Raw genomic sequence first — 57671 nt, forward strand, 5'->3', positions numbered from 1 at the left:
TGTAGGTCGCGTCGGAGCCGATCCACAGCCAGGAGGATTTCAGCTCCCAGGCAATGGGCGGAAACTCCAGATTGCTGGTCAGGGCGGCCTGGCCGTTCATGTTGTAGACCTGCTTCTGCACGATGTAATCGAACGTGCCCTGGCCCATCAGCAGCTGAAAGCGTACAGGGTTGCCTTTTTCTGTTGAGGGCACTGCGCCGCCCATCTGCAGAATCAAGCCATCGACCTGTTGGGTGGCATTGAGGTTATGGAAGGTTCGGGACATATCCATTCCTAGCGCCTTGGCCTGTGTAAGCACCGCGTTCGGCGGCGGCACAGCCGTGCCATAGGGGGCGGGCTTGGCGCCGTTGGGCAGGTAGACCTGATCGGAAGGCTTCATGGATTCCCACTCGCGGTTGGGGCTCCCCGCGGCAGCGGGCTGGTTCAGGCAGACGAACCAGTTCCAGGCCATGGTCTCGGGGCTCTGCGCAAACGCGGCCCGGGTCTTGTCGACGTCTCCTCCAAATTGCAGAAAGTTGCTGCAGTCAAAGGTGTTTGTGCTCTGAGCCTGAGCCAAACCGGCCAGGGCACTCAGAACTGTTATAGAAATGGCTCGCCGCATGGAAGCTCCTTGGCATTGGCCGGGTCGGTGTGTGAATGCCCCAGGAAGTGTTCCAGGAGCAGTTGCTTCACGGCCGTGGCCGCAAGACGCTGCGGCAACGGCAGATCGCAATTGGTGATGAGCAGCGGGCCGGTGTTCTCGCTGTCGGGCAGGCGGCCATGGCTGCCACGGACCAGACGGGTGTCCAGCGGAATCAGGTCCATGTAGTAGCGAAAGCCGAGCTTCTTCTGCAGCAGGCGGCGCGCCACTTTCAATTTCGGGAAGCGAATGGCCGGGTCGATGAACAGTTCCAGCGGGTCGTAGCCGGGCTTGCGATGGATGTCCACGGTGCGGGCAAAGTCAGGTGCCTTGTGATCGTCGAACCAGTAGTAGTAATCGAACCAGTAACCCGGCGCGGCCACGGTCACCAGCTCGCCGCTGCGCGGATGATCCAGTTGCCAGGCCCGTTGTTCGGCTTTATCCAGCACCTGCTCGATGCCGGGCTGGCGCTGCAGCAGCGCTTTGACGCGAGGAATGTCTTGCGCCTGTTTCACGTAGATGTGCGCGATCTGATGATCGGCCACGGCAAAGGCCGCGCTGGCGCCGGGGTCGAGCAACTCCCAGGTCAGCGATTGGCGCACCTGCAACAAGCCTTCCGAGCGCAACAGCCGGTTAATCGATATGGATTGCTGTACCGCTTCGATCCCGTACTCGGACAACAGCATCACCGCCGCGCCTTGCTCCTGGGCAAAGGCCAGCAGGCGACCTACTTCACTGTCGATGGCCCGCACCTCGTCGGCAATCGACGGATGATCAGGGCCCAGTCGCTGCAGGCAATAGTCGAGATGCGGCAGGTAGACCAACTGCAGGTCCGGTCGATCGAGCTGGAATTCGGCGATGGCGCAGTCGACGATCCAGCGGCTCGATGCGATGCCGGCCGCCGGACCCCAGAAACCCGGAAACGGAAATTCACCGATCTGCTGCTCGATACGCTCATGCAATGAGGCCGGTGACGAATACAGGCCGAACATCTTGCGGCCATCGGCCGGGTAGTGCGGGCGTGGGGTGATGGCCGCATCCACGTCCGCATACATGTTGTACCACCAGAACAACTGGCTGCAGCGGAACCCGGGGAGCTCACGCTTGAGCGCCTGCCAGACCTTTTCGCCCTGGATCAGTGCGTTGGGTTGCAGCCAGAAACGCACTTCGGCCTGGTCGCGAAAATACCAGCCATTGCCGACGATGCCGTGTTCCGACGGCGACAGGCCGGTGAGAATCGACGCCTGCACCGTCGATGTGACGGCCGGAAACACTGGTTGCAGGCTGGCCATTTTTGCGGTTTTCAGCAGGGCATTGATGTGCGGCGTTGCCGGCCCCAGCAGCGCGGGGGTCAGCCCGACCACGTTGATCAGCAGCAGCGGTTGACGCGGGTGATCAGAGGGCATCGGCGTACGCCTCCCGCACTTGGGGTTGTAGCAATTGACGCTGGCGCAGTTGTTCTTCGACCCAGTGCAGTTCTGCGGCGATTCCCTGCAGTTGGGCGTGCTCGGTGTTGGGCCGCAGTTGCGCGGGCAGGACGCCCCAGCTGTAGGTTTCCACTTCCAGCACGGGACGAAAATCCCCATGGTCTGCGAGAAAGTCGAAAGTCTGCGACAGCGCGATCTGGCTGCCGCTGAGCTCAGGCAGCAGCAAGTGTTCGCTGAACAGCGGGATGTGGAAATGAATCCGCAGTTCGGGGTACTGCCCCAGGTTATTGGCGCAATCGTCGAGGGCGGCGGGCAGGTCGGCCCAGCCCGATAACCGCGCCTGTGCATCGCGGGCTTTGACTTGATGCAGGTAGGTGGTTTCGGCGAAGTCGCTCAAGGTCTTGAGCACGTGTTCGCGCCGGTTGTGGTCTTCAGCGGGCAGGCGACAAATCAGCGCGTTGGACAGCTGGATCTTGCCGACAGGCACCCGGGCCTGGCGCAGCTTTTCCAGCGACTGATAGCAGTGTTCGAAAACCACGGCCTGGTGGCAGACATCAAAACACAGCGCCAGATAGTCATGGTGCGGGTCGCTGGCTTGGTAGCGGTGGAAGAAGGCGATGGCCTGGTCGGTGTTTTCCAGCACGCAGTCCGGCTCCATCTCCAGGCAGAACACGATCTTCTTGCCCGTCTCCCGATGCAGCCTGGCCAGTGAAGCCGTGAGTTGGCGCAGCAGATGTTCGGCACGCTGCTGTCGCCGCGGGTTCCAGTCGGCGGCATAGCCCAGCGGTACGGTGGAAATCACGCCTTGGGGGCAATCCGACGGCAGGGCGTGTGCCAGGATTCGGGCCAGATTCAGGCTGTACGCCAGCCGTTTCGGATCAGTCCAGTTGGGCAAATAGACGTCGGCTTTCACCGCGCCTTGATGAAATTGGCCATAGGGAAAGCCGTTAAGTGAAGTCAGCCGCAGCCCGCTGCGTTGCAGCAGGCTGAGGAAGTCCGCGCGAGCTGACGCCTGCTGTAGTTCGGCTGCGGCGAGGGCGCTGATCCACAGCCCACTGTCTTGCTCGTTCAGGCCGCGCAGGGTACGCACACCCCGGAAATGCCATTCGATGGATGACCGTAGCCCCGCCAGGTCACGGGTCGGGTGCACATTGCTGCAATAACCGACCTGCGCGGCAGCCCAACCCGTGCCGGCACTCATTTGATCACCGGTTCCTGGCCACGCAGGGCAGAGTTGTCCTGCCACTGCCGACGCTGGTCGATGGGCAGCGGGGTGCTGACCAGGGACTTGTCCAGTTGGCCGCTTTGAGCAAAAAAGTCCACGGGGTTGTGGAACAGCACCTGTTCGACCTGGCTTTCGCTGAAGCCGGCAGCCAGCATCGCTTCACCCGTTTTCGGCACCTTGAGCGGGTCGCTGATGCCCCAGTCGGCGGCGCTGTTGACCACCATTTTCTCGGTGCCGTACTCCTGCAACAGGGCGACCATGCGCTGTTCCGACATCTTGGTGTTGGGGTAGATCGAATGGCCGCGCCAGCAGTCGCTGTCCAGCACCAGCGGCAGGGTCAGTTCGTTGAGGTGGTCGATGATCACCAGGTGCTCGGCAATCCCGACTTCGCGAATCACTGCCAGGGTGCGTTTGGTGCCACCGATCTTGTCGCGGTGCGGGGTGTGCACCAGCACCGGCAAATTGAATTGTCTGGCCAGCTCCAGCTGAGCGGCGAGGAAGCGATCTTCCTCCGGGGTGATGTCGTCGTAACCGATTTCGCCGACCGCCACGACGCCGTCTTTCACCAGGTAGCGCGGCAGAATCTCCAGCACTTCATTGGCCACCGACAGGTCATTGGCCTCCTTGGGGTTGAGGCCGATGGTGCAGAAATGATGAATGCCGAACATGCTGGCGCGAAAGCGCTCCCAGCCCAACAGAGTGTCGAAATAGTCGATGAAACTGCCGACGCTGGTCCTGGCCTGACCCTGCCAGAAGGCCGGTTCGATCACCCCGGTGATGCCGGCGGCGGCCATGTTCTGGTAGTCATCGGTGGTGCGGCTGACCATATGAATATGCGGGTCGAAGTACTTGAGCATGGTAAATCCTCGTCAAGGAAAAGGAGTCGTTGAGTGTCAGTTCTGTGAGGTGCCGGCCAGGTGCTCATGCCATTCCGGTGGTAAGCGTTGCTGCTGATTCAGGCCGGCCAGGCGCTGGTGTTGCGCCGGGCTGAGCAGGTCGAAGGCAATCACTCGGGGCAGCCCGGCGGACACCGTTCGTTCGGCGGCGAGCTGTTCGTCCAGCAGGTCGAGGGCCAGCTGGTTGAGGGTGACGCTGTGTCGTTGGGTCAGGCCGATCAGGCGTCGTATATCGAGCCCCATGCCCAGCGCCTTCAGCACCAATTGATGGAAGGCCCGTTCGCTGTAATGGCGCGATGGATAAAGGGTGTCGAGCGCGAGGGCGGCGAACACCTGGCTGTTACTGGTACGCCCGGCCTGCAGCGCCAGTTCCACGCAAAGCCCGCGACTGTCGAGCCAGTCGAGGGCCTTCAGGGTGGCGATTTTTTCTTGATCGTCACCCCACAGGAACAGTTGGCGCAGCAACGGCAGTTGCCCTGCGAGGGGCTGTTGCTCCAGGACCTGAGCCAGCAACAATGCCCGCGCCAGTTGGACACTGCTCCAGTCGGGACTGTGGGGCAGCGATTGCTCCTTGAGGTTGCGCTTGCACTGGCTGCTCAACAGCGCCGCGGTATTGCCGTCCGGGCGTTGGGCAAGCTGCTCCTGGGCCTGGCGCCACCACTGCAGCTCGGTGTCATCGAGCTGTTGGGTGAGGGCCTGGTGTTGTTCGGCGAGGCAGTCGTGGCGTATTTCGAGAGCCGCCGATGGCGATGCAGTGACGTCCATGTTCATGTCGGTTTGATCCAGCGCTGGAAGTGTGGAAGCAGGAAAAACACCAGAACGCATAACAGGCTGCCCAGCGGCTGGTTGGCCACAGCCAGCACCAGGGCATCAAACAGTGGCAGAGCCGCCAGGCCAGCGCCGATAAAGGCACGGACTTGCCGTTGCTGCGGGTTGGCCAAGTGGTGCCAGTAATGCCAGCCCAGCCAGCCAAGCCAGAGCAGTAGCACCGGCCAGAACCAGACGTTGTCGGAATAGATCGCCAGCGCCAGCGGGCTCAACATCAGCAGTAGCGGCAGGCGGCTGAGCAACTGGTTGTTGTGTTCCTGACGAGCCAGGTAGGTCAGGCCGCTGATGTAGACGCCAAGCAACATGGCGCACAGCCAGATCGGCTCCGGCGGCACCGCCAGGCTGGCCGCCGCCGTCAGGTAGAGGGCCGAGCGGCAGGCGCCCATCAGCCAGACGCTGTGGGCGTATTTCTTGTGCAGCACGTTGTAGCCGAGGATGCAGCCCACCAGCAGGGTGGCGCTTCCCAGCAACCAGTGCGGTTGATCGATCAACCGGCTCAGGCCCAGTACCGAGGCCGCAGCCAGTATCAGCAACAGCGCAGTAGCCAGCCCCACTTGCTGGCGGCTGACCAGGCCCAACGTGATCGGGCGCGGGTTGTGGTGCTGTTGGTCCCAGTCGGCGTCCAGCAGGTCGTTCAATAACATGCCGGCCAGATACAGCAACGACAGCGCGGCCAACAGCAGGATCCACACCAGCGACGACGGCGGCGCCAGGGCACCGGCGCTGCTGGCGAGCAGGGCGGCGGCCAAGGTGTTGGTCCACACGGTGGGCAGGTTGGATACCCGGCCGAGGGTCATCCAGGTTTTCAGGTTCAGCGGTGTCTGGCTCATTGCGCGCAGCCCTCGCTGAGGGTGAGCGCTGGATCGATGCGGGTCGACAGCCGTTGCAGCGCCTGTTCCATCCGCGCGGCATCGATCTCGTGCAGGTCCACCGACTCGCCGATCCGGCTGAGCATGGGGATGGAGAGTTGCCCGCCCAGGTGCTGGCGGAATTCCTCCAGACCGAGCAGAACCAGCGAGCGTCCCTGTGCATCTTTCAAGGTCAGTTCCGGCGGGCTCAGGCTGAAGCCGAGCTTGAGCAACAGGTTCAGCAGCCGTTCGGTGTCGGCATCGCTCAACAACCCCAGGGCATTGGCATAGAGCCCATCCAGGGCCATGCCCACCGCCACGGCTTCACCATGGCGCAGTCGGTGCTGGCTGAGGTTTTCCAGTTTGTGCGCGGCCCAATGCCCGTAATCCAGTGGCCGTCCGTTACCGCGCTCGAAGGGGTCGCCGGCACCGGTGATGTGTGCCAGGTGCAGTTCGGCGCAGCGGCGAATGGCATAGCGGCTGGCCGAGTGATCGAAGTGGGCGAGGGCGTCGGCCTGTTGTTCCATCCATTGGAAGAAGGCCTGGTCTTTGATCAGCGCCACTTTTACCGCCTCGGCCAGCCCGGCGATCTGGTCGCGGCGAGTCAGGCTGGTCAGCAGCTGGAAGTCGTTGATTACCGCGGTGGCGGGGTAGAAGGCGCCCAGCAGGTTCTTCTGGCCGAAGGCATTGATGCCGTTTTTCACTCCGATGCCCGCGTCGTTCTGCGCCAGCACGGTGCTCGGGATGCGGATCAGGCGAATGCCACGGTGGAAGGTGGCGCAGGCGTAGCCCACCGCATCCAGCACCGCACCGCCGCCCAGGGCCAGCACATAGCAATGCCGGTCCAGCCCATGCTGCAGCATATCGGTGTAAAGCTGCTGCAACACCTGTGAATCCTTGCTCAGTTCGCCGGCCGGCACTGCAATCGGCGCGGCCTGCAAATGCAGGTCCGCCGCATGGGCGGCAAAGTAGGCGTCGATCTGTTCCAGCAGGTGCGGGGCGCTTTGCAGCAGTTGTTCATCGGCGAACACCAGCACCGTCACCGGGCCCCGGTGCTGTGGGGTGAGTCGTGCGGTGAGCTGGCGGTGCAGACACGGATTGGACGGCTCGAACAGGTGATCGGTGAACACCACCGGGTAGTCGTAACGGACCTCGAAACGCCCGTGCAGGGAATGCTCGGCGTTTTGCTTGCGCAAGGTTTTGAACAGGCTGTACCCGGCGATAAACAGCCCGGGCAACACCATGCTGGCGAGCAGGGTCACCAGCAGCGCGTTCTGCTCGACGAGGTAGATGCCGATGGCGCTGTAGGCCAGTGCCAGACCGGCATTGGCCAGGGTGGTCACTAACACGAACGCGGGCAGCGGATAACGTTGCATCCCGGCGGCCACCACCGAGGTTTCGGCCAATACCGGCACGCCGCGCAGGCAGATCAACGACAGCGTGCCCAGCTTGTACGCCAGTTGCCCCGGCTGGCGCTGATGCAGGCCCAGGCGGCCGGACAGCAGCCGAAAATAGCCCGCCCCCAGCGCATACCCCAGCCCGGCCCCCAGGCACAGCCCCACGAAAATCACCAGGTAGCCGCCAACAGCGCCGAGCATGGCCACGGCCAGCAGCGCGACCATGCTCGAAGGCACCGGCAGCACCACGTCCAGCGCGAGCAGGGCGATCAGCAGCAGGGCCAGGTTGAGTTTTTGGGTGGGAGTGGAAGGCTGGTACAAGTTGAGATGGGTCAGGAAGTCCTGGATCTGTTGTTCGAACAACAGAAAGCTGGCGATCACCAAGCCTGAGAAGCAAAGCAATGAAATCCAGAAATGACCGGCAGGCCCCCGTTGCGAGAACGCACGATACCCATGGCTGCGCTTCATCAAGCATCCCTCTTTATTTTTATGACTGATTCCGTGTCAGTAATTAAAAGCAGCGTCTGGTTGGTTTTAGATCAATAGATTCTCTCGCCTGAGGGGCTGGTTTATGTACGGTTTGGTTACGCCTGTAGAGATAGTTCTGAACTTAGACGGTCGTGGTGTTTTTGCAAGGCGGCCTGATGGCGATCTGACTTTTTTCACCTGCGTGAACGCGACCCGTAGCAGCTGCCGAGCCTGCGAGGCTGCGTTCGGCGGCGCAGCCGTCGTGAATCCGGCTGACGTGGTTTGCCTGATGCACCGCGAGTTCTGGTTTTACGACTGCTGCGCAGCCGAACGCAGCCTCGCGAGCTCGACAGCTGCTACAAAAAAGCGCGTCGCGGCTATCGATGCATCTGAGTCGATGTTAAAAAATGTTATTTTAAAAAAATACTTCACATAATCTGTTCATTGATGGATTATCTGCTCAACCAGTGCCAAGCGATCGTAGCTGCCACTGTATTGGGCGATCCGCTGGCCATGCCGCCGGTGCCCATCTCTACATCGCGGCCCGCCGCCTGCGCTTTACCGGCGTGGAACAGGCCGTTGCTTCCCTCAGGAGTACCCCATGAATAACAAGAATGTCGGTGTTGTCGGTCTGGGCGCGATGGGGTTGGGCATTGCCCGCTCACTGTTGCGCAGTGGTTTCAATGTGCATGCCTGTGATGTGCGTGCGCAGGTGACTGAACAGTTTGCTGGGGAGGGCGGTGTGGCGTGCTCTTCGCCCGCGCAAATGGCCGCGGCGTGCGACGTGATCATTACCGTGGTGGTGAACGCCGAGCAGACCGAAACCGTATTGTTTGGCGAGGGTGGTGCCGTCGCTGCGTTGCGCCCTGGCAGCCTGGTGATCGGTTGCGCCACCGTGGCCCCGACCTACGCTGTCGACCTGGGTCAGCGCCTGACCGCCCAGGGCTTGCTGTATCTGGACGCCCCGATCTCCGGTGGCGCAGCCAAGGCGGCTGCCGGTGAAATGACCATGATGACGTCCGGCCCGGCCGACGCTTACGCCAAGGCCGAAGCCGTCCTGGCAGGCATGGCCGGCAAGGTCTATCGCCTGGGCGACAGCCATGGCCTGGGCTCCAAGGTCAAGATCATCAACCAGCTGCTCGCCGGGGTGCACATCGCTGCCTCTGCCGAAGCCATGGCGCTGGGCCTGCGTGAAGGGGTCGATGCCGACGCGCTTTATGAAGTGATCACCCACAGCGCCGGCAATTCCTGGATGTTCGAAAACCGCGTGCCGCACATTCTCAAGGCTGACTACACGCCGTTGTCCGCAGTGGATATTTTCGTCAAGGACCTGGGCCTGGTACTGGATACCGCACGGGCCAGCAAATTCCCGCTGCCGCTGTCGGCCACTGCCCACCAGATGTTCATGCAGGCTTCCAGTGCCGGCTTCGGGCGTGAGGATGATTCTGCGGTGATCAAGATTTTCCCCGGCATCGAGTTGCCGACTGCCAAGACCGAGCCGGTTTGAGGAACGCACCATGAGCACAACCCCTGCACGCCCATTGCTGGGCTGCATCGCCGACGATTTCACCGGTGCCACGGACCTGGCCAACATGCTGGTGCGCGGCGGTATGCGCACCGTGCAAAGCATCGGCATTCCGAGCAGCGAAGTGGCGGCCGGGCTCGATGCCGATGCGATCGTCATCGCCCTCAAGTCACGCACCATTCCAGTCGCCGAAGCGGTCGAGCAATCCCTTGCCGCGCTGGCCTGGTTGCGTGAGCAAGGCTGCGAGCAGATTTTCTTCAAGTACTGCTCGACGTTCGATTCCACCGCGGCCGGCAATATCGGCCAGGTCAGTGAAGCACTGCTGGCGGCGCTGGGCAGCGACTTCACCCTGGCGTGCCCGGCGTTCCCGGAGAATGGCCGGACGATCTTTCGCGGTCACTTGTTCGTCCAGGATCAACTGCTCAGCGAGTCGGGCATGCAGCATCACCCGCTGACGCCGATGACCGATGCCAACCTGGTGCGGGTGCTGCAGTCGCAGACCCGTCTGAACGTCGGCCTGTTGCGCTACGACACCATTGCCCAAGGCGCCGAAAAGGTACGCGGGCGCATCGCCGAACTGCGGGCTCAAGGTATCGGCATGGCGATTGCCGATGCCTTGTCGGACCAGGATCTGTACACCCTCGGCACCGCCTGTGCCGACTTGCCGTTGTTGACTGGCGGCTCGGGGCTGGCCCTGGGCTTGCCGGAAAACTTCCGTCGCGCCGGTAAATTGCGCGACCTCGATGCCTCGAAACTCCCGGCGGTGGCTGGCGGTGAAGTGGTGTTGGCCGGAAGCGCTTCGATCGCCACCAATGGCCAAGTCGCAGCCTGGCTAGAAGCCGGTCGACCCGCGCTGCGGATCGATCCGTTGGCCCTGGCGGCTGGCGAACCGGTGGTTGCCCAGGCCCTGGCCTTCGCCAAGAACAATGAACAACCCGTATTGATCTACGCCACCAGCGCACCGGACGAGGTCAAGGCAGTGCAACAGCAGCTCGGCGTCGAACAGGCCGGCAGTCTGGTGGAAAACGCCTTTGGCGAAATTGCTCAAGGCTTGCGTCAGAGCGGCGTGCGGCGCTTCGTGATCGCCGGCGGTGAAACTTCGGGCGCGGTGGTTCAGGCGCTGGGCGTACAACTGCTGCAAATTGGCGCGCAGATTGATCCGGGTGTGCCGGCAACCGTCAGCAGCACCGATGATCCTCTGGCCCTGGCGCTCAAATCGGGCAACTTCGGTGGTCGGGATTTCTTCAGCAAAGCGCTGAAGCAACTGGCCCAGACCGGAGGTGCGCAATGAGTAATGAAAACGCCCTGCGCGAAGAAATCTGCGACGTTGGCCGCAGCCTGTATGAGCGCGGTTACACCGTCGGCAGCGCCGGCAATATCAGCGCACGGCTGGACGATGGCTGGCTGATCACACCGACCGATGTCTGCCTCGGCCGCCTCGATCCGGCGGCCATCGCCAAGGTCAATCTGGCTGGCGAATGGGTGTCTGGCGACAAGCCGTCGAAGACATTGGCGTTGCATCGCCAGGTCTACGACCGCAACCCGAGTGTCGGTGGTGTGGTGCATACCCATTCCACTCATCTGGTGGCGTTGACGTTGGCAGGTGTCTGGCAGCCGAACGACATCCTGCCGCCATTGACGCCCTATCAGGTGATGAAAGTCGGGCATATCCCGTTGATCAGCTACCAGCGTCCCGGCTCGCCAAAGGTGGCCGAACAGGTCGCACAACTGGCCAACAGTGTTCGCGGCGTGATGCTCGAACGGCTGGGGCCGGTGGTCTGGGAGAGTTCGGTGTCCAGAGCCAGCTACGCCCTGGAGGAGCTCGAAGAAACCGCGCGGTTGTGGCTGATGAGCAATCCCAAGCCCGAACCGCTCGATCAGGCAGCACTGGACGAGCTGCGAGCGGCTTTCGGTGTGCACTGGTAGTGCGCTGAAGTTTTTTAACACGAAAGACCGATAAAGCAGGCCCCGTTCGGGAGACGCGCAACGGCTCCCGCAACCCCGGCTTGCCTGAAAAATACAATAACAAGAGGACATCCAGGCATGACTCACCTTCACTGCGGCATTTTCAGACCCGGTTGCAGCACCCTTGTGTTCACCCGGCGCGGAGGGCTTGTGAAATGAGCCCGTTAATCCTGATGGTTACCGCGGGGCTAGGGATCGCTCTGTTGTTGTTTTTGGTGCTCAAGTACAAGTTCCAGCCGTTCGTGGCGTTGATGCTGGTGAGCATTCTGGTGGCGCTGGTGGCCGGGGTAAAACCGGCCGACCTGGTCGCCACCATCGAAGGCGGCATGGGCAAGACGTTGGGCCATATCGCGATCATCATTGCCCTGGGCGCGATGATCGGGCGGATCATCGAACTCTCCGGTGGTGCCGAGGCGCTGGCCAAGACGCTGATCAGCCGTTTCGGCAATCGACGCACGCCGCTGGCGCTGACGATTGCCGGGTTCATGGTCGGGGTGCCGGTGTTCTTCGAGGTCGGTGTGATCATCCTGATGCCGCTGGCCTATGGCGTCGCTCGCAGTGCGCGCAAGCCGCTGTTGGTGTTTGCGCTGCCGATGTGTGCTGCGTTGCTGACCGTACACGCCTTCCTGCCGCCACACCCCGGCGCGGTGGCCGCTGCCAGTCAGTTGGGTGCCGACCTCGGTCGCGTGCTGATGTTCGGTCTGCCGATCACTGCGTTCCTCTGCTATGTCGGTTACCGCGTGGCCGGGCGCATGACCCGTCGGGTGTACCCGATGACCGACGATATCCGCGCCGAAGTCTATGGCCCGCATGTCACCAACGAAGACCTGGTCGCCTGGGCCAATGGCAACGGCAAGAGCGCTGAACGAGCTGCCGTGGCCGCGTCGCACATGGGCCTGGAAGAGTCCACCAGCGCGATCGTTTCCAAGTTGCCGCCGGCACCCGCGCCGGGTTTTGGCATGATCGTCAGCCTGATCGCGCTACCGATCATTCTGATTCTGCTGGGAACACTGTCCAACTCGTTGCTGCCTGCCGACTCGGTCCTGCGCGGCATCATGACCGTGCTCGGTGCGCCATTGGTGGCTCTGCTGATCGACACCTTGCTGTGTGCCTGGTTGTTGGGTTCGCGTCGGGGCTGGAGTCGTACCCAGGTGTCTGACGTGATCGGTTCGGCCTTGCCTGGCGTGGCCATGGTGATTCTGATTGCCGGTGCCGGCGGTGTGTTCGGCAAGGTGCTGGTGGATACCGGCATCGGCGCGGTGGTCTCCGATTTGTTGCGCACCACCGGTCTGCCGGTGCTCGCGCTGGGCTTTCTGCTGACCATGCTGTTGCGTGCGGTCCAGGGCTCGACCACGGTGGCGCTGGTGACCACCGCCGGCATCATCAGCCCGCTGATCGCGACCCTCAACCTCACCGCGAATCACATGGCGCTGCTGTGCCTGGCCATGGGCGGTGGCGGGTTGGCCATGTCCCACATCAATGACGCTGGTTACTGGATCTTCACCAAGCTGTCCGGGCTGAACGTGGCCGACGGCCTGCGTACCTGGACCGTGCTGACCACCTTGCTCGGCACGCTGGGTTTCGGTATTACCTTGCTGATCTGGCCGTTTGTCTAACCTTCTGCCCAAGGAGCTACCATGCCTCGTTTTGCTGCCAACCTCAGCATGCTCTACCCGGAACATGAGTTTCTGGATCGTTTCGCCGCCGCGGCCGCCGATGGTTTTGAAGCGGTGGAGTACCTGTTCCCCTACGACTACAGCGCCCAGGAACTCAAACAGCGCTTGAGCGATAACGGCCTGGTACAGGCGCTGTTCAACGCACCGCCCGGCGATTGGGCGGCGGGTGAGCGGGGCACGGTGTCGTTGCCGGGTCGGGAAAGTGAATTTCGCAGCGGTTTCGATCGCGCGCTGGAATACGCCGCCGTCCTGGGCAACTCACGCATCCATGTGATGGCCGGGTTGTTGCCGTCGGAAAGTGATCGACCACGGCATCACGGCGTGTACCTGGAGAACCTGGCCTATGCCACCGCGCAGGCCGCCAAGGTCGGTGTCACCGTGCTGCTGGAACCGATCAACACGCGCGACATGCCGGGCTTTTTCCTCAACCGCCAGGATCAGGCCCAGGCCATCTGCAAGGAAGTGGGCGCCGGTAACCTGAAGGTTCAGTTCGATTGCTACCACTGCCAGATCGTCGAAGGTGACCTGGCCACTAAACTGCGTCGGGATTTCGCCGGCATCGGTCATATCCAGATCGCCGGTGTACCGGATCGACACGAGCCAGACCTGGGTGAAGTCAACTATCCCTATCTGTTCGAGTTGATCGACCAGTTGGGTTATGACGGCTGGGTAGGGTGCGAATACCGGCCCCGTGGCAACACGTCGGCCGGCTTGCAGTGGCTGCGGGACTGGAAGGCGCGCTAACGCCTTACAGGTTGTTATCGGAAGGCAACAGCAGTTCGACACCCTGCTTGCGGATGCTATCGGCCGCGGCAGGGGTCAGTGCGTCGTCGCTGAGGATGATGTCGAACTGCTCGAGCCCGGCGATCCGGTACATGCTGAACGTGCCGTACTTCGAACTGCTGGCCACCAGCACCACTTGCGAGGCCGATTGCATCGCGACTTGCTTGACCTCCACCTTCAGCGCCGACGGCGTGGTGAGGCCGCGACGCAAATCCCAGGAGCTGGTGGAAATGAAAGCGATATCGGTGACGATCTGACGCAAGGTGGCCACCGCCAGCCCACCCACGCACGATTGATTCGAATGATCCAGTTGCCCGCCGGTGTGAATCACCGTGACATGGGGCGCATCGATCAGCGCTTGGACAATCCCGAAGTCGTTGGTCACCACGGTCATTCCCGACAGCGCCTTGATGTACGGGACGATTTCCAGCGTGCTCGTGCCCGCATCCAGATAAACCGTCATATCGGCATGCAGTAGCCGCGCGGCCAGCTTGGCCATCGCCTGCTTCTGCGGCAACTCGACCACCGCCTTGAACTGATGACTGGGCTCGCTGTGGAGCTGGCTGGCAATTCGCACGCCGCCAGTGACCGAGTAAGCACGGCCTTCCTGTTCAAGCAGCGCGATATCGCGGCGGATGGTCATGTGCGAGCAGTCGAACATTTCCATCAACTGATGAACGCTCAGCACCTGATGCTTGCGCAATTGGCGCAGCATCAATTCACGGCGCTGTTCAGGAATCATCGGTGCGCCGCTTTCGGCGGCGATGTCCTTTTGACTAGGCATTCGGGCTCCAGAGTGAAGAAATCCGCCGACAAGGAAAGCGGTGCAAACATAGTAGCGAATCTACGGTAAAGGAACGAGCTGTTGCGGATCTCTGTTCTGGTGACGGCAGCCTCAATCCAGATCCCGGCGGATAGCGTCCAGGCGTTCGTCGAGCAATGGGGTGAGGAGGGCGTAGCACTGCGCCGGGGTGATGGACACGGTGGTTGTCCCGATCAGGCAGCGTTGCAGTTGTTCGAGCGCAGTGTGCAGCGAATGGGGAGCGTGCTTGAGCAAGCGTTCGTGCAGGTACTGCAATTGAATCAGCATTTCCAATGGGCAACTTCGATGGGCGGCGGCGCGTACCGACAGCCCGCGCAGTCGTCCCAGCTCTTCAAGTTCCCAGCAGCGCGCGGCGATGCTCGGGCGCGCCAGGCTGAGCGCACAGCGTTGCAGTTCGAGGTGCTGGATGGCGCCGAGCAGGTCCTGCAGCAATCGGCAATGGCCATCGAAATCCGCCGGGTCGCGACGTAACGCGCCCCAGGCCTGGCACTGTGCGGAATACGGCCACTCCCTCCAGTGTTGGTCGAGCGCGTGCCCCAATGCCTGGCAACGTTGTTGCGCCTCGCGGGTGACTTGTCCGCCGAGACCGCGATGTTGCTGTAGTCCTTGCAGCAGGTCGAGACCGAGCAACAGCGCCTGCCTTAGTCCCGTATCACCCTGTGGCAGACGGACTTGGCGGGATGGCCCACCGTCGAATGCTGTGGCGAGTGCTGGATTCATGGGCGGCTTCCGACGGTGAGCTGGTTGAGATAACGGGTCAGGTCGTGCAGCGCATTGGTTTGCGTGCTCTGTTCCTGCACCGCGCCATTGACCTGTTGCAACTGTTCGCTGAGGGCATGATTGGCTAGCTGATGCTCGCTGAGCGCCTGTTGCATGGCGCCGAGCTGTTGCAGATTGGTCTGGCTATGTTGAGCCAGATCGTCGAGGTTGGCGGCGAGCTGCTCGCTCTGTTCACTCCCGGCTGCCAGCAGATCGCGGTGTTCCTTGACCTCGCCATCCACCTGGCGCACGGCCATGGCGATCGCTGTCGCGGCGGTAGTGATTTCATGGGTCGCCCGGTCGGTGGCCTGGGCCAGGCTGCGGACCTCATCGGCGACCACGGCGAAACCGCGCCCGTGCTCGCCGGCACGGGCCGCCTCGATGGAGGCATTGAGCGCCAGCAACTGGGTCTGTTTGGCCAATGCCTGAATGCTGTTGACCGTGCTTTCCACGGCGGTCGTGCGCTGCAGCAACGCGTCCACGGTATGCGCGGTATTGCCCAGGCGGTGCTGAATGGCGCGCATGCTGTCACCCACTGAGCGCGCCTCCAGGCAACCGGTTTCGCTCTGGGTGTGAGCGTTGGCGAAGGCTGCCAGCGCGCCCTTGGCCAAGGCATCGATGCTGTACAGGGTCTGATCGATCTGTTCGCTGGCGGCGGCGATCATGGCGATGCGTTGGCTCTGTTCCGCACCTTGATCGCGGGCCTGTTGGGCCATCTGCTCCAGGGCACGGCTGGCGAACTGCACTTCGCTGCGCAAGCGTTCGTTGTTGCGCAGTTGCAGGCTGGCGGCCACCAGCAGCGTCGCAGGGTCGGTATCCCGGGAGCTGCGCAGCAGTTGTGCCAGTTCCGTATCCCAGAATGTCTGCAGCTGGCGTTGATGACGCTCGCGAAGCTGCCAGGCGCATCCCAGGTACAGCACGCCAGGTATCAGGGCCAATGCGCCAGCGGGATGTTCGGCCAGTGCGAGACCACAGGCGCCGAGGGCTATTCCGAGCGGTAGCCAGAAGCCGATCCTGCTGCGTTCGAGCAGGGCTCTGCCAGGTTCGAACAAGGCTTTGGCGAATGATGTGCCGGCCGGGTGCGATGTGCCGCCATCGCTGCGCAGATGAACGATGGCGTGACCCGGTGGGTGCATTCCTTGAGCGGACATGAGGATTTCCTTCTGATGCCGGGATGAAAGCAAAAACGGCGCACGCTCTCCTGCCGCAATGGGCAGGGAAGCGGACGCCGTTGTCCGAGATGTTTGCCAAACCATCGGTGTTGATGGCTCAAGCCTGATCAAAAGCCTAAGCAAGTTGTTTGCCAGCCTTTGTGCTCGACAACGGATCAGCCTGTCACCCCGCGGTGGAAGGAGAATTGCATCTGATGGCTACAGGGTTGCGAAGGGCAGCACAGACGAGCAACGCACCAGTCGCGGGAATGGCTGCGTCGCTGTGCTCTGTTCTGGTTCGTGCCCATCCGCACCGGGCGCACACTTGGTAGCAGCTGCCGAGCCTGCGAGGCTGCGTTCGGCTGCGAAGCAGTCGTAAAACCAGAGCTCGCGATGTGTCAGGCAGACCACATCAGCCGGACTCACGACTGCTTCGCAGCCGAACGCAGCCTCGCAAGCTCGACAGCTGCTACAGCGAGCGCAGGTTCGACAGCTGCTACGGATCGCATTGCGGCTTACACAACGCGAGAAAATCCGGCATCGTTAGTTCATGAATTTCTGAACTAACTATTTGCTGCAGCCTATTCAATCGCTTGTCGCCCTAGCCTTAGGATTCGTCACACGGGACCGCAGCCATCAGAGCCGCGGCCCGCAGCAACTTCTTTCGACTGCCCAGTAACGCCAGCCCAATAGCGGGTGGCCTGACGCAGCCGAGAGGAATGCATGAAGCTAGAAATTTTCCGCACGTTATGGGGCTATACCGCCAGCAAGGCACAGGCCCTGGATGAACTGCTCGCCGCCGGCTTCGATGGCCTCGAAGCGCGCCTGCCACTGCAGGCCGATGAGCGTGGCGAGTTCGGCGCTTTCCTGCGCAGTAATCAAGTTCCCTACATCTGCACACTGTTCAGTGCCTACGATGTATTGCCCGACCAGAACGCCACGCCCACCCAACACCTGGCCGACATTGATCGCAAACTGGGCTGGGCCTCGGAGCTGACCCCACGTTTCGTCAATCTGCTGGCAGGCAACGACCGCTGGCCGCAGGCATTGCAGGTCGAATTCTTCGGCCAGGCCCTGGAACTGGCCGCCAGGCATGGCGTGTTCTGCAGTTTCGAGACCCATCGCGCCCGTTCCCTTTACAGCCCTTGGGTGACCCTGGAGCTGATCCGCCAACTGCCGGACCTGCGTTTCACCAGTGACATCAGCCACTGGGTGGTGTGCTGTGAGCGACTGCTGGACGATCCGGCCGACGATCTTTCGGCTTTCGTCGAACGCGTGCATCACATCCAGGCGCGGGTCGGCTACGACCAAGGCCCGCAAGTCCCCCATCCCGCCGCACCGGAATATGCCCGTGAACTGGCGTTCCATCAGCGCCACTGGGAGGCCGTCTGGACCGCTCAGCGCGAACGTGGCTACCCGGTCAGCACCTTGACCCCGGAGTTCGGTGCCGACGGTTATCTGCATCACTTGCCCTTCACCAACATGCCGGTGGCCGACCTCTGGACCTTGAACCAGTGGATGGCCCGGACCGAGCGCGAACACTTCGACCGTTTCACCCGTGAAGGAGCCCGCCATGCGTAACACCTCGCCAACCCAAGCCAACTTCAACAGCATTCCGGTGGTGAACATCGCCGGGCTCTTCAGCATCGAACTGGAGCACCGCCTGGCCGTGGCCGAGCAACTGGGCCGCGCCGCCAGCGATGTGGGCTTTCTGTACATCACCGGGCACGGCATCGATCCGGCGCTGATCGAGGGCCTGCGCCAGGCGGCCAGGGATTATTTTGCGCAACCGCTGGACGCCAAGATGCGCCACTACATCGGCGCCTCGGAAAGCCACAAGGGCTTCGTGCCCGAAGGAGAGGAGGTGTATTCCAAGGGCAAACCGGATCACAAAGAAGCGTTCGATATCGGCTTCGAAGTGCCAGCGGATGACCCGCTGTTCCTCAACCGTACACCGCTGCTGGGGCCGAACCACTGGCCCGACGTGCCGGGTTTCCAGAGCGCGGTACAGAACTACTATCAGGCGGTGTTCGCGCTAGGCCGCCGGCTGTTCGATGGCTTCGCCCTGGCCCTGGGGCTGGAGGAGGGGTACTTCGACGCGCTGGTGACTCGCCCACCCTCCAAGTTGCGGCTGATCCATTATCCCTTCGACGCCGATGTCGTCGACGCTCCGGGCATCGGCGCGCATACCGACTACGAGTGCTTCACCATCCTGCACGCCGATCAACCGGGGCTGGAGGTGCTCAATGATCAGGGGCAGTGGATCGACGCGCCGCCACTACCCGACGCGTTCGTGGTGAACATCGGCGACATGCTGGAAGTCATGACCGCGGGTGCCTTTGTGGCCACTGCCCACCGGGTGCGCAAGGTCGCGCAGGAGCGCTACAGCTTCCCGCTGTTCTACGCCTGCGACTATCACACGCTGATCAAGCCGCTGCCGGCCTTCGCCAGGGATGACCGGGAGTACGAGGCGCTGGCGATTGGCGAACACATGTGGAGCCAGGCCTTACAGACCTACCAGTACCTGCGCAAACGCGTGGAGAACGGCGAGCTTGAGTTGCCGTCCCGGGCCCGAAAGCCATCGAGTTTCGGCCACCTGAAGAACACCACCTCTCATTCCTAAAAAAACAACCCACGGAGCTTCCCACCATGAAAAGCCACAACGCCCTGACCAAACTGAGCCTGCTCGCCGCCGGCCTGTTCTGCGCCCATGCTGCCTTCGCCAACACCGCGACCCCCGGTGTGTTGAAAGTCGGTATGGAAATCACTTACCCGCCGTTCGAGTCCTACGACGCTGACAAGAATGTGGTCGGCTCCGATCCTGAGTTGGCCCACTCCCTGGCCAAGGCGATGAGCGTCAAGGCCAACTTCGTCGACACCAAGTTCCCTAATCTGATCAACGGCCTCAACGCCGGGCATTACGACGCGATCATTTCCGGCATGTACATCACCCCCGAGCGCCAGCTCCAGGCCCGCACTATCGCCTACGCCAATACCGGCGCGGCGATCATGGTGCCCAAGGGCAGTGAGTTGAGCCCGCAGGTTCCCGAGGACTTGTGCGGCCTGAAGATCGGCCTGGAGCAGGGCACCACCTGGGTCGCCAAGTTCAACCAGTTGTCCAGCGACTACTGCGTTCCGAACAACAAAGGCGCGATCACCGTCAACGAATACCCCTCGGCTCCCGAAGTGACGCAGGCGCTGCTGTCGAAGAACATCCAGGCCCAGGTGGAAATCGCCGGTGCCGCGCACATGATCGCCCAGCGCACCAACGGGCGGGTCGTGGTCAGCTCGCAGAAACTGGTTTACCCGCAGACCTTGGGCATCTACGTGAAGAAAGACGCCGAGGCAACCTATCAGGCGCTGGTCAAGGCCCTGGCTGACAGCAAAGCCAACGGCGAGTACGCCGCCATTCTCAAAAAATACGATCTGGAACCGGTCTCCGAGTAATGGCTGAAGCCGCGCCCTCGGTCGAGGGCGCGGCGTGCACGAGGTGTCTATGCAATTCGACTGGTCTTACTTTATTTCGCTGTTCTCCAAGACTGACTTCTGGGCGGCGAGCCTGACCGTCATCGAACTGAGCGCCCTGGCCTGGTTCCTGGGGATGTTGCTGGGCTTCATCCTGGCGTCAGCCAAGCTGTCCGGCTCGCCCTGGCTGCGCTTGCCGGCGTCACTCTACATCTGGTTCTTTCGCAGCATTCCGCTGCTGGTGCTGGTGGTCTTCATCTACAACCTGCCGCAGTTGCTGCCCGGTGCCGGGCCGGTGCTGTCGGTACCGTTCTATTCCGGCCTGTTGGCGCTGGTGGTCACTGAGGCCGCCTACATGGCTGAAATTCATCGTGGCGGGCTGATCTCGGTCGCCAAGGGCCAGAAGGAAGCCGGCCGCGCCCTGGGAATCGGCCTGTTCGGTCTGCAACGGCTGATTGTGATTCCCCAGGCCTTTCGTATCTCACTGCCGACCTTGATCAACGAATACATCACGGTGGTCAAACTGACGTCGTTGATCTCGGTGATTTCATTGACCGAACTGTTGACCGTCGGCCAGCGCCTGTATGCGCAGAACTTCCTGGTAATGGAAACCCTGGCGGCGGTGGGTGTGTACTACGTGCTGATCGTTACGCTGTTCGGCTTTGCCCTGCAGCGTCTGGAACGCTACCTGGACCTCAACCTGCGGACACCGCAAACCCTCGACAGCGCCTCGACACAAGCGCTGCGTGACAGCCTGGCGCCTGTTCTATCGAGCAAGCTCAAGCCGCCATCCAAAGGCGCCGCCCCGGCCCTGCAACTGCAGGGTGTGCACAAACGCTACGGCGATCATCATGTGCTCAAGGGCATCGACCTGAAGGTACAAAGTGGCCAGGTGATTTCGATCATCGGCCCGTCCGGCTCCGGCAAGACTTCGCTGATTCGTACGGTCAATGGCCTGGAGCGCATCGATCAGGGCGAAATCCTGTTGTTCGGCGAGGGCTTCATCAATGCCTGGGACAAACCGGATAGCCGTCGGATTCGTCAGGGCGTACGGCGCATCGGCATGGTGTTCCAGAGCTTCAACCTGTTCCCGCACCGCACACTGCTGGACAACATCAGCCTCGCTCCCCGTTATCACGGTGTCGGTCGTGTGTTGAGCGAGCAACGCGCCTGCCAGTTACTCGACAAGGTCGGCCTGTTGGCACACGTCCACAAATATCCGCATCAACTGTCCGGCGGCCAGCAACAACGCGTGGCGATTGCCCGGGCCATGGCCATGGACCCGGATATCCTGCTGTTCGACGAACCGACCTCGGCGCTGGATCCGGAGCTGGTCGGCGAAGTACTCGCGGTCATCAGCCACCTGGCCCGCGAAGGCATGACCCTGCTGATTGTCACCCACGAGATGGATTTTGCCCTGTCGATTTCCGACCGGGTGATCTTCATGGAAAACGGCCACATTCAGCTGGATGCCTCGCCACAGGCGATCCGCGAGCAGCCCGAGGCTCATAGAGTGCGGCGGTTCATGGGATTGCAGGTGCCAGAGGAGGAGGGATGCCTGCCTTGAATGGGTTTAGCCGTGTGCCCTCAGAATTCCTATGGCGACAAATAGCGCTTTTGTATGCGCGCCAGGGTGCCGTCATCGCGAAGCGTTTCAACCGCCGCGCGCAAGTCTTGCACCAGTTGGGCGGAGCACTGCTTCGAGCAAGCCAGGTAGAGGTCCACACTGCTCATGACGGGGCTCATGTGCAGTGTATGTTCAGACACTTTCGGCCAGATGTATCGACTCTCCGGGACACCGTTGAACCAGGCATCGATGCGACCTTTCAAGAGCATCTGCGCGGGGTTGTCGCCAATGGTCAGGGGGTGGATCTGCTCGTCGCTGAAGCCTTGTTCACGGAGGATTTCCTCCTGCGCACTGCCCAGGCCGACGCCGATCCCCCGGTAGGTTTGTTTCGCTTGCTCGAAGCTGCTCACCGGCCGGTCAAGGCTGAAAAAAGCACGCTCCATGGGCATGATCGGCGCGATCCAGGTGAAGCGATCTTCACGTTCCTGCGTGCGTGACAAAGGGGCGATCAGGATGTCCTGAGTCTCGCTGACATGTTTCTGCGATCTGGCCCAGGGAAGCACATGGACATGCGCGACATAGCCGGCGTTGGCAATGGCGGTCATCACGGCCTCGCCGACCATGCCGTGGCCTTTGGAGCCATCGACGAACGTCAGGGGTGGAGCGTCCGGGATATACAGTTCGAGCGGCAAGGGCGCGCCACTCGCGTGACAGGCAATCAGCAGCGAGATCGACAGGCACAACCTGCAAAGCGTCTTTGTACGGGCAGTTGAGATCCGTGAACTCCCGCTCATGGTTGATCATTCAGGCATTGAAAGTAGGGGGGAGCCACAATTCACCGGTGGTATTGATCACAGGGATGATGAGTCTGTTTTTGTATTGGATTCGGCATCGACGCCGTATTTTACGCAGACTTTGTGGCGGGACACATCTACCTCCCAAGTGAATGTGTTTTGCGGGGCCAGTACCTGTTGTGCACCCGCATCACAATGGGCGAGCAGCAGGTGGCGTCAGGATCGGGCCTGGGTATCGCGGAACAGCTTGGGCGATATGCCGAATGCCGATTTGAACTGTCTGCTGAAATGAGCACTGCTGCCATAGCCCCAGGCAAAGGCGATGTCGGTGAGTGAGCGATGGGCATGTTCCCGGCTGCGCAGATCTTCGGCGCAGCGCGACAGGCGCCGTTGCCAGATGTATTCGCTGATACTGCAGCCGAGCTCCTCCTGAAAGGCGCGGTGCAAACTGCGCACCGAGCATTGCTCGACGCTGGCGATGCGCTCGATGGTCAGGTCGCGGTCGGCCAGGTGACGTTCGATATAGGCTTTGAGGCGGTTTTGCTTGAAGAAACGGAAGTCGTGTTCGAGTTGCTTTTCTTCCTGTTTGTTCTTCAGGGCGTTATCCAGAAGCCCCACGATGCTGTTGCCGATCAGTTCGGCCGAATGATTGTTGAGCAGTGGGTACTGGCTGTAGGCATCACTGATCAGATGCATCAACATGCGGCCCAATCCATTGCGCCCGTTCAGGTGAACATCGCCCGCTTGCGGTGGCTGTCGGGCCGGCCCCTTGAAGAGCAGGATAAAATGTTCGCAACCTTGAGTGCTGGTGACGCTGAAGGGCTGGCCGCTGTCGACCAACAGCATCTCGTCAGGCGCTAATGCGCTGCAGTGCCGACCTTGTTCGAAATGACTGACGCCGGCGATCTGCAGAATCAGCATGCGCGGCGTATCGGGTGAGTCGACCGCTTTGCTCAGATGGCGTGAGTAGCGATGGGCACTGGCGGTCATGCGGCAGAAGCCGAGCTGACCCAGATCACCATATTCCAGCCGACCTTGAAAGTTGCTGTTATGCAACGGGTCGATGAATGTCGACTCCAGACGCTTGATGTAGTCCGGCGTGCGACCCAAGTGATCGCTCATGAACTCTTTCCACTTCATCAGCCGGTCGGAGCGAATAACCTGATCGGTGGACACACAGGCTAAATGACTCATTTTTTCGCCTCTTTTCTTATTGTTTTTGTTGATTGGGCAAATGGGTCAACACTTGCCCAATTTTAGTCCGGTCAGTATCGATCAAGAATCAGAAAGGGTAGTGGTGGCTCCCCGGTTGCCAGGTGACCCAATGGGCGCGGGTGAATTCATCCAGGGCGTAGTGACCATTGAAACGCCCGAGGCCGGAGTTCTTTTCGCCGCCGAAGGGCGCATTGGGCTGGTCGTCGACGGTGATGTCGTTGATATGGGTCATCCCGGCCACGATGCCACGGGCGAAGTTCAAGCCTCGGGCCATGTCCCGGGTGAATACCGCGCTGGACAGGCCATATTCGCTGGCGTTGGCCAACTCCAACGCATGCGCTTCGTTTTCTGCGATCAGCAGCGGCAGCAACGGCCCGAAGGTTTCATCACGTGCCAGTTCCTGATCGATCCCGACTTCACCGAAGACATGCGCAGGCAACACCAACCCGGACGCTGGGCCGCCACACAACCGCTTGAGGCCCGCATTCTCGGCGGCATCGATTTTACGCAACAGGCCATCGAGCTGGTTCTGATTGACCACCGGCCCGATCACGGTGTCTGCGTGGGCCGGGTCGCCGGTCTTGAGCTTGCGCACTCGCTCCACCACCAGCGCGGTGAAGTCCGCATACAGCGAGCGGTCGACGATCACCCGGTTGACGCTCATGCAGATCTGGCCCTGATGCAGGAAACGCCCGACCACTGCTGCGTGCGCGGCTATATCAATATCCGCATCATCCAGGACCACCAGTGGAGCATTGCCGCCCAACTCCAGCGCAACGCGCTTGATGTGTTTGCCGCCAGTCGCAATCCGGCCGACATTGCGACCGACATCGGTTGAGCCGGTGAAGGAAATCAGGCTTGGCACCGGGTGTTCGACGAAGGCATCGCCGATCTCCGAACCTGCACCGACCACGACATTGAGCGAACCCTCCGGGAAGCCTGCGTCTTCGAACAAATGAGCAATCAGCAGGCCGCCTGTTACTGCCGTGTCGCTGGCGGGTTTAAGCACCACTGTGTTGCCAAGCGCGAGTGCCGGGACCACCGAACGCATGCTCAGGTACAACGGAAAATTCCATGGGCTGATCACCCCGACAACACCCAGCGGTTCACGGAAGACAAAGCTCTGTTCACCGGGCTTGTAGCTCGTCAGGATCCGTCCTTCAACCTGCATCGGCAACGTTGCGCACTCACGCACCAGGTTCAGGGTGAACTGCCATTCCATGCTCGCCTTGATGCGCGTGCTGCCGGACTCACGAATCAGCCAGTCGATGATTTCATCGCGGCGGTTCAGGATGACATGAGCGAGTTTCTCCAGTTGCGCGCTGCGCTGCGTCGGATGCAGCTTTGCCCACGCTGTTTGCGCACGATGTGCAGCCTGATAGGCATCGTCGAGATCGGCAATCGAGGCCAGTGGCATTTCCAGCAGTTGCTCGCCATTGAAGGGGTTACGGTCATCCAGGCGCCGCGAGGAACGACCTGTACGCCAGGTGCCATTGATGTATTGGTCGCCGTTGATGGCGTAGAGGGGCAAATGTTGAGTCGTCATAGTCTTACCTTTGGAGGCAGGTGGCCGCGTCGATTAAGGACATGGATGATGCAAAACCTTGTCTGAAGAAATGTGCTCAGCTTCTGATCCAGGCGCGCCCCCAGGAATTGAGTGTGTACTCCTCCTGCGGCCAGACGCCGGGTTGGCGGGCGGCATCGGTTATTTCGAGTTCGGCGGAAAACTCCAGGCGGTTGCGATCGGCATCGACGACCATAAAGAACAGATTGTTGCCCGGCCCATGCCGGCCGGGGCCGAAAAAGAGGGTTATACGTTCCTTGGCGAAGCGATCACCCCAGTCACGGATGTCGTTCCATTCATTGGTTTCGTAACAGTGGTGATCCCATTCGTTTTTCGAACCGCGGAAAAATGCCAGCGAATGATGTTCATCGTCGGAGCGCAGAAAACACGTCATGAGCTGGCCGGTCTGCTCGTCGACGACGTTGTCCGACACCGTGTACCCGACTGTATTGACGTAGAAATCGATCATGGCTTCCAGTTCAGTGGTCTGGAATACCACGTGTTGCAGGCGGCCCGGCATGCCTGGCCGGTCGGCGCTGGAATCCGTGTGGGATACGCCAAATATCGTTTGCCGACCCTGAGGGTCACGAATCAGAAAGGCGCATGGTTCGAGCAACGGCGAGTCGATGTCTTCGACAGCACAGCCGTTCTCGTTCAGGCGGGCACGCAGTTCTCCCAGCCGAGCCTGATCGCCCAGGTCATAGGCCGCCGCGAGCAGGCCGCTGTGATCGGCGGGCGACACGAGCATGGCGCGTTGCGGGCCACTGAGTATCCAGCTGCCATCGGGCTGTGCCAGGCCTTCCATGTCCAGCATGCGCCGGTAGAAATCGATTTGTCGTTGCGGCTCTTTGCTCGCCAGATGCAGGTAGCACAGGCGTGCAGGGGTGCAGGTCTGTAGGGTTTGCATAAACACCTCCGTAGCTTTAAGGGTTCAGGGAAAGACCGGTGCGATACTCGACTCGGCTGTCTGGTTTCGCGCCTGCGCGATGCCGAACAACGACTGCAGCGACTCGGCAGCCTTTGTTTCGCCGCTCTTATCGAAGATGGCGGCGATATAGCGATCCGGGCGCAGCAGCAAGAATGTGTTTGAATCGCCCAGTATTTCTTTGAGCAAACCCTGGCGGTCATGAAGCACCGCGCAGCCAGGCATCGAAGGGATGTTTTTGACAGGCTCGGGAAGGATCAGAATGCGCTTGGCTTCGAGGTGGAACCACAAGCCATGCTGGAGTTCGTCGATGCGTTGGCGGCTGTAATCGCCGTACTGAATCAAGGCGAAGCCGGCACCGATCGAGTCATCGAGCAGAAATTCCTGGCCTTGAGCATCGGTGAGCATCGGTTGAGGGAACATGTGTCCGCAGGACAGTTTCCCGGCTTTACCTTCGGTCAGTACCAGCCCTTTGGTGAATCGGGGTTTAGGCTTGAAGCGCATTTGCAGGAAATAGTCCCGCAACGGCGGCAGCAGGCCGATCAAAGCAAATGCACCGCTGATCAAACGAGCGCGCAAGACAGTTGCCGGCGCCATGACCACGCCGAGGTTCAAGGCCAGTCTGATCAATGCCCAGGCGTGATCGCGACGCTCGCTTTCGTAAGACAGTAGAGCCGTTTCAGCCATTTTGCCCTTCAGCACGCCGATCAGTTTCCAGGCCAGGTTATGGGCATCGCGAACACCGCTGTTCATGCCCTGTCCGGCATAGGGAGGGGTCAGATGCGCGGCATCGCCAGCGAGAAACACGCGGTTCACTTGCCACCGTTCGGCAACCCGGGCGTGGAAGGTATAAACGGTCTTGCGCACGATGGACGCCGGGGTGTTGCCCTTGAAGGGATGAAGCAACGCTTGCAGGCGAGCATCGCCGAGTACCTGCTCATCGGTTTCGTCCGGCTTGAGCAGAAACTCGAAGCGGCGTGTGCGGTGGGGGCCGGGTACTTCAACGACGGGACGGCGTGCATCGCAGTACACACGTGTTTGCCAGAACGGATCGTCATCCTGATCAGTGTCGACCACCAGCCAGCGCGAGGAGAAGCTCGAGCCAACCATCTCGATTCCGAGTTGCTTGCGCACCGGGCTACGACCACCGTCGCAGGCGACCAGATAGGCCGCATGGACTTCGACAGTTTCGCCGTCTGCGTCACGGATCAGTGCGCGCACGCCATGCTTATCCTGACTGAATTCCAGCAGCTCATGGCTGAACCGTGCCTTCAGGTTGGCAAAGCGCTCGAGGCCCATTTTCAGGGTGTGTTCAAACAGTGGCTGGCGAAATGCATTGCGCTTGGGGAACCCGTACAACTTGCCGGTGGGCTCGACTTTGCCGAAGCAGCGGCCACCGGGCCGAGTGAAGTAGTGCACGCCATAGCCCGGCACTACATCTCGCAACACGGCTTCATCCAGTCCGACGGCCTGCATGGTGCGCAAGGATTCGTCATCGATCGAAACGGCCCGCGGCTCGGTCACGGTGTCCGGCTTGCGATCAATGATCAAGGTGTCCACATCGGCTTGGCCAAGCAAGTTGGCCAGGGTCAGCCCGGTGGGCCCGGCGCCGATGATCAAGACGTGTGTACTGATTTTTTTGAGGGGTGTCATTGTTGTTCCCTTCCGGATGGCTCAGTCCAATGGCTTGGGGCGGTTGGCGAGTGCAGCCATGAGTTGCGACAGGTTTTGCGCCAGGGCGAGGACCTGCTGTCCTTGCTGTTCTTCCTGAGTGCTGTCACGTTCCTGAATCGGGCGCACGCAGCTGATGCTGCCGACGACTTTGCCATCGCCATCGAAGATCGGAGCGGCGAGGCCATAGACGCCAGCGTCGACTTCGCCGGCGCTGGCCACATAGCCCTGATGACGAAGACGCTGCAGCGAGCGGCGGAACTGTTCCCAGGTCTGACCAAGGTTGCTGGCGCGCACCTCATCGGGGTTTTCCAGGAAGAGTTGGCTGTGTTGACGCGCGGTCATGTTGGCGAGGATGGCCTTGGAGGTCGCCCCCAGGAACAACGGCCTCGGTGAGCCGCGTGAGTAGCTGACCTCGCTGAACAAATCGCCGTATTGATGAATGCAGACCACCTGGTCCTTGAACAGGCGGCAGATCAGCCAGATCTGTTGCTCGCTCCAGCGTGGGAGGCTTGGTTCCAATGATTGTGCGGCGCGCACCAAAGGGTCGCTCAGTCGCAACTGACGGTCCCAGGTAATGATTCTCGCGCCCAGGGCGTAACGTCCGGCCCCGACCTGGAACAACAAGTTGGCCTCGGCCAGTTCGCGCACATAGCGGTAGATGGTTGAACGGGTAAACCCCAATGCACCGCCCATGTCATCGACAGCCCAGATCGGACTCTCTTCGGTAAACAGATCGAGTACCCGCAGCATGCGCTCCAGGCTAGAACCTTTACTGTCGATATCCTGCGCCGGCAATTGTTCTGATTCGCGTAGTGTGGCCATGGCTTACTGCTCGTCGACGATGCTGTTGCGCAGGATGCCGATTCGCGAAATTTCGATCTCGACTTCATCGCCCGGTTTCATCCATACCGGCGGTTCACGGAACGCGCCGACGCCGCCGGTGGTGCCGCTGACAATCACATCGCCGGGGGCCAGTTCGGTGAAGGTGGAGCAATATTCGATCAGTGCGCGGACGTCGAAAATCATGTCGCTGGTGCTGGTGTGCTGCATGACTTCGCCATTGAGGCGGGTAGTCAGTTCCAGGTCCTGCGGATCACCGATCTCGTCGCGGGTAACCAGCCAAGGGCCAAAGCCGCCGGTGTTCGGGAAGTTCTTGCCCGGCACGAATTGAATGGTGTGTTTCTGCCAGTCGCGGACACTGCCGTCGTTGTAGCAGGCGTAACCGGCGACATAGTCCAGCGCGTCGGCTTGCTTGACGTGACGCGCCGGTTTGCCGATTACCACCGCCAGCTCGCCTTCAAAATCAAGCTTGTGCGAGGCCTTCGGGCGAACGATGGGTTGCAGGTGGGCAGTCTGGCTGTCAGCGAAACGAGTGAAAATCATCGGGTAGGTCGGCATCTCACGACCGGTTTCACGTACGTGTGTGGCGTAGTTGATGCCAATGCACAGCACTTTGCCCGGGTTCGGGATGACGGGGAGAAAAGTTACTTCAGCCAATGGGATACGAGGCAGGCTCGCGAGGACCTCGTGGCTTAGTTCGGCCAGGCGATTGTTGGCGATAGCCTGCTTGAGATCGGTGCCGAAGGTTTGCTTGACCGACTCCAGATCGATGACATGCTCGCCATCGACGACGCCGTAGGTGCTACGGCCTTGAACAATAAAGCTCGCGAGTTTCATTGAGTGCTCCTTGATAGAGGATCAGCGCATGCGCAGGGAGCAAAGAAGCTCGGCACTGCTCATGTAGCTATGGCGGCAGGTAAGCCGCGGCGGTTGAGGTTCAATCTAGTTGTGGAGATTAATCCTGTAAAGCGGGATTTATTAAAAATCCCAAAATGCAGGAATTATGCTTTTTTATGTATTTTTGGCAGCATTTTGCCGACCCTCCGGAACAGGCAATACGAGACAGTGACGTGTTTGGAAGGTCAGGGCAGGAGCCGTATCCCGGCCTGGTGAATCACAGGCTTCCTGTCATTTCAGTGGGTCGCCCATGGGTTCATAGTTTGCTCGGCACCCAGCAACCATGTAGCGACATGCGCATCCGGAACGGCACTTTGATTCGTGCAATGGGGCCATTCTCCATGTCACGAGAATCCAGAACTACAAGCTCGCTGCGACCGTCCGCGATGTGATTGAGAACGGAAACGACGTAGCCATCCGCCTCCTGCGCATCAGGGGAGCGCGGAATGAAAATGGGCTCCTGGAAGCATCCGCTGTCACCGGGAAACCAGGCATCGGTGGTGCCTGTTTTCAGGTTCACATGGGCCAGCAGATTGAAGAATTGAAACGGAATCGGCCCATTCGCGGGGTTGTACGGGCGCTCTGGATCGAACGCGAGCACAAAGCCGTGCTCATATTTTCGACCGATGTAGCGGTCATCGCACCTTGGGAATTCGCAGGGGTAATCCGTCAATGGCTGCGGTTGAATGTCCTCCTGCGTGCTGGTCAGGTCGAAGGTCCAGCGCATCAGGCTGGCCGCCAGTGTTTCGGGTGGCGGGACATGACCGTCGGCCTGGGGAAAGAAGTAAAAGATATTCCCGCCGGTGACCGGCATGTCTACGTAAACCTTGTCGCCCTCATCGAACGCGTTGAGCGTATGGCCCTGGAAACCGTCCTTGGGGCCCTTGAACCATCGAACGTCCTCCGCGCGCCCATTGCGTGGTACGACGGCGAAGAGCTGAGGCAGATCGGGTTGCCATTGGAAATGCTGGCCACCTTTCTTCATACGCTCGAGGTCGGTCGTCAACGGAATCAGCGGGAACACCACGTAGTGTTCAGTCACCGCGAAATCATGAACCATGGCCGCGTACGGCGCCTGGAACCAGATTTGGTGCAACAGCTTTCCGTCGGGCGACAGTTCGAAATAGGCCAGGTCAGGTGTGCCGTCGCCTTTGGCTTCGTAGCTGAAGGCCAAGAGGTTTCCTGATACCGGGTCGAGCTTGGGGTGGGCGGTGAACGTCGCTGATTCGATCTGCCCGTCAAAATGCCACTCGCCGAGGGTTTCCAGTGTTTCAAGATCCATTGCCCAGGGCATGGCATCTTCTTTGAGTGCAAGCAGCACACCGTTATGAGCGACAACGCTGGTATTGGCGGTGGTGTTGTTCTTCGCCGCTAGTGGATCATTGGTGTAGACGTTTCGATAGATTCCATTGAGCGAGCGACCTTCGCGGCGCTGAGCCATCAACCGGTCGGTTATTACGTAGCGACGTCGCATCGACACCTTGCCATCGGCAAAGTAGAACGCGCTGACCATTCCGTCGCCATTGAAGAAAATATCCGAGCCCAGCATCGGCGGGTATTGCGGGTCTGGCGCAACCTGATAAAAAGCGCCACGGATCGAAGCGGGAAGGGTGCCTTCAATCTCCAGGTCGAACACCTCGGCTTCTATCCGACTGGGTGCATAGAGCGCGCCGGAAAATTCAGGGGTTTGGGGAAACGGGGTGGTCATCGGCATAACCTCTGAAGATGGGTATCGATTGTTCATTGACGGGGTTCCTGTTTGATATCAGGTCAGGTCGACTGAGGCGACAGTGCTGTTGCGCAAGGCTTCGCGTCACGACGAAAACGTGCAACGAGCAGACACGAGATAACCAGGGCTGTCAGGTAGGCCGAGGCCGCCAGCCATCCGACGGCGCGGAATTGCCCTTCGCCTACCACGAGTGCCGCGCCAAACGGGCCGAGCCCCTGACCAACGAAAATCGCGGCGTTACCCAGCCCGGCCAGTCGGCCGGAAGGGTCCAGCTCGGCCGCCATGGACAGTAAGTAAGGCAGACTGAAAAACCATACTGCATGGATCAGGCAGGCAGTGACCGCAAATGCTACAGGGGTATTGCCATAGACCATGACCAGAGTCGCAATCAGCGCCGTGCCGAAGCTTAGTAGTTGCGGAAACAGCAACCCAAGGCGTCTGCCGATAAGTCCGGCCAGTGCCGCTCCAAGGGCACCGGCAAGGATGCTGCCCCCCAGTATTCCACCGATCTGTTGCGGTTCCAGGCCAATGCTTTTACCGATGCGCTCTTGGTAAACCCACAGTGCGGAATGGCCAAAAAACAGCAGCGTAAAAAGCATCAGCAGTAAGATCGATGTGAGCCCGAAAGGCGGGATCGAGCCGCTCGCTGCCCGATGTGCCTCGGGGTAGCTCCTCGGCACTCTCCAGCTACCAACCATCGCCAGGGCACTGGCGATGGCCAAGAGATAAAACGCCCCGGCCACGCCGAATGATTTCAGAATGACCGGCATGGAACTCACAAGCAGCATCCCCCAGAGCAGGTTGCCGATGTTTATCACCGCGAACGTCGAATCCTTGGATGTGCGCAGGGCTGCGGTGGCGTAGACAACGGCCATGACCGCGCCACCGCTTGCGCCGCATATCATTCGGCAGATCAGTAGCAAACCCTGACTATGCAGTTGAGCACTGGCCAGATTGCCGAGTACCAGCATCAGCAAGGCAATCAGGGCAAAGCGGCGCCGGTCGACGCTGGCCATCAACATGGCGCAAACGCCGCAGGCGACGGCCATCGCAATCAGTTCTGCCGCAAAAATGGCGCCGATGGCATTCAGTGGCAAACCGAGTTGGTCGATAAAGGCTCCGCCCAGAATAGGCTGGATTTGCAACGTCCCTAAGGAAATGACCATCATCAGGCAGATAGCGGCCAATGATTTTTTACTGTCAATGGAGTCGAGCGCGTTCATGAAACATCACCTCGGGTAAAAGGGCCCGCTCATGCACGAGTGGGCGCACATCGGTCAGAATGTGTGGGCGTATCGGATCTGGACGGCGTAATCCGTTTGCGCGCGGTTCTCGACGCCGGTCTCTTTATAGGTATTCAGCCAGAAGCCCTGGCCATCGCTGATTTTCCAGAACAGGCCCGGGCCGATGCCCAGCACCTTTTCCCGAGAGTTGCTCAGCCGACCTCCGTTAACCTCGTCATCTGATATTTGCCTGAAGTAGTACCCGTTGATCCCGACGGATACGTTGGGGACCACTTCATACGAGGCCGTGAAGTTGGCCCACGCCGATTGTCCTGCCTGGGTGTCGCGCACAGGCTGGCCCTCGAAAAGTTGCGTCGAACTGCTCGCCGGATCGTTGTTCTTGAAGTTGTACAGGTAGTGCAGCCTCCAGCTCACTTCCCAACGAGGCGCCGGCATCCAGGTCGCGGCCCAGTAAGGGTTCAGAGAGAAGTAGTTGGAGCCTGGGTTCAGGTCTTTATGTTTATCGTATTTGCCGGTTGGAAGGATGGTGTCGAAAGCCAGACGCTGTACAAACACGGGCCTGCCGTGGGCGTCGACGATCGGGTCGAACTGGATCTGCGGCCCTACCGTGACATCACCAAGCCCTGTGCCGTTATCCTGGAGCTTGGCACCGTTGTCGCCAAAGTCACCGTCCAGGGAGATGATGGGCACCAATAAGCTCCAGCCCAGGTGTGCACCACCGCCGATGGTGTCGGGTGAGTAATAGCTCAGTTGGTTGATCAGCGAGATGACGTTGATCTTCGGATTGTCGAAGGCGCCATTATCCTTGCCTGCATTGTCCCTGATGCTGCGTGCGGTGCTGAATTTCAGATAGGTCAGGTGGGACAGACCGGGCGGCCCCGCGAAACCGTCGTAGAAACTGGTGCCGCCCAGATTGATGCCGCTGGGTTCACTCACCGACGGTGGTGGAGGGCCCTCTACTGCTGGTACGGCAAGCGATGCGAAGCTGAGTGCCAGGCATACTGGCAGGGATTTTTTCAGGCTCATCGAAGTGGCTCTATTCTTGGAATTGTGAGCCGGGGTAGCTCCCCTGGCACTTCGACTTTAATTCCCGAACGTTCGTGATGCTTGAGCACAACGGCCAGAGTTGACTGAGAGCGCCATGATGCAGGGGGGGCAGCGCGAAACCTGTGGGGGTGGGCTTGTCCCACATTCTGCACATCGTGTCAGTGCACCAACGAAGTGGAATGCTTGCGGACTCACCGGTTCAAAAAGTCTGCCCCATGGAGAACTGGAACACTTGCGTATCAGCGTTCTCAGGCTTTTTGACCGGGAAGGCCAGGTTGAAACTCAACGGTCCCATCGGGCTGTACCACGTGACGCCGACCCCCACGGAACTGGCCAGTTGACCGAGGTCGACACCGTCGCAACCCTGGGTGGTGCTCAGGTAGCACTTGTTGGAGTAGACGCTGCCGACGTCCCAGAAAACCGAAGTGCGCAGGGATTTGTTGTCTTTGATGAAGGGCATCGGGAACAGGTATTCGACCCCGCCGGTAATGAGGATATTGCCGCCCAATGCGTCGGTGTCCCGATCCGAATAATACGCCTGGCCGGCACTGGCATAGTTGCCGGTGGCCGGGGTGTTGCGCGGGCCGAGGGTGCCGCTTTCAAAGCCGCGCACCGAACCTTCGCCACCGGCCGTGTAGTTTTCATAGAAGGGCAGGCCGTCGGTCGAGCCGTAGCTGTTGCCATAACCGAGCTTGGTGTGGAAACGCAGCGAAGTGGCGTTGCTCAGTGGCAGGAAGGTCTGCCCGGTGTAATCGATCTTGTAGAAACTCAGATCACTGCCGGGCACTGTCACCGTCAGGTTGAGGTTCTGCGAATGTCCGCGGGTGGCCAGCACGCCCTTGTTCAGGGTCGATTCCGACCAGCCGAGGTTGGCCTTGAAGTTGTTGAACTCCTTGCCCTCGCGTGCAATGAAATCGTAGATCTCATCAGCGCTGTAGGTGCCTGGCTCGATGTTGTCGTGTTGCACGGTCAGGCCGAAACTCAGCCGTGAGGTTTCATTGATCGGGTAGCCAAGTGAAGTGCCGGCGCCATAACTGTTGATGGAGTAGTACGAAACGCCGTCACTGTAATAATCGCTGTAGTCGGTGGCGTTGTAGAACAGGTTGTAGCCCAGGCTCACCCCGTCCGGCGTGAAGTAGGGGTTGGTAAAACCGAAGTTGTACTTGCTTTGGTAGTCCGAGCGGGTCAGGCCCAGGCTGGCGTAGTTGCCCGTGCCCAGGAAGTTGTTCTGAGTGATCGAACCTCCGAGGATCAGGCCGGAACTCTGAGAGAAACCGACGCTGGCGCTAATCGAACCGGAGGCCTGCTCTTCGACGCTGTAGTTCACGTCAACCTGGTCGTCGACGCCCGCTACAGCCGGCGTCTCGACGTTGACTTCCTTGAAGAAGCCCAGTCGTTCCAGACGGGTCTTGGATTGGTCGATCAGGTAGGTCGATGCCCAGCCACCTTCCATCTGACGCATTTCGCGACGCAGCACTTTGTCGTCGGTCTTGGTGTTGCCACGGAAGTTGATGCGGTTGATGTAGGCCCGCTTGCCCGGGTCGACCACGAAGGTGATATCGACGGTATGGTCGTCATTATTCGGGTTGGGGACCGCGTTGACGTTGGTAAAGGTGTAACCCTCGTTGCCCAGGCGACGGGTGATCAAGTCCGAGCTGGTGGTCATCAGCTTGCGGGAAAACACCTGGCCTTGCTGAACCAGCAACAGGGAACGGATCTGGTCTTCAGGCACTTTCAGGTCACCGCTGAGCTTGACGTCACGAACGGTGTATTTCGCGCCTTCGTTGATGTTGACGGTGATATAGACGTGTTTCTTGTCCGGGGTGATCGACACCTGGGTCGAGGTGATGTCCATGTTGATATAGCCGCGATCCAGGTAATAGGAGCGTAGGCGCTCCAGGTCACCGGAGAGTTTTTCGCGGGCGTACTTGTCATCGTTCTTGAAGAACGACAGCCAGTTACTGGTCTTGAGCTCGAACAGGTTGATCAGGTCTTCATCAGCAAAGACCGTGTTGCCCACCACGTTGATGTGTTGGATCGCCGCGACAGAGCCTTCGTCGATCTTGATTTTCAGGCCCACGCGGTTACGCGGTTGTGGGATCACTTCGGCATCGACCGACGCCGAGTAGCGGCCCTGAGCGACGTATTGGCGCTGCAGCTCGTTGCGCACGCCTTCGAGGGTGGCGCGCTGGAAGATCTCGCCTTCGGCCAGACCGGATTGCTTGAGGCCCTTCATCAGGTCTTCAGTGGAGATCGCCTTGTTGCCTTCGATCTCGATACTGGCGACCGAGGGGCGCTCGACCACCGTGATGATCAGCACGTCACCGTCGTGCCCCAGCTGGATATCCTGAAAGAAACCGGTCTTGAACAACGCACGGGTGGACTCCACCAAACGACGATCATCCGCTTCATCGCCGACGTTCAACGGCAATGCACCGAACACGCTGCCGGCGGAAACCCGTTGCAGGCCATTAATGCGAATATCGGAAATTTTGAAGCCTTGGGCGTGCGCAAATGTGGCGTTGAGCAATAGTGCAGCCGAGCAGAGCAGGCGCGAAAAATTCATCAAGATCTTATCCAGAACACATCGACAAGCAGCGTAGGCGGGCGCGGATATCTCACAGCAAGACGAGTTACCGCGAAGCGAGCAGGCTGGTGGAGGTGAAGCATAAAAGCTCGGTGCGTTTGGTGCGGTTAACCAAGTGTCAAGTTAGGTAAAGGTTTGCCCGGGGCGATGACGCTGTGCAGCGCAAGGGCGATAATGCGCGGCCCCCACTCAAGAGCCCGCCATGATCTCTGTATTGCTCGTCGACGATGACCAGGAACTGACTGGAATGCTCAGCCAATACCTGGAGCGTGAAGGCTTCGAGGCGACCGCCGTGCACACGGGCGAGGAGGGCGAGATTCAAGCGCTTTCCGGGCACTACAGCATTGTGGTGCTGGACGTGATGCTGCCGCGCCTGTCGGGTATCGAGGTGCTCAGGCGCATTCGCGCCGTGAGCCAGGTGCCGGTGGTATTGCTCACGGCCCGTGGCGATAACATCGACAAGATCACCGGCCTGGAACTGGGGGCCGATGACTACGTGCCCAAACCCAGTTCACCGGGGGAACTGGTGGCGCGTTTGCGGGCAATCATGCGCCGGGTGCAACCGGCGGATCAGCCCACCACCGAAGTGATCAGGACCGGCCCGCTGGTCTTGTGGCCCGGCAAGCGCCAGGCCCAGTGGCAGGGGCGCGAGCTGGGGGTGACCAGTACCGAGTTCAGCCTGCTCGAAGAACTGGCCCGCTGTGCCGGGCAGGTGGTGAGCAAACAGGACCTGTCGCTCAATGCCTTGGGCTGTCCCTTGACCCGCTACGACCGGCGCATCGACGTGCATATCAGCAGCATTCGCCAGAAGCTCGGTCCGCGCCCTGACGCCAAGGCCTGGATTCAGAGCGTGCGTGGCCTCGGTTATCTGTTGATCGCCGAATGATGAAACCCAGTCGGCTGTTCTGGAAACTGTTCCTGGCGTTTTGGCTCGCCACCAGCCTGACGTTTCTGGTCGGGGTGGGCATTCTGGTACTGGGTAATCACAGGCCTGGCGATCCTCATTTGGAGGCCATCCTGGCCAGCGAGGAACAGCTGCTGCGACAATTCGGCGTCGAGTCGGGAAGGCAATTGCTGACAGTGTGGCGGCACCCCGGTGACGAAACCATTGGTGTCTATGACAGTGCCGGTCAACTGCTGGCTGGGTCGCCGGTTCCGCGGCCAGCGTTTGAGCGAACGGTCATCAGCAAGGACGGTCTGGCCCTCTCGCTCAGATCCTCACAGCCCCTTGGCAAAGAAGGTGAGCAAGGGCCGGGGCGTTCGATCCCGCTGATCATCGGCACGGTGATGAGTGCGCTGTTCAGCGGGTATATGGCGTATTACCTGGCGTGGCCGTTGGCCTATCTCAGGCGGGCGATGAGCGATGTGGCCAAGGGGCGCTTCGAAACCCGGGTCAAACCGATGATGGGCGGGCGCCGCGATGAAATCGTCGATCTGGCCGGGGACTGTGACCGAATGGCCAACCAGCTGAAACTGCTGGTGGAGGCCCAGCAACACCTGTTGCATGACATCTCTCACGAACTTCGCTCACCGTTGACGCGCATGCAAGCTGCCATCGGGCTGTTGCAGCAAGAACCGGCCCGCCAGGAAATGGTGGAGCGCATCCAGCGCGAATCGGTGCGAATGGATACGTTGATCGAGGCGTTGTTGACCCTGGCGCGCATGCAGGGCCGGCCCGAGAGTATCGACCGCGAGCCACTCGACATCATCGAGTTGCTGGCGGTGATCGTCGAGGACGCTCAATTCGAGGCGGGAATGAAAGGTTGCCGGGTCAGTCTGCAGGCGTGCCCGGCCTTTGTCAGTCGGGTCAGCGGCGAGTTGCTGTATCGGTGTTTCGAGAACGTCATTCGCAACGCGGTGCGCCATACCAGACCGATGACGGCGGTTGTTGTGTCGGCTGAGGTCAATCTCGAAGCAGACTGCCTGACGGTGCGGATTACCGATCAGGGGGCGGGTGTTGAAAACGAGCGGCTGCTGAGCATTTTCCACCCGTTCGAGCGTGGCTTGAGCGAGGCCAGTGCCGGTTTCGGCCTGGGCCTGGCGATCGCCTCAAGGGCCGTGGAAATGCACGGCGGCACGATTGTGGCGCGCAACGAGCCGTCCGCTGGGCTGACCGTGGAAATCAGCTTGCCCCGTCAGGCGTGATCTTTACACGATATTACATTGGCTTGACGGCTCTGTACGCCTCGCCTCAGTAGACTTCCCGCTCAAACTTACGCAGCGTTTGCTGATGTTTCAGCGTGGAGGTGGGCATGTTTCTGGTTCATAAAAAGGGCTTCGTTTCCGGCAAGAAAATGGTCGACGGGCTGGTGCCCTATGACTTCTTTTGTGAAGACAATCCGGCCATCAATCTGTTTGTGTTTACGGGTTCTACCGCGCAGGGCAAAACGGTCGAGGAGCAGACGCTCTGGGGCTTTACCCGGCTGGAGCGTTTCGAGGCGCTGACCAGCACCCTGGTATCGAACAAAAAAAATGATGGCTGGTTTCAAACGGTCAATGTGCTCACCGGGCCTGCCCAGAACGGCACCCAAAGCGTGAAATTTCAGCGGGTGCTGAAGATCATCAAGCATGCCGCTGTATCGAGCCGTATCGCCGGCAAGGTGCAATACGAAATCCTCACGGATGACGGCGACACTTATTTCACCCGTCCGCCCGCGACAGCAGACAGCGCGCAAACCATCATCTATGTGGCAGAGCAATAACTCTTTAGTTAATAACCGCGTAGGTGTTTACTGGAAATACATCGCATCATACAATGAGAATCATTACTACTAACTCATTGAGTGCAACGTCTTGAGCCATCCCCACCTCTTTGCCCGCCGCAAGGTTTTCATCAAACACGCGCTGCCGACACTGTCCTGCGTGATGTTCGCCGGTCCTTTGTGGGCACAGGAACTGATTGAACTGCCGACCACGGATATTCAGGCGAGCCGCGTCAGTCAAGACACCAGCTACACCACCTCTCAAGCCAGCACCGCGAGCAAAAGCGATGTGCCGATCAAGGAGGAGGCGCAATCGGTCAATGTAGTAACCCGGCAAACCCTGGCCGACTATCAGGTGCGCTCGCTGGACGACGCGATGAAGTTCGTCAGCGGCGTCAGTCAGGGCAACACCCTGGGCGGGTCCCGGGACTCGTTGGTCAAGCGCGGTTTCGGCACCAACGATGACGGCTCGATCCTGCGTGATGGCGTGCGTTCCAACCTGGGGAAAAATTTCAGCGCCACGACGGATCGCATCGAAGTGCTCAAAGGGCCTGCGTCGATGCTGTACGGCGCGCTGGAACCCGGCGGGTTGATCAACGTGATCAGCAAGAAGCCTGAATACACCCAGAGCACGACCCTGAGCGGCTCGGCCTACAGCGAAGGCGGCGGCACCATGGCCGTGGACACCACCGGGCCGCTGGGCGATACCGGCCTGGCTTATCGCCTGATTGCCGAACGCGGCCACGAGGATTACTGGCGCAATTACGGCGTGAATGAAAGCACCCTGGTTGCACCCTCGCTGACCTGGACGGGCGACCGTGCCAGCCTGACCCTCAGCTACGAATACAACGATTACTCCAAACCCTTCGACCGTGGCACGGTGTTCACCAATGGACATCCGGCGGACATCGACTACGACAAGCGCCTCGACGAAAAATGGGCCAAAAGCGTCGGTATCCGTGAATTGGCCACCGCGCGTTTCGAGTATCAACTGAGTGACGACTGGAAGACCCGCGTTACCTACGGCTGGAACAACGACCGCTACAGCCTCTCGATTGCCCAGCCGAGTTCGTTGACCGGCAACAACCTGCGACGTGCTGCCAACGGCGCTCACTACGACGATGAAACCCGTTACGCCAGCTGGGATTTCATCGGCCAGCAGGAACTGTTCGGCCAGCGCCATGACTTGCTGATCGGCGCGGACACCGAAGCGTCCGACCAATTCCGTGGCAAAACCTACCGTAATACCGCGCAGTCAGGCTTCGACATCACCTCGCCGGTTTATGGTCGTCTGGCCGAGCCGAGCCTTGTCAGTGCCAGCCAAAGTGACTTGAGCAACCAGCTGAATTCCAGCTCCGTGTACTTCAAGGATAACTGGCACCTCGATGACCGCTGGATCCTGGTTCTCGGCGGTCGCCAGCAGCATTACGATCAGTACAGCGATCAGGGCCGCGGCAGCAGCTACAAGGTCAACCGCGACGATAACGGCGATGCCTTCGTGCCGTTCCTGGGGCTGGTTTACAAAGCCACCGACAGCTTGTCGCTGTACGGTAACTACAGCCGTTCGTTCAAGCCCAATACCCAAGTCGACGATGCCGGCCATACCTTCGATCCGGAGGAGGGCCGCAGTTATGAGGTCGGCGCCAAGTACGATCCGCTGCCGGGGCTGAACATCAATCTGGCGTTGTTCGACATTGAGAAGAAAAACGTCGTGACCACCCAGACCGTCAATGGTACGAGCCTTTCGGAAGCCGCGGGCAAGGTCGGTTCACAGGGCCTGGAACTGGATATCACCGGGCGTGTCGCCGAGCGCTGGGACCTGATTGGCACCTACGCTTACACCCACACGGAAATCCTCGACGATCCGGATGACGAAGGTCACCGCCTCGCCGATGCGCCGAAGCACACCGCAAGCCTGTACCTTACCCATCACCTGAATGTGCCTACGGAGTTCGGGGCCTGGCATGCGGGCGGCGGTGCGCGTTATGTCGGCGAGCGTGCGGCCAACAATGCCAACGATTTCTGGCTGAGCAGCTACACCGTCGCCGATGCCTTCGTGCGCTGGGAGGCGCCGATGTTCGGGTACAAGACTTCGCTGCAGTTCAACGTCGACAACCTGTTCGACAAACAGTACTACCCGTCCTCCACCGGCAGCCAACTGGCGGTCAATGTCGGCGAGCCGCGCACGGCACGCCTCAGCGCCAGCGTGACGTTCTGATCGCACTGTCTTGATGTGCCGCCCCGTTCTGCCCGTGGAACGGGGCGGTAGTCTTCCTTCAACTCGACGACGCTTCAGGCGTCGGCGAGCTGAAACCGATAACCCACCCCGTACAACGATTCAATCGGATGCTCCCCCGGGCAGGCTTGTTCGAGCTTGCGCCGCAGATTGCGGATATGACTGTCGACCGTGCGGTCGGTGACCACCCGGTGATCGGAGTAGATCCGGTCGAGCAACTGATCCCGGGAAAACACCCGTCCCGGCGAGCGGGCGAGGGTGCTTAGCAGGCGCAATTCCAGTGGTGTCAGGTCCAGCGTTATGCCGTCGAGGGAGGCCAGGTACTGTTCTTCATCAATCTGTAGACGCGGTGGTGCAGACGTCAAAAGCTGAGGGCTGCGTCGCAGGATGGCTTTGACCCTGGCTACCACTTCACGAGGGCTGAAGGGTTTGCAGATGTAGTCGTCGGCGCCCAGATCCAGCCCGAGCAGGCGATCCACTTCCTCGACGCGAGCGGTGATCATGATGATCGGTACGGCACTGAAACTGCGCAGTTCCTTGCACACTTGCAGACCGTCGCACCCAGGCAGCATCAGGTCGAGCAGGATCAACCGCGGCTCGCGGGCACGGACCGCTGGCACCACCTCCAGCCCGTTGTCCAGGCATTGGGTCGCATACCCAGCGGCGATCAGGTAGTCACGCATCAATGCGGCCAGTTTGGGCTCGTCTTCGACGATCAGGATCGGGTTGTCGTTGACCATGGTTCAGGCATTCCGTGGCAGGCGCAGGGTCAGCCAAAGGCCACCCAACGGGGAATGATCGGCACTGAGGCTGCCGCCATGAGCCAGGGCGATGCTGTGACAGATCGCTAGCCCCAGACCGGCGCCACCGCTGGCGCGGTTGCGTGAGGTTTCGCCGCGGTAGAAGCGCTCGAACAGCCGCGGCAACTGATCCGCGTCGACCCCGGGGCCGGAATCCAGGAAATCGATGCGTACGTCGTCGCCATCGCTGGCCGCACGAATACGCAGCACACCGCCTTCATCGGTATAGCGCACGGCGTTTTCCAGCAGATTGCCGAACAGTTGCTGCAAGCGCTTGGGGTCGGCTTCCACTCTTAGGGGGGGTGTCGGCAGCTCCAGCTCCAAGCGCAAGTGCCGGGCATTGCAGCGTTCCTGGAACATCGCTGCGCAACTGTCCAGCAGCTCGTTGAGATCACATTCGCTCTTGCGGTAGGTCAGCGCACCCACATCGGCCAGGGACAGTTCATACAGGTCATCCACCAGTTTGCTGAGCATGCCGACTTCGCCTTGCAGCGATTTCATCGACGACTGATCGAGCGTGCGCACACCATCCTCGATGGCCTCCAGCTCACCGCGCAACACTGACAGCGGGGTGCGCAGTTCATGGGACACATCGGCCATGAACTCCCGGCGCATTTTTTCGTTGCGCTCCAGCGTATACGCAAGTTGATTGAAGTCGCGGGCCAACTGACCGACTTCGTCATTGGAGGACACCGCCACCCGGTTGCTGTACTCGCCTGCGGCCAATCGATGCGTGGCCGCGGCTACTCGCTTGACGGGGTCAAGCAAAGTGCGGGCGATCCACCAGGCGATCAGCATTGCCAGCAGCAACGAGAACACGCCCACGGCCAGACTGGTGCGCAACAGGTACAGGCGAAAGCGTTCACCGCCGGCTTCGGTCACGTTCTGGAACGGCGTTACCGCCAGCCAGCCGACGGTTTTACCGGCCACCTCGATCGGGCGCATCAGGGCGTCGTCGGCAATCGCCGAGTAGCCCATGACCAACTGCTTTTGCTGGTCCAACAGAGCGATGCGAAACACCGCGCCGGTCAGGTCAGACGTGGGCAGGGTTGGCTGCTGCGGGTTGGTGAAGTCTACGCCCGGCTCCGGTCGCATGAGTTCGAACCAGCGATCCGGCTGGTTGCGCAGAAATTCCCAACTGCCTTCGCGCTCATAGGCGCTGGCCAGGCGCGGCAGCACTGGGGTCATGCGCAACAGAGCCTGTTCGTTGAGGTAATCGAGAAAGCCTTTGCCGAAGCTCCAGCCGTTGGCCAGCCCCATGCTCAGGATGACAAACAGCACACTGGCCAGTACCGCGATAAACAGTTTGGTGGAGATACTCAGTTTCATGGGCTCGGGCAGGTCGGTGAATGGCCCGCCCATTTAGGCCCTGGCGCGACGAAGATTCAAGGGCGGCAGGCAATCTTCAATTTTCCTGCACATTTGCCTCGCAGTATGGCGTCTGGCTTCAGCCACCCCGTCTTGCAGAGGCATTTATGTCGACCAAAATTCTCGCCAAATCCCTGGTAACCGCCGCGGTTTTACTGTCCTTGATCATTCTGGTGGTGTTGAGCGGTTGCTCCCCCGGCGCATCCGCGCCCGTGGTCGAACCGGCCAAAGTGTCAGTGATCACGGTGCAACCTCAAAGCCAGGCGCTGACCACGGAGCTGGCCGGGCGCACTCAGGCGTTCATGATCGCCGAGATTCGCCCGCAGGTCGGCGGTATCGTCCAGCAACGGCTGTTTGTCGAAGGCGCCGAGGTCAAGGCCGGGCAGGCGCTGTATCAGCTGGACGCGTCCTCATACAAGGCTGCATTGGCTGAAGCACAGGCGACCCTCGCCAAAGCTCGCGCCACGTTGAAGTCGGCCCAGGCCACAGCCAGGCGTGATGCCCAGTTGGCGAAGATCGATGCCATCAGCCAGCAGGACAACGAGGATGCCCAGGCCAGTCTGCTGACCGCCGAGGCTGAACTGCAAGTGGCCCAGGCCGGCGTGGATACGGCGCGCATCAACCTGGCCTATACCCGCATCAGTTCGCCCGTCAACGGGCGTATCGAAACTTCGACGGTCACCCCTGGCGCATTGGTGGTGGCCAATCAGGACAGCGCACTGACCACGGTGCAGCAACTGGACCCGATCTACGTGGATATCACGCAATCGACCACTGAGCTGTTGCGCCTCAAGCGCGACCTCGCCAGCGGTGTGCTGCAAAGCAACGGCGAGGGCGAAGCGCGGATCAGTCTCAAGCTCGACGACGGCAGCACCTACGCCCATGAGGGCCGCTTGAAATTCAGCGGGGTCAGCGTCAATGAGGGCACCGGCACCGTGACCCTGCGGGCGGAAATCGCCAACCCGGACCGGCTGTTGCTGCCGGGCATGTATGTACGGGCGGTGCTGGAGCAGGCCCGGGACGATCAAGCGATCCTGATTCCGCAGCAAGCCGTGACCCGCAGCGCCAGTGGCGTGACGTCGGTGTTGCTGGTGGTCAATGGCAAGGTCGAACAGCGCGTGCTGACCATCGATCGCGCCGTGGGCAACCAATGGTGGGTCACCTCGGGCCTGACGGCGGGTGACCAGGTGATTGTCGAGGGCGGGCAGAAAGTCCGGGTCGGCGCCCCGGTGCTGGCGCAAAACCCAGGCACTCGCAGCCGCACGCGGCAATCGGCGCCGACTGCCATTGCGCAGGAGGGCTGAGCATGGCGCGGTTCTTTATCGATCGACCGATTTTTGCCTGGGTCATCGCCATTGTCATCATGCTCGCCGGCGCCTTGTCGATCAGCCAACTGCCGCTGGAACAGTACCCGGACATCGCGCCGCCAACGGTACGGATCTCCGCCACCTACACTGGCGCCTCGGCCGAGACCGTGGAAAACTCGGTGACGCAGGTCATCGAACAGCAGATGAAAGGGCTGGATAACCTGACCTACATGTCGGCCTCCAGCAGTTCGGCGGGCAGCGCCAGCATCAGCCTGACCTTTGCCGCCGGCACTAACCCGGATGTGGCGCAGATGCAGGTGCAGAACAAACTGCAACAGGCTGAATCGCGACTGCCGCAATCGGTGCAGAGCGAAGGCCTGACCGTGACCAAGGGCGGTTCGGACTTTCTGATGATTGCCGCCCTGGCCTCGGACAACCCAAGCGTTACCGGCACCCAGATCGGCGACTACATTTCCAGCACCTTGCTTGACCAGATCAGTCGAATCGATGGCGTCGGCGACGTGCAGACCCTCGGTTCGGGTTATGCCATGCGCATCTGGCTGAACCCGGCACTGCTGGAAAAGTATGCGTTGATGCCCTCGGACATCAGCAGCGCCCTGGAAGCACAAAACACCGAGGTGTCCGCCGGCCAGCTCGGTGCCTTGCCGGCGGTGGCCGGGCAACAGTTGAACGCCACTATCAGTGCCCGCAGCAAGCTGCAAACCGCCGAAGAATTTCGCAATGTGGTGGTCAAGTCCACCAGCAATGGGGCGGTGGTGCTGTTGGGGGACGTGGCGCGGGTCGAACTGGGCAGCGAAAGCTACGACGTGAGTTCTGCCCTCAACGGCAAACCTGCCGCCGCCATGGGCGTGCAGCTCGCCGCCGGGGCCAATGCCCTGAGCGTGGGTGAAGCGGTGAAGGCCAAACTCAAGGAACTGGAGCCTTTCTACCCTGCGCAAATGCAGCTCAAGAACGTGATCGCTTACGACACGACCCCCTTTGTCAGCCTGTCCATCGAAGAAGTGGTCAAGTCTTTGGGCGAAGCGATCGTGCTGGTGGTGCTGATCATGTTCCTGTTCCTGCAGAATCTGCGGGCCACATTGATCCCGGCGATCACCGTGCCGGTGGTATTGCTGGGCACCTTCGGCGTGCTCGCGCTGTTCGGCTATTCAATCAATACCCTGACCATGTTCGCCATGGTCCTGGCCATCGGACTGCTGGTGGACGATGCCATCGTGGTGGTGGAGAACGTCGAGCGGGTGATGAGTGAGAAGGGACTTTCGGCGCTGGCGGCGACTCGCCAGTCCATGGCGGAAATCACCAGCGCGCTGATCGGCATCGCTCTGGTGCTCAGCGCCGTGTTTATTCCCATGGCATTTTTCGGTGGTTCCACCGGGATTATCTATCGGCAGTTTTCGGTGACCATCGTCTCGGCCATGCTCCTGTCGGTGTTGGTGGCGATGACCCTGACACCGGCCTTGTGTGCGACCTTGCTCAAGCCGTCCGATGCCCAGGGCCATGGTGCGCAAAGCGGCTTCTTTGGCTGGTTCAACCGCAGCTTCGAACGCAGCGCCTTGCGCTATCAACAATGGGTCGGCGGCATTCTGCAGCGTGGGCGTCGGAGCTTGCTGGTGTACGGGGTGATTTTGTTGGCGATGGGCGCTGGTTACGCCAGCCTGCCGACTTCGTTCTTACCGGACGAAGACCAAGGCATCCTCATGGCGCAGATCCAATTGCCGGTGGGCGCCACCGATAGCCGTACTCAGGCCGTGATGAAGCAGTTCGAGAGCTACATGCTCGAACAATCGGAAGTCGAGGCGCTGATCAGCATCAGCGGTTTGGGCATGGGTGGCAACAGCCAGAATACCGGCCGGGCTTTCATCAAACTCAAGGATTGGAGCGAGCGATCGGGGAAAGGGCAGGACGCGGCTTCTATTGCCCAACGTGCAACCCTGGCGTTGGCGAGCATTAGCGATGCCAACGTGTTTGTCATGCAGCCGCCCGCTGTACGTGGCCTGGGGCAAAGTTCGGGTTTCGACCTGCAACTCAAAGACCTTGGCGGGCTGGGGCATGACGCCCTGGTCGCCGCGCGGGAGCAGTTCATCGAGTTGGCGAAGAAAGACCCGCGGCTGCTGGGAGTACGCAGCAATGGCCTGGACGATACACCGCAGCTCAAAGTCAGCATCGACGATCGCAAGGCCGGCGCCTTGAGCCTGAGCACCAGCGACATTAACAGCACCTTGTCCACCGCGTTGGGCGGCACTTACGTCAACGACTTCCTCAACCAGGGGCGGGTGAAGAAGGTCTACGTGCAGGGCGAGGCGTCGGCGCGGATGCAGGCGGCCGACCTGGAGCACTGGTTCGTGCGCAACAGCAAAGGCGAGATGGTGCCGTTTTCCTCGTTCGCCAGCAGCGCGTGGAGCTATGGCTCGCCGTTGCTGGAACGCTACAACGGCAACGCCTCGCTGGAGGTGGTCGGTGATCCGGCACCGGGGGTGAGCGCCGGGGTTGCGATGGATGCGGTGGAAGCGATCATCAAACAACTGCCCGAAGGCATCGGCTACGAGTGGACCGGGCAGTCATATCAACTGCGCTTGTCCGGCTCCCAGGCGCCGCTGCTGTACGGGATCTCGGTGTTGTTTGTGTTCCTCTGCCTGGCGGCGTTGTACGAGAGTTGGTCGGTGCCGTTTTCGGTAATGCTGGTGGTGCCGCTGGGGGTGGTCGGCGCGGTGCTGGCGACCCGCTTCAGTGGTTTGAGCAACGACGTGTACTTCCAGGTCGGGCTGTTGACCACGGTGGGACTGGCGGCGAAGAACGCGATTCTGATCGTTGAGTTTGCCAAGCACCTGCAAGAGCAGGGCAACAGCCTGCGGGTCGCGACACTGACTGCCGTGCGCCAACGCCTGCGACCGATCCTGATGACGTCTTTGGCCTTCATGTTCGGCGTGTTGCCACTGGCATTGAGCTCCGGCGCCGGTTCTGCCGGGCGCCAGGCCATCGGCACTGGCGTGCTGGGGGGCATGTTCAGCGCCACCGTGCTGGGGATCTTCTTTGTGCCGCTGTTTTTCGTGCTGATCCGTCGTCGTTTCGGTCGCGTATCCACCGCAACAACCGCCAACCCAACCGCGCAGAAAGGTGATGCATGATCAAGTTTCATTGGCCCTTGTTGGCTGCTCTGGTGTTGCTCAGTGGTTGTGTCAATCTGGCGCCGCAGTATCAGCGCCCCGAAGCGCCGGTCGCCGGGCAATGGTTGCCGTCGACCAGCGTGGCCTCAGGCGATTCGGCGGCGGATATTCACTGGCAGCAGTTTTTTACCGACAGTCGCCTGGCGCGCTTACAGACCCTGGCGCTGACCAACAACCGTGATTTGCGTCTGGCCAGCCTGAACATCGAAAAGGCCCAGGCTCAATATCGCATTCAACGGGCGGCGGCGTTTCCCACCATCGATGCAGGAGTCAGCGGCACACATAGCCGCACGTCCAGCAGCGGCACGGCGAGCACCAGTCATGAGTACAGTGCGCAACTGGGGCTGAGCAGCTATGAACTGGATGTGTTCGGGCGAGTACAGAACCTTCAGGACGAAGCGCTGGAAGACTATCTGGCACTGACCGAAACCCGGCGTAGCACCCAGATCAGCCTGGTGGCTGAAGTGGCCACGGCCTGGCTGACGCTGGCGGCGGACAACGAGCGTTTGCAACTGGCCCAGGAAACCCTGCGCAGCCAACAGGCAACCTACGAACTGACCCAACGCAGCCATGCCTTGGGCGGTTCTTCCGGCTTGGCTCTAGCCCAGGCACAAACCACTGTGGAGTCGGCCCGAGGCGATGTGGCGGTCTACGCCAGTCAGATTCTCCAGGACCGCAATGCCTTGCGCTTGCTGGTCGGCAGCGATATTCCCGATGAACTGCTGCCCGGCGCGAGCCTGCAATCGGTCGCGCTACTGGTGCAGGTGCCGGATGAGTTACCGTCCAGTCTGTTACAACGGCGCCCGGATGTGCTGGCTGCCGAACACACCCTCAAGTCGGCCAACATCGATATCGGCGCGGCGCGGGCGGCGTTCTTTCCGAGCATCAGCCTGACCGCCAATGCCGGTTCTGCAAGTTCGGCCTTGTCCGGCCTGTTCAAGTCCGGCAGCGGCGCCTGGACCTTCGCCCCGAGCGTCAGCCTGCCGATCTTCGATGCCGGCAGCAATCGCGCGACACTGGATGCGGCCAAGGTCGAGCGTGAAATTCAGGTGCAGACCTACCAGCAAACCTTGCAGACCGCCTTCAAAGAAGTGGCCGATGCCCTAGCGGTGCGCAGCACCCTGGACCAACGTCTGACGGCCCAGCAAGCCTTGACCGACGCCAGCCGTAAAAGCTTTGAACTGGCCGACGCGCTCTATCGCGGCGGCTCGCAAAGCTACCTCGAAGCGCTGGACGCCCAGCGTTCGTTGTACAGCGCCCAACAGGACCTGATCACCCTGCGTCTGGCCGAGCAGAGTAACCGGGTGACGTTGTACAAGGTGATGGGGGGCGGCTGGAATTAATGTTCGCGATCAGGCCCGCCCCCCTGGATCAGTGCCCGCCCACCACCATATGGCTGAACGGCGCCACATACGCCTGCAACGTCACCAGCCCGCCCACCAGAATCGCCAGCACCACGGAGTGGAAAAACACGTAGCGCAGGATTTCCCCTTCATGACCGTACCAGCGGGTGGCGGTGGACGCGACCACGATCGACTGGGCGTCGACCATCTTGCCCATGACCCCGCCAGAACTGTTCGCGGCGGCCATCAGCACTGGGCTCAGGCCCAGTTGCTCGGAGGTCACCCGTTGCAAGCCGCCGAACAGCACGTTGGAGGCCGTGTCCGAGCCGGTCAGGGCCACGCCGAGCCAGCCGAGCAGGGTGCCGAACATCGGGTAGAAAATGCCCGTTGCGGCGAAGGCCAGGCCCATGGTGGCATCGAGGCCCGAGTAGCGGGTGAGAAAACCCAGGGCGAGCATCGCCACAATGGTGGTGAGCGAATAGCGCACTACCCACAGCGTTCGCAGGTAATGGTGCAGCAGTTGCGGGATGGAATAACCCATCAGCAGCCCGCCGAGGATCGCCGCGAGCAAGATGCCGCTACCGGTGCTGGTGAACCAGGTGAACTTGTAGATCGCGTCCTCGGCTTTCGGTGCGGGCACCACCGGCGGGACCTTCTCGATCTGTTGATGAATCGTGGTGAAGGTCACGCTCGGGGCAAAGATCGGGTTGGCCTCGCGCATCGGTTTGCCCTGCGGATCAAGCTTGGCCGAGTGCGTTTGCGGATCCATGGCCGGGCGGGTATCGAACAAGTTTTTGAAGCCCTGGGTGCCCCAGGCGAAAACGAACACCGTGAGGATGATCCACGGCATCCAGGCGCGCATAACCGCGGGTTTTGCATCGCTGGCAAAGGTCGCGCTGGCGACGGGTTTCTGGTCATGCTCCTGGGCTATTTTGGAGTTGTCGACTCGCCCTGACAGGGCGGCCGAGGTATGCACCGTGGCTGGTTTCCAGACCCTGAGGAAACCAGTCAGGCAGGCCATGGAAATCAGTGCCGCGATGACGTCCACCAGCATTGGCCCGTGGTAGTTGGAGACGAGGAATTGCGGTATGGCGAAGCTGACGCCGGCAACCAGAATCGGCGGCCAGATTTCCAGCATCTTGCGCCATCCGGCGAAGGCCCAGATCAGCCAGAACGGCACGATCACCGAGAAGAACGGCAACTGCCGACCGACCATCATCGACAGCTCCATTTCATCCAGCCCGGTCACTTTGGCCAGGGTGATGACGGGCGTGCCCAGAGCACCGAACGCCACGGGCGCGGTATTGGCAATCAACGCCAGGCCAGACGCGGCCAGGGGTGAGAAACCCAGCCCGATCAAAATGGCCCCGGTTACCGCCACGGGAGTGCCGAAACCGGCGGCCCCTTCGAAGAAGGCACCGAAGCAGAAGGCAATCAGCAGCAATTGCAGACGTCGGTCGTCGGTGATGCGCGCCAGGGAGTCTTGCAGCACTTTGAACGAGCCGTTCTCGGTGGTCAGCCGATGCAGGAAAATAATGTTGAGCACGATCCAGCCAATCGGCAACAGACCGTTGGCGGCGCCGAACAGTGCGGCCGAGCCGGCCATCTTCGCGGGCATGCCGAAGGCGAAAATCGCGATCAACAAGGCCGAGCCCAGGGCCAGCAGCGCAGCCAGATGCGCCTTGATGTGGAAAAACGCCAGGGAAACCAGCATCACCACCACCGGCACCGCCGCCATGAGGGTTGATAGCACCGGGTTACCAAAGGGGTCATAGATTTGCTGCCAGACCATTTTCCACCTCTGCTTATTATTGTGGGTAGCGCGGGGAAGGTGGCTTGAGTATAGGTGGCAATACGCTGCTGTCCTGGCGGGTGCTTGCCAGCCCTACGATGCGCGTTAGGTTTCTAGACCCTCCTGAAGCGTGCGCTCCTTTCGACCATCGCCACGATCGTTTCGAAGAGTTCGTCCTGTGCCTGCTCCGCGGTGATTTCTCCGGTCGCGGCGGCATGGGACAGCGCCTCGGCGGCACCGAGCATCGCCCGAAGACTCGCTGGCGCGATATCACCGGTGCCGGCGAAGGGGAGCAGGGCGTTGCGGCACTTGCCCATGAAGATCGCTTCGTACTCGCGCTTGATCTTTTCCAGCTCGGGCGAGCTCGTCAGCGCCGCGATCACACCCGGGATCTCGCGGCCCTGAAGCAGAACGCAGTCGACATAAGACGAGGCGATGACCATTGCCTTACTGGCCAGTGTCGGTTCACTGGCTTCAAGCGCGGTATCCATGAGCGCGGTCTGACGTGCGTCGAACTCCTGATAGAGCACCGCCAGCAACCCGGGGCGGGTGGTGAAGTGATCGTAAACCACCGGTTTTGTGACCCCCGCCTGTTCGGCGAGCCGGCCAAGCGTCAACGCGTCCGTACCTTCCTCTCGAACGAGTTGCCAGGCGACATCCAGCAACTGGCGCAAGCGCTCCTCCCGCGACATCCGCCGGCGCGGTTGCGGACTGGAATCTTGCTCGGGTGTTTCGGTGCTTGACATGGCTATATACCAAAAGTAGCTTACTGAACGTAACTTACCAAGAGTATATAAGGCTCGCCTTTCACCCTCAATCACTCATTCCGTAGCAGGAGATTTTGCCATGCACGCGCTCATCGTTGTGGCTCACCATGACCCCCAATCGCTTACCCATAGCCTCGCGAGACACGTCGCTGAAGGAGTATCCGAGGCGGATGCCGACCACTCTTTCGAAATTGCGGACCTCTGGGCGCAAGGGTTCGATCCGAGATTCGGCGCGGCCGATCTCGCCGTCCATCACCGTGAAGCACCGCCGCCCGCCGATGTGGCCGCCGAGCAGGCGCGAATCGATCGCGCCGATGCGCTGGTGCTGGTTTATCCGGTTTATTGGTGGTCGATGCCGGCACTGCTCAAAGGCTGGATCGACCGTGTGTTCGCCAATGGCTGGGCGTTCGATTTCGCGGCGGATGCCAGGTTGGAGAAGAAGCTTCGCCATCTGCGGGTTCATCTGGTGGGTGTTGGCGGTGCCGACGCAGGAACCTATGCGCGCCACGGTTATGCCGACGCCATGAAGACGCAGATCGACCATGGGATCTTCGATTATTGCGGTGCTTGCGTGGTGACGTCCGAGTTGCTGCTCGAATCGGAATTCCAGGAACCGACGGTTCATTTGCAGGCTGCGCGCACGATCGGTCGTGAGCTTTTTGCTGCCTCCGGGCGCCGCGACGCGGAGCAGGATGTTCAGCGTTGCCGAGTGGTCAGCGCCGAGGCTTTTTGACAGACAAAAAAAGAGCCTCAAAGCTCTTTGATGGGGAGGAAGTAGAGCCGAGAGGCTCAAGATGCGCATGAAACAAGGGGTGGGCTTATTGGGGTTCAGTTCACCCACCACTTACGCAACGGCTTAAACCTCCAACCGCTGCGTACCACTATCGTAGGAAGCCGTGGTTTAGCACTCAAGTACCATTAGTCTGCTGCCCCTGGCCAACCAGCCCGGCGCAACGCCTTGAGCAAGGTGTCGGCGTCCAGACCGGGCACTGTATGACCGTTGCCTTCGGTGGTATTGGCAGCCAGCAGGGCATTGATGATCGCTTCTTCCACGGCTTCGGTAGCGGCGAGGAACAGTTCGCTGATGTGGTCGTTGTTGACCATGCTCAGGTGGTCGCAGGTGGGTGCGCCTTTGCCTTGATAAGCGGCCGGCGGCACGTGTTGATTACCGGTGGCGAAGGCCACGAAGATGTCGCCGCTGTGGTCTTCGTTGCCGCCGCCGGTGCGAGCCAGGCCGAGGCTGGCGCGTTGCGCGAGTCGGGTGCATTGGTGCGGCAAAAGAGGCGCATCGGTGGCCAGGCAGACGACGATCGAGCCCATGCCCGGATGCGGCAGGGAAGCTTTGAGGAAAGGCGAATCGGCCTGTTCCATATAACGTCCCACCGGATAACCATCGACGCGCAACTCGTTGCGAATGCCGTGGTTGGCCTGGACGATCGCACCGACGGTCCAGCCTCCCTGCGCTGCATTCAGCCGCCGCGATGCGGTGCCGATCCCGCCCTTGAATTCATGACAGATCATCCCGCTGCCGCCGCCCACGGCGCCTTCGATGACCGGGCCGCCGACCGCTGTACGCAACGCTTCGGCCACATGTTCAGGACGTACATGAAAGCCGTTGATGTCGCTGAGCAAACCGTCGAATGTTTCCAGCACCACCGGCATGTTCCAGTAAAGACGCCCGTCGTCGGGCTGGTCCTGACGATCCAGCGCAATCAGCGCATCACGCACCACGCCCAGGCTGTGGGTGTTGGTGAAGGCGATCGGGCTGGTCAGCAGGCCGGCCTCACGAATCCACTCCAGCCCCGTGGCATCGCCATTGCCGTTGAGCACATGGACGCCGGCGAAGCACGGCTGTTGATTGGTGGAGCCGGCACGGGGCTCGATCAGGGTGACGCCGGTGTGAATGTCGCGGCCGTCAGCGGTTTGTCCTCGCACATTGCTGTGACCGACCCGTACGCCGGGCACATCGGTGATGGCATTGAGGGGGCCGGGTTGCAGTTGGCCAAACTGAATGTTCAGGTTGCGGGCACGTGGTTTCATTATTTCTCTCATCTTCAATTCGTTCAAAAAATGGGGCTTATCGACCGTTCCAGTAGCAGCCGCCGAACGCCGCGTTCGGCCGTAGCAGCTGTCGAGCCTGCGAGGCTGCGTTCGGCGGCGAAGCCGTCGTGAATCCGGCTGACGCGGACGGCCTGACGCACCGCGAGTTCTGGTTTTACGACGGCTGCGCCGCCGAACGCAGCCTCGCGCTGCTCGACAGCTGCTACAAAAAATGCGTTGCGGTTTGGATCGCGAGGTTTACTGGCCGTTCTTCACCATGCTCCAGACGCGCGTGCGTACGCGCTCGGTCGCCTTCGGCAAGGGTTCCAGGGTGAACAGCTTGTCCATGGCCTCGGCCGGTGGGTAAACAGCAGGGTTGTTGCGGGTCGCCTCGGTCACCAGGCTGGTCGCGCTACGGTTGCCGTTGGGGTAGGACAGGTGGTCGCTGACCGGCGCGATGACGTCGGGGCGCATCAAGTAGTCGATGAACGCCACGCCTTGCTGCGGATGCGGGGCGTCCTTGAGCAGTACCAAGGTGTCGAACCACACCGGCGCACCTTCTTTCGGCAGGCTGTAGGCGATCTTCACGCCATTACCCGCCTGTTCGGCGTTGGCCTTGGCTTCCAGAATCGCGCCAGACCAGCCCACCGCCACGCAGATGTTGCCGTTGGCCAGGTCGCTGATGAATTTGGAGGAGTTGAAGTAGGCGATGTGCGGGCGCAATTTGAGCAGCAGCGCCTGGACTTTCTTGTAGTCCTCGGGGTCGGTGCTGTTGGGCGGCAGGCCCAGGTAATGCAGCGCGACCGGCAGCATCTCCGAAGGCGAGTCGAGCATGGCTACGCCGCAGTCGCCAAGCTTGGCCAGGTTCGCTTCGTTGAACACCAGTTCCCAGGAGTTCACTGGCGCCTTGTCGCCCAGCGCGGCACGGACCTTGTCGACGTTGTAGCCGATACCGTTCGTACCCCACAGATACGGCACAGCGTACTGGTTACCCGGATCGTTGTTGGCCAGTTTCGCCAACAGGTCGGTGTCCATGTTTTTGAAGCCGGGCATTTGCGCGCGAGGCAGTGGCGCCAGCGCACCGGCCTTGATCAGCGTCGGCAGGCTGAAGTTGCTGGCCACCACCACGTCATAACCGCTGCGGCTGGTCAGCAGTTTGCCTTCCAGGACTTCGGCGCTGTCGAAGGTGTCGTAAACCGACTGGATCCCCGTGTCGCGCTTGAAGTCCTGCAAGGTGGTGGGGCCGATGTAGTCGTACCAGTTGTAGACGTGCACGGTGGGGTTGTCGGCGGCGACTGCCGACAGCGAAGCGCACAAGCAGGCGCTCAGCCCCAGGTTGATATGCGAACGGTGACAACTCATGATGCGGCACTCCTGGCCTGCTGCAGGCCGGTGATGATCAGGTGCTTGCAGCGTATCGGCAGGCGAGGTACTCACCCATTCCCATCATGGGTTACTCAAAAGGGGTAGGGCGTGGACGCGTTGCTCAAAGAATTGCCGATGCACCAGGGACTGGCGCGGGTGTTTGGCACATTGGGGCAGGAAGGTTTCTGGCGAGCGCTGGTGGACACCTTGCGGCTACTGGTACCACTGGATAACGCGTTGGTCGCGGTGATGCGGTCAGGGCGGGTGCCGCGACTACTGATCGATTTCGATTCCAAGGGCGGCGCCGACGAGCATGAGGAATTGGCGGACTACAGCGCCGGTATGTATTTGCTCGATCCGTTTTATCAGGCCGCGTGCGCTGGTATTGCCGATGGCTTGCACAGCCTGGCGTCGGTGGCCCCCGACCAGTTTCAGCAGAGCGAGTATTACCTGAGCTACTTTCGCTCGGTGGTGGGCAGCGACGAATTGCAGTTCATGGTCAACGTTGACGGAGCGGTGCTCGGTTTATCCTTGGGGCGCACGACGGCGTTCACCCTTGAGGAACAGGGCCGTCTGCTGTGCGTGCGCGATTGGGTGCTGGCGGCCATGCGCCGTCACCTGCAACTGCTGCCCCCGGAAGGGCCGACCGCCGAGGCCGTGGCCGGCGATCTGGCGACCCTGCTGGACCGCTTCGACGCACGTTTGTCGGGGCGCGAAGTCGAGACGGCGCGGTTGATCCTCCAGGGCTTTTCCAGCAAAGCCATCGCCCAGCAACTGGGTATTTCCCCGGAAACGGTGAAGGTGCATCGGCGCAATCTTTACCACAAGCTCAACGTTAACGGGCATGGCGAGTTGTTTGCGCTGGTGTTGCAGCCGCGTTGACCTTTGGATCTTCAATTACCCCTGCCTGAACACCAACGCCTTCAACCCACACTCAACATCGGCATCGGGAAACTCCGGCGGATTCTCCAACCGTTGCTCAAACCGCAGGCTCGGTGCTTCGCGAGTGACGCCGTCGATGAGGAAGTCCGCGCCAAAGGCCGGATCATTCATGCAGGCCAGCACCGTACCCTGAGGGCTGAGCAACTCCGGGAGACGGCGCAGTACGCGCTGATAATCCTTGGTCAGCAGAAAACTGCCTTTCTGAAAGGACGGTGGGTCGATGATCACCAGATCATAAGGGCCGCTATTGATCACTTTGCCCCAGGACTTGAACAGGTCGTGGCCGAGAAAGCTCACCTTGCTCAAGTCATGGCCGTTGAGCCGGTGATTGTCGCGACCACGGCTCAGGGCCGCGCGGGACATGTCCAGGTTGACCACATGGGTAGCGCCTCCCGCGATGGCGGCCACTGAAAACCCGCAGGTATAGGCAAACAGGTTCAGCACCCGCTTGCCGTCAGCATTGGCCCGCACCCAATCGCGGCCGTAGCGCATGTCGAGAAACAGGCCGGTGTTCTGTTTGCGGCCCAGGTCCACGCGATACTGCAGGCCGCCCTCGGTGATCGTCATTTCCTCGATCGGCTCCCCGATCAGCCATTCGGTGGTGCTTTCTTGCAAATAGCGATGTTGCAGCAGCAAGGTATGCGCGCCTGAGGCTTTCCACGCAGGCGCCTGCGTGATCGCCATCAGTCGCTGCTTCAAATCATCCAGTTGCGACGCTTGCGGCTCCTTGAATACGCAGACCAGCACCACGCCCTGGAGCCAGTCGACGGTCAATTGCTCCAACCCCGGCCAGCAGCGCCCACGGCCGTGAAACAGCCGACGGGTTTCTGCGGGGGCGGCCGCAAGTGCTGTCAGCAAATGGTCGTGGAGGATGGAGAGGGCGTCTGGATTCATCGGGCAAGGTCGGCAATGTAGAAGGGGGCGGCATTTTAACCACAATTACGCGCTGACAAACGGTCGTGTTTGTCGGCTTGAACAGAGAATGTCCAGGACAACCGCATCAAAAATGAATTTTCCGCGAAGTCCGCTGCTCATACCTGAATAGGAGGCGGATTTGAGCCCGCGCAACCAATGAAACAATCAGGGAGTGGCACAGTGATGAGTCCAGTATCGACGGCGGGCGCGCATTTGTCTGACGGTTTGATTCTTGTGGTTGAGGACGACCCGTTGATCCTCGAGTTTCTTTGCGAAATTCTTCAGGAGGAAGGTTTTGCGGTGAAACCACAGATCAGCGCGGATGCGGCTTCGCAGTTTCTGGAGCAGCACGCGCCGGAGGTGGGGCTGTTGCTGACGGACATCACCATGCCGGGCAAACTCAATGGCGCGGACCTGGCCAATCAGTTTGGCGACCGTTGGCCAGACAAACCGATCATGATCATGTCCGGCTTCGAAACTCCGAAAAGCTCCGGGGTCAAGCATCCGGTTTCGTTCATTAAGAAACCCTGGGCGGTGGGGCAGTTGCTCGATTGTGTGCAACGCGCCTTGCAGTCGACCCGAACCCTGTAGGCGCTGGTGTACATTAGCTGACAACATTTGCCTGGCTCTTGCAAAAGGACGTCGCCCTTTGTCTGTCAAAACATCCCTGCTCAACAGGTCATTCCGTGGCTTGCTGTTCGATATGGACGGCACCGTCCTCAACTCCATCGCCGCCGCCGAGAGGATCTGGACTACCTGGGCCGTGCGCCACGGCGTCGATGTCGAAACCTTCCTGCCGACCATCCATGGCGTTCGCGCCATCGACACCATCAATCGCCTGGCGTTGCCCGGGGTAGATGCCGAAGCTGAAGCGGCGTGGATCACCGAGGCGGAAATCGATGATGTGGAGGGGATTGTCGAGGTGTCCGGCGCGGCGAATTTCCTCAAGTCGCTGCCCGCCCACCAATGGG

At 60.7% G+C, this 57671-nt stretch carries 49 protein-coding genes (2 of these 49 cut by a window edge); 21 read left to right on the plus strand and 28 right to left on the minus strand.

The features are described from left to right. The 7 genes in view from LOY28_RS12795 to LOY28_RS12825 are tightly spaced (at most 36 nt apart) and all read right to left on the minus strand, a layout consistent with a single transcriptional unit that may run on beyond the window. On the minus strand, window positions 1-601 hold the 5' portion of the coding sequence (locus LOY28_RS12795) for a hypothetical protein (RefSeq protein WP_019651677.1). The gene continues 539 nt to the left of window position 1, outside the view; 601 of the gene's 1140 nt are visible here — the first part of the coding sequence; its start codon is at window positions 599-601; its stop codon lies beyond the left edge, outside the window. Further along, window positions 580-2025 carry an alkaline phosphatase family protein gene (locus tag LOY28_RS12800; protein ID WP_258613986.1) on the minus strand — a complete coding sequence of 482 codons (1446 nt, stop codon included), beginning with the start codon at window positions 2023-2025 and terminating at the stop codon, window positions 580-582. Before LOY28_RS12800 ends, LOY28_RS12795 begins: the two co-directional genes overlap by 22 nt. After that, the gene (gene eboE, locus LOY28_RS12805) at window positions 2015-3247 is read right to left on the minus strand and encodes a metabolite traffic protein EboE (RefSeq protein WP_018928926.1); all 1233 of its coding nucleotides are present in this window, start codon (window positions 3245-3247) and stop codon (window positions 2015-2017) included. The genes LOY28_RS12800 and eboE overlap by 11 nt, the downstream gene beginning before the upstream one ends. Then, window positions 3244-4128 (minus strand): TatD family hydrolase, encoded by an 885-nt coding sequence (locus LOY28_RS12810; RefSeq protein WP_111453178.1) that lies wholly within the window; start codon window positions 4126-4128, stop codon window positions 3244-3246. Before LOY28_RS12810 ends, eboE begins: the two co-directional genes overlap by 4 nt. 36 nt (window positions 4129-4164) lie before the next feature. Next, on the minus strand, window positions 4165-4938 hold the full coding sequence (locus tag LOY28_RS12815) for an EboA domain-containing protein (RefSeq protein WP_258613988.1): 774 nt from the start codon (window positions 4936-4938) through the stop codon (window positions 4165-4167). After that, window positions 4935-5825, minus strand: coding sequence for a UbiA family prenyltransferase (locus tag LOY28_RS12820; RefSeq protein WP_064617529.1), 891 nt, complete (start codon window positions 5823-5825; stop codon window positions 4935-4937). Before LOY28_RS12820 ends, LOY28_RS12815 begins: the two co-directional genes overlap by 4 nt. Continuing rightward, the gene (locus LOY28_RS12825; RefSeq protein ID WP_192350302.1) at window positions 5822-7708 is read right to left on the minus strand and encodes a 3-dehydroquinate synthase; all 1887 of its coding nucleotides are present in this window, start codon (window positions 7706-7708) and stop codon (window positions 5822-5824) included. Before LOY28_RS12825 ends, LOY28_RS12820 begins: the two co-directional genes overlap by 4 nt. A gap of 103 nt (window positions 7709-7811) precedes the next feature. On the opposite strand from LOY28_RS12825, the gene LOY28_RS12830 reads away from it, so the two are divergent. The 6 genes from LOY28_RS12830 (at window position 7812) to otnI (ending at window position 13618) form a co-directional block, all read left to right on the plus strand. Continuing rightward, window positions 7812-8144 carry a hypothetical protein gene (locus LOY28_RS12830; RefSeq protein ID WP_018928931.1) on the plus strand — a complete coding sequence of 111 codons (333 nt, stop codon included), beginning with the start codon at window positions 7812-7814 and terminating at the stop codon, window positions 8142-8144. 165 nt (window positions 8145-8309) lie between these two features. After that, window positions 8310-9215, plus strand: a complete 906-nt coding sequence (gene ltnD / locus LOY28_RS12835; RefSeq protein ID WP_018928932.1) for an L-threonate dehydrogenase — start codon at window positions 8310-8312, stop codon at window positions 9213-9215. A 10-nt stretch (window positions 9216-9225) separates the two neighbouring features. After that, window positions 9226-10524, plus strand: coding sequence for a 3-oxo-tetronate kinase (gene otnK, locus LOY28_RS12840; protein ID WP_258613995.1), 1299 nt, complete (start codon window positions 9226-9228; stop codon window positions 10522-10524). Then, a complete protein-coding gene (locus LOY28_RS12845) occupies window positions 10521-11159 on the plus strand; it encodes an aldolase (protein WP_192350308.1) in 639 nt (212 codons plus the stop codon). The genes otnK and LOY28_RS12845 overlap by 4 nt, the downstream gene beginning before the upstream one ends. A gap of 194 nt (window positions 11160-11353) precedes the next feature. After that, window positions 11354-12814, plus strand: coding sequence for a GntP family transporter (locus tag LOY28_RS12850; RefSeq protein ID WP_018928934.1), 1461 nt, complete (start codon window positions 11354-11356; stop codon window positions 12812-12814). Window positions 12815-12835: 21 nt separating this feature from the next. Continuing rightward, window positions 12836-13618 carry a 2-oxo-tetronate isomerase gene (gene otnI, locus LOY28_RS12855; RefSeq protein WP_018928935.1) on the plus strand — a complete coding sequence of 261 codons (783 nt, stop codon included), beginning with the start codon at window positions 12836-12838 and terminating at the stop codon, window positions 13616-13618. A gap of 4 nt (window positions 13619-13622) precedes the next feature. Here otnI and LOY28_RS12860 read toward each other — a convergent pair whose 3' ends face one another. The 3 genes from LOY28_RS12860 to LOY28_RS12870 form a co-directional block, all read right to left on the minus strand. Continuing rightward, complete coding sequence (locus LOY28_RS12860) at window positions 13623-14441, minus strand: DeoR/GlpR family DNA-binding transcription regulator (RefSeq protein ID WP_018928936.1); 819 nt, start codon at window positions 14439-14441, stop codon at window positions 13623-13625. Between the two features lie 111 nt (window positions 14442-14552). Further along, window positions 14553-15110 carry a hypothetical protein gene (locus LOY28_RS12865; protein ID WP_018928937.1) on the minus strand — a complete coding sequence of 186 codons (558 nt, stop codon included), beginning with the start codon at window positions 15108-15110 and terminating at the stop codon, window positions 14553-14555. 86 nt (window positions 15111-15196) lie between these two features. After that, window positions 15197-16495, minus strand: coding sequence for a methyl-accepting chemotaxis protein (locus tag LOY28_RS12870; RefSeq protein WP_408981040.1), 1299 nt, complete (start codon window positions 16493-16495; stop codon window positions 15197-15199). Window positions 16496-17113: 618 nt separating this feature from the next. Between LOY28_RS12870 and LOY28_RS12875 the strand changes: the two genes are divergently transcribed. Genes LOY28_RS12875 through LOY28_RS12890 form a run of 4 tightly spaced genes read left to right on the plus strand, consistent with a single transcriptional unit; the run spans window position 17114 to window position 21422 of the window. Further along, window positions 17114-17971 (plus strand): sugar phosphate isomerase/epimerase, encoded by an 858-nt coding sequence (locus tag LOY28_RS12875; protein ID WP_192350312.1) that lies wholly within the window; start codon window positions 17114-17116, stop codon window positions 17969-17971. Further along, complete coding sequence (locus tag LOY28_RS12880) at window positions 17964-19013, plus strand: isopenicillin N synthase family oxygenase (protein WP_192350314.1); 1050 nt, start codon at window positions 17964-17966, stop codon at window positions 19011-19013. Before LOY28_RS12875 ends, LOY28_RS12880 begins: the two co-directional genes overlap by 8 nt. Before the next feature lie 26 nt (window positions 19014-19039). Beyond that, the gene (locus LOY28_RS12885; protein WP_018928941.1) at window positions 19040-19837 is read left to right on the plus strand and encodes a transporter substrate-binding domain-containing protein; all 798 of its coding nucleotides are present in this window, start codon (window positions 19040-19042) and stop codon (window positions 19835-19837) included. Between the two features lie 49 nt (window positions 19838-19886). Further along, window positions 19887-21422, plus strand: coding sequence for an amino acid ABC transporter permease/ATP-binding protein (locus LOY28_RS12890; RefSeq protein WP_258614022.1), 1536 nt, complete (start codon window positions 19887-19889; stop codon window positions 21420-21422). A gap of 29 nt (window positions 21423-21451) precedes the next feature. Here the strand turns inward: LOY28_RS12890 and LOY28_RS12895 are convergent, their stop codons facing one another. From LOY28_RS12895 to bamA, 11 genes are all read right to left on the minus strand, one after another. Continuing rightward, window positions 21452-22216: an ABC transporter substrate-binding protein gene (locus LOY28_RS12895; protein WP_064617548.1), complete on the minus strand. Its 765-nt coding sequence runs from the start codon at window positions 22214-22216 to the stop codon at window positions 21452-21454. Window positions 22217-22432: 216 nt separating this feature from the next. After that, a complete protein-coding gene (locus tag LOY28_RS12900) occupies window positions 22433-23410 on the minus strand; it encodes a helix-turn-helix domain-containing protein (RefSeq protein WP_258614031.1) in 978 nt (325 codons plus the stop codon). Between the two features lie 88 nt (window positions 23411-23498). Beyond that, window positions 23499-24977, minus strand: a complete 1479-nt coding sequence (locus tag LOY28_RS12905) for an aldehyde dehydrogenase family protein (protein ID WP_258614034.1) — start codon at window positions 24975-24977, stop codon at window positions 23499-23501. 76 nt (window positions 24978-25053) lie between these two features. Beyond that, window positions 25054-25902, minus strand: coding sequence for a VOC family protein (locus LOY28_RS12910; protein ID WP_258614043.1), 849 nt, complete (start codon window positions 25900-25902; stop codon window positions 25054-25056). A gap of 24 nt (window positions 25903-25926) precedes the next feature. Continuing rightward, a complete protein-coding gene (locus LOY28_RS12915; protein WP_258614044.1) occupies window positions 25927-27573 on the minus strand; it encodes a bifunctional 3-(3-hydroxy-phenyl)propionate/3-hydroxycinnamic acid hydroxylase in 1647 nt (548 codons plus the stop codon). 21 nt (window positions 27574-27594) lie between these two features. Next, window positions 27595-28416 carry an IclR family transcriptional regulator gene (locus LOY28_RS12920; protein WP_258614051.1) on the minus strand — a complete coding sequence of 274 codons (822 nt, stop codon included), beginning with the start codon at window positions 28414-28416 and terminating at the stop codon, window positions 27595-27597. 3 nt (window positions 28417-28419) lie between these two features. Further along, a complete protein-coding gene (locus LOY28_RS12925) occupies window positions 28420-29271 on the minus strand; it encodes a fumarylacetoacetate hydrolase family protein (RefSeq protein ID WP_086945614.1) in 852 nt (283 codons plus the stop codon). Between the two features lie 316 nt (window positions 29272-29587). Next, the gene (locus LOY28_RS12930; RefSeq protein WP_258614445.1) at window positions 29588-31039 is read right to left on the minus strand and encodes a carotenoid oxygenase family protein; all 1452 of its coding nucleotides are present in this window, start codon (window positions 31037-31039) and stop codon (window positions 29588-29590) included. A 62-nt stretch (window positions 31040-31101) separates the two neighbouring features. After that, window positions 31102-32283 (minus strand): MFS transporter, encoded by a 1182-nt coding sequence (locus LOY28_RS12935; protein ID WP_258614057.1) that lies wholly within the window; start codon window positions 32281-32283, stop codon window positions 31102-31104. Window positions 32284-32337: 54 nt separating this feature from the next. Continuing rightward, on the minus strand, window positions 32338-33330 hold the full coding sequence (locus tag LOY28_RS12940; protein ID WP_018928952.1) for a transporter: 993 nt from the start codon (window positions 33328-33330) through the stop codon (window positions 32338-32340). 220 nt (window positions 33331-33550) lie between these two features. Continuing rightward, window positions 33551-35917, minus strand: coding sequence for an outer membrane protein assembly factor BamA (gene bamA / locus LOY28_RS12945; RefSeq protein WP_258614063.1), 2367 nt, complete (start codon window positions 35915-35917; stop codon window positions 33551-33553). A 223-nt stretch (window positions 35918-36140) separates the two neighbouring features. Between bamA and LOY28_RS12950 the strand changes: the two genes are divergently transcribed. The 4 genes from LOY28_RS12950 to LOY28_RS12965 all read left to right on the plus strand — a co-directional run bounded on the left by LOY28_RS12950 (window position 36141) and on the right by LOY28_RS12965 (window position 40858). After that, entirely contained in the window at window positions 36141-36824 is a 684-nt protein-coding gene (locus tag LOY28_RS12950; protein WP_258614064.1) for a response regulator transcription factor, read from the plus strand. After that, the gene (locus LOY28_RS12955; RefSeq protein ID WP_258614071.1) at window positions 36821-38083 is read left to right on the plus strand and encodes an ATP-binding protein; all 1263 of its coding nucleotides are present in this window, start codon (window positions 36821-36823) and stop codon (window positions 38081-38083) included. The genes LOY28_RS12950 and LOY28_RS12955 overlap by 4 nt, the downstream gene beginning before the upstream one ends. A gap of 107 nt (window positions 38084-38190) precedes the next feature. Beyond that, on the plus strand, window positions 38191-38640 hold the full coding sequence (locus LOY28_RS12960) for a hypothetical protein (RefSeq protein ID WP_258614447.1): 450 nt from the start codon (window positions 38191-38193) through the stop codon (window positions 38638-38640). Between the two features lie 91 nt (window positions 38641-38731). Then, window positions 38732-40858 carry a TonB-dependent siderophore receptor gene (locus LOY28_RS12965; protein ID WP_258614075.1) on the plus strand — a complete coding sequence of 709 codons (2127 nt, stop codon included), beginning with the start codon at window positions 38732-38734 and terminating at the stop codon, window positions 40856-40858. 74 nt (window positions 40859-40932) lie between these two features. Here the strand turns inward: LOY28_RS12965 and LOY28_RS12970 are convergent, their stop codons facing one another. Together LOY28_RS12970 and baeS are read right to left on the minus strand one after the other, a co-directional pair. Next, window positions 40933-41616 (minus strand): response regulator, encoded by a 684-nt coding sequence (locus LOY28_RS12970; protein ID WP_019578707.1) that lies wholly within the window; start codon window positions 41614-41616, stop codon window positions 40933-40935. A gap of 3 nt (window positions 41617-41619) precedes the next feature. Then, on the minus strand, window positions 41620-43038 hold the full coding sequence (baeS, locus tag LOY28_RS12975; RefSeq protein ID WP_192350331.1) for a sensor histidine kinase efflux regulator BaeS: 1419 nt from the start codon (window positions 43036-43038) through the stop codon (window positions 41620-41622). Window positions 43039-43151: 113 nt separating this feature from the next. Here baeS and LOY28_RS12980 point away from each other — a divergent pair, with 113 nt between their 5' ends. The 3 genes from LOY28_RS12980 to LOY28_RS12990 are packed head-to-tail and all read left to right on the plus strand — an operon-like array spanning window position 43152 to window position 48879. Beyond that, window positions 43152-44348 (plus strand): efflux RND transporter periplasmic adaptor subunit, encoded by a 1197-nt coding sequence (locus LOY28_RS12980; protein ID WP_018928960.1) that lies wholly within the window; start codon window positions 43152-43154, stop codon window positions 44346-44348. A gap of 2 nt (window positions 44349-44350) precedes the next feature. Beyond that, on the plus strand, window positions 44351-47497 hold the full coding sequence (locus LOY28_RS12985) for an efflux RND transporter permease subunit (protein ID WP_258614087.1): 3147 nt from the start codon (window positions 44351-44353) through the stop codon (window positions 47495-47497). Continuing rightward, complete coding sequence (locus tag LOY28_RS12990; RefSeq protein ID WP_258614092.1) at window positions 47494-48879, plus strand: efflux transporter outer membrane subunit; 1386 nt, start codon at window positions 47494-47496, stop codon at window positions 48877-48879. The genes LOY28_RS12985 and LOY28_RS12990 overlap by 4 nt, the downstream gene beginning before the upstream one ends. Before the next feature lie 28 nt (window positions 48880-48907). Here the strand turns inward: LOY28_RS12990 and LOY28_RS12995 are convergent, their stop codons facing one another. Both LOY28_RS12995 and LOY28_RS13000 read right to left on the minus strand, forming a co-directional pair. After that, a complete protein-coding gene (locus tag LOY28_RS12995) occupies window positions 48908-50671 on the minus strand; it encodes an L-lactate permease (protein WP_258614093.1) in 1764 nt (587 codons plus the stop codon). A gap of 113 nt (window positions 50672-50784) precedes the next feature. Further along, window positions 50785-51417, minus strand: a complete 633-nt coding sequence (locus LOY28_RS13000) for a TetR/AcrR family transcriptional regulator (protein ID WP_028940714.1) — start codon at window positions 51415-51417, stop codon at window positions 50785-50787. A 100-nt stretch (window positions 51418-51517) separates the two neighbouring features. On the opposite strand from LOY28_RS13000, the gene LOY28_RS13005 reads away from it, so the two are divergent. Continuing rightward, the gene (locus LOY28_RS13005; RefSeq protein WP_258614094.1) at window positions 51518-52171 is read left to right on the plus strand and encodes an NAD(P)H-dependent oxidoreductase; all 654 of its coding nucleotides are present in this window, start codon (window positions 51518-51520) and stop codon (window positions 52169-52171) included. 185 nt (window positions 52172-52356) lie between these two features. Here LOY28_RS13005 and LOY28_RS13010 read toward each other — a convergent pair whose 3' ends face one another. Both LOY28_RS13010 and LOY28_RS13015 read right to left on the minus strand, forming a co-directional pair. Next, complete coding sequence (locus LOY28_RS13010; protein ID WP_064617582.1) at window positions 52357-53478, minus strand: P1 family peptidase; 1122 nt, start codon at window positions 53476-53478, stop codon at window positions 52357-52359. A 258-nt stretch (window positions 53479-53736) separates the two neighbouring features. After that, complete coding sequence (locus LOY28_RS13015; RefSeq protein WP_258614096.1) at window positions 53737-54840, minus strand: polyamine ABC transporter substrate-binding protein; 1104 nt, start codon at window positions 54838-54840, stop codon at window positions 53737-53739. 111 nt (window positions 54841-54951) lie between these two features. Here LOY28_RS13015 and LOY28_RS13020 point away from each other — a divergent pair, with 111 nt between their 5' ends. Further along, the gene (locus LOY28_RS13020) at window positions 54952-55725 is read left to right on the plus strand and encodes a helix-turn-helix transcriptional regulator (protein WP_258614102.1); all 774 of its coding nucleotides are present in this window, start codon (window positions 54952-54954) and stop codon (window positions 55723-55725) included. Window positions 55726-55740: 15 nt separating this feature from the next. On the opposite strand, the gene LOY28_RS13025 is transcribed toward LOY28_RS13020, so the two are convergent. Continuing rightward, the gene (locus LOY28_RS13025; RefSeq protein WP_018928966.1) at window positions 55741-56679 is read right to left on the minus strand and encodes a class I SAM-dependent methyltransferase; all 939 of its coding nucleotides are present in this window, start codon (window positions 56677-56679) and stop codon (window positions 55741-55743) included. 204 nt (window positions 56680-56883) lie between these two features. On the opposite strand from LOY28_RS13025, the gene LOY28_RS13030 reads away from it, so the two are divergent. After that, window positions 56884-57291 (plus strand): response regulator, encoded by a 408-nt coding sequence (locus LOY28_RS13030; protein ID WP_018928967.1) that lies wholly within the window; start codon window positions 56884-56886, stop codon window positions 57289-57291. Between the two features lie 58 nt (window positions 57292-57349). After that, window positions 57350-57671, plus strand: the beginning of a protein-coding gene (locus LOY28_RS13035) for an HAD-IA family hydrolase (RefSeq protein WP_018928968.1). The gene runs 347 nt beyond the window's last position; only the first 322 of its 669 coding nucleotides appear in the window; the start codon lies at window positions 57350-57352; the stop codon falls past the right edge of the window.

It is taken from the genome of Pseudomonas sp. B21-017 (assembly GCF_024749245.1).
GTDB lineage: Bacteria > Pseudomonadota > Gammaproteobacteria > Pseudomonadales > Pseudomonadaceae > Aquipseudomonas.

Bases quoted from the DNA above. Each gene is read 5' to 3' on its own strand.
- LOY28_RS12845 (WP_192350308.1), top strand. From the start codon at position 10,521: ATGAGTAATGAAAACGCCCTGCGCGAAGAAATCTGCGACGTTGGCCGC.
- LOY28_RS12995 (WP_258614093.1), bottom strand. From the start codon at position 50,671: ATGGTCTGGCAGCAAATCTATGACCCCTTTGGTAACCCGGTGCTATCA.
- LOY28_RS12900 (WP_258614031.1), bottom strand. From the start codon at position 23,410: ATGAGTCATTTAGCCTGTGTGTCCACCGATCAGGTTATTCGCTCCGAC.
- LOY28_RS13030 (WP_018928967.1), top strand. From the start codon at position 56,884: ATGAGTCCAGTATCGACGGCGGGCGCGCATTTGTCTGACGGTTTGATT.
- LOY28_RS12905 (WP_258614034.1), bottom strand. From the start codon at position 24,977: ATGACGACTCAACATTTGCCCCTCTACGCCATCAACGGCGACCAATAC.
- LOY28_RS12875 (WP_192350312.1), top strand. From the start codon at position 17,114: ATGAAGCTAGAAATTTTCCGCACGTTATGGGGCTATACCGCCAGCAAG.
- LOY28_RS12895 (WP_064617548.1), bottom strand. From the start codon at position 22,216: ATGAGCGGGAGTTCACGGATCTCAACTGCCCGTACAAAGACGCTTTGC.
- ltnD (WP_018928932.1), top strand. From the start codon at position 8,310: ATGAATAACAAGAATGTCGGTGTTGTCGGTCTGGGCGCGATGGGGTTG.
- LOY28_RS12985 (WP_258614087.1), top strand. From the start codon at position 44,351: ATGGCGCGGTTCTTTATCGATCGACCGATTTTTGCCTGGGTCATCGCC.
- LOY28_RS12800 (WP_258613986.1), bottom strand. From the start codon at position 2,025: ATGCCCTCTGATCACCCGCGTCAACCGCTGCTGCTGATCAACGTGGTC.
- LOY28_RS12860 (WP_018928936.1), bottom strand. From the start codon at position 14,441: ATGCCTAGTCAAAAGGACATCGCCGCCGAAAGCGGCGCACCGATGATT.
- LOY28_RS12930 (WP_258614445.1), bottom strand. From the start codon at position 31,039: ATGACCACCCCGTTTCCCCAAACCCCTGAATTTTCCGGCGCGCTCTAT.
- LOY28_RS12885 (WP_018928941.1), top strand. From the start codon at position 19,040: ATGAAAAGCCACAACGCCCTGACCAAACTGAGCCTGCTCGCCGCCGGC.
- LOY28_RS12940 (WP_018928952.1), bottom strand. From the start codon at position 33,330: ATGAGCCTGAAAAAATCCCTGCCAGTATGCCTGGCACTCAGCTTCGCA.
- LOY28_RS12935 (WP_258614057.1), bottom strand. From the start codon at position 32,283: ATGAACGCGCTCGACTCCATTGACAGTAAAAAATCATTGGCCGCTATC.
- LOY28_RS12970 (WP_019578707.1), bottom strand. From the start codon at position 41,616: ATGGTCAACGACAACCCGATCCTGATCGTCGAAGACGAGCCCAAACTG.
- otnI (WP_018928935.1), top strand. From the start codon at position 12,836: ATGCCTCGTTTTGCTGCCAACCTCAGCATGCTCTACCCGGAACATGAG.
- LOY28_RS12920 (WP_258614051.1), bottom strand. From the start codon at position 28,416: ATGGCCACACTACGCGAATCAGAACAATTGCCGGCGCAGGATATCGAC.
- LOY28_RS12890 (WP_258614022.1), top strand. From the start codon at position 19,887: ATGCAATTCGACTGGTCTTACTTTATTTCGCTGTTCTCCAAGACTGAC.
- otnK (WP_258613995.1), top strand. From the start codon at position 9,226: ATGAGCACAACCCCTGCACGCCCATTGCTGGGCTGCATCGCCGACGAT.
- LOY28_RS12960 (WP_258614447.1), top strand. From the start codon at position 38,191: ATGTTTCTGGTTCATAAAAAGGGCTTCGTTTCCGGCAAGAAAATGGTC.
- baeS (WP_192350331.1), bottom strand. From the start codon at position 43,038: ATGGGCGGGCCATTCACCGACCTGCCCGAGCCCATGAAACTGAGTATC.
- LOY28_RS12870 (WP_408981040.1), bottom strand. From the start codon at position 16,495: ATGGTTTGGCAAACATCTCGGACAACGGCGTCCGCTTCCCTGCCCATT.
- LOY28_RS12980 (WP_018928960.1), top strand. From the start codon at position 43,152: ATGTCGACCAAAATTCTCGCCAAATCCCTGGTAACCGCCGCGGTTTTA.
- bamA (WP_258614063.1), bottom strand. From the start codon at position 35,917: ATGAATTTTTCGCGCCTGCTCTGCTCGGCTGCACTATTGCTCAACGCC.
- LOY28_RS12915 (WP_258614044.1), bottom strand. From the start codon at position 27,573: ATGACACCCCTCAAAAAAATCAGTACACACGTCTTGATCATCGGCGCC.
- LOY28_RS12825 (WP_192350302.1), bottom strand. From the start codon at position 7,708: ATGAAGCGCAGCCATGGGTATCGTGCGTTCTCGCAACGGGGGCCTGCC.
- LOY28_RS13010 (WP_064617582.1), bottom strand. From the start codon at position 53,478: ATGAAACCACGTGCCCGCAACCTGAACATTCAGTTTGGCCAACTGCAA.
- LOY28_RS12910 (WP_258614043.1), bottom strand. From the start codon at position 25,902: ATGCAAACCCTACAGACCTGCACCCCTGCACGCCTGTGCTACCTGCAT.
- LOY28_RS12880 (WP_192350314.1), top strand. From the start codon at position 17,964: ATGCGTAACACCTCGCCAACCCAAGCCAACTTCAACAGCATTCCGGTG.
- LOY28_RS13005 (WP_258614094.1), top strand. From the start codon at position 51,518: ATGCACGCGCTCATCGTTGTGGCTCACCATGACCCCCAATCGCTTACC.
- LOY28_RS12955 (WP_258614071.1), top strand. From the start codon at position 36,821: ATGATGAAACCCAGTCGGCTGTTCTGGAAACTGTTCCTGGCGTTTTGG.
- eboE (WP_018928926.1), bottom strand. From the start codon at position 3,247: ATGAGTGCCGGCACGGGTTGGGCTGCCGCGCAGGTCGGTTATTGCAGC.
- LOY28_RS12950 (WP_258614064.1), top strand. From the start codon at position 36,141: ATGATCTCTGTATTGCTCGTCGACGATGACCAGGAACTGACTGGAATG.
- LOY28_RS12810 (WP_111453178.1), bottom strand. From the start codon at position 4,128: ATGCTCAAGTACTTCGACCCGCATATTCATATGGTCAGCCGCACCACC.
- LOY28_RS12990 (WP_258614092.1), top strand. From the start codon at position 47,494: ATGATCAAGTTTCATTGGCCCTTGTTGGCTGCTCTGGTGTTGCTCAGT.
- LOY28_RS12925 (WP_086945614.1), bottom strand. From the start codon at position 29,271: ATGAAACTCGCGAGCTTTATTGTTCAAGGCCGTAGCACCTACGGCGTC.
- LOY28_RS12830 (WP_018928931.1), top strand. From the start codon at position 7,812: ATGTACGGTTTGGTTACGCCTGTAGAGATAGTTCTGAACTTAGACGGT.
- LOY28_RS13025 (WP_018928966.1), bottom strand. From the start codon at position 56,679: ATGAATCCAGACGCCCTCTCCATCCTCCACGACCATTTGCTGACAGCA.
- LOY28_RS13000 (WP_028940714.1), bottom strand. From the start codon at position 51,417: ATGTCAAGCACCGAAACACCCGAGCAAGATTCCAGTCCGCAACCGCGC.
- LOY28_RS13015 (WP_258614096.1), bottom strand. From the start codon at position 54,840: ATGAGTTGTCACCGTTCGCATATCAACCTGGGGCTGAGCGCCTGCTTG.
- LOY28_RS12820 (WP_064617529.1), bottom strand. From the start codon at position 5,825: ATGAGCCAGACACCGCTGAACCTGAAAACCTGGATGACCCTCGGCCGG.
- LOY28_RS12815 (WP_258613988.1), bottom strand. From the start codon at position 4,938: ATGAACATGGACGTCACTGCATCGCCATCGGCGGCTCTCGAAATACGC.
- LOY28_RS12850 (WP_018928934.1), top strand. From the start codon at position 11,354: ATGAGCCCGTTAATCCTGATGGTTACCGCGGGGCTAGGGATCGCTCTG.